This window comes from Pseudomonas fluorescens (assembly GCF_001708445.1).
Classification (GTDB): domain Bacteria; phylum Pseudomonadota; class Gammaproteobacteria; order Pseudomonadales; family Pseudomonadaceae; genus Aquipseudomonas; species Aquipseudomonas gorinensis.
On the sequence record NZ_CP015637.1, the window covers coordinates 745,001 to 802,671 of the forward strand.

The 57,671-nt window shown below is 60.9% G+C and carries 45 protein-coding genes, 1 tRNA gene and 2 pseudogenes (1 of these 48 cut by a window edge); 25 read left to right on the plus strand and 23 right to left on the minus strand.

What is annotated here, in order from left to right; translation table 11 throughout:
• Window positions 1-62: 62 nt before the first annotated feature.
• From A7317_RS03175 to A7317_RS03185, 3 genes are all read right to left on the minus strand, one after another.
• Entirely contained in the window at window positions 63-1,787 is a 1,725-nt protein-coding gene (locus A7317_RS03175) for an ABC transporter ATP-binding protein/permease (RefSeq protein ID WP_069075190.1), read from the minus strand.
• A 100-nt stretch (window positions 1,788-1,887) separates the two neighbouring features.
• Complete coding sequence (locus A7317_RS03180) at window positions 1,888-2,448, minus strand: response regulator transcription factor (RefSeq protein ID WP_010565532.1); 561 nt, start codon at window positions 2,446-2,448, stop codon at window positions 1,888-1,890.
• Window positions 2,441-3,703, minus strand: a complete 1,263-nt coding sequence (locus A7317_RS03185; protein ID WP_024073420.1) for an ATP-binding protein — start codon at window positions 3,701-3,703, stop codon at window positions 2,441-2,443. The genes A7317_RS03180 and A7317_RS03185 overlap by 8 nt, the downstream gene beginning before the upstream one ends.
• Window positions 3,704-3,907: 204 nt before the next feature.
• On the opposite strand from A7317_RS03185, the gene A7317_RS03190 reads away from it, so the two are divergent.
• From A7317_RS03190 to A7317_RS03240, 11 genes are all read left to right on the plus strand, one after another.
• Window positions 3,908-4,621 carry an SIMPL domain-containing protein gene (locus A7317_RS03190; protein WP_024073419.1) on the plus strand — a complete coding sequence of 238 codons (714 nt, stop codon included), beginning with the start codon at window positions 3,908-3,910 and terminating at the stop codon, window positions 4,619-4,621.
• Between the two features lie 540 nt (window positions 4,622-5,161).
• Window positions 5,162-7,837, plus strand: coding sequence for a dermonecrotic toxin domain-containing protein (locus A7317_RS03195; RefSeq protein ID WP_069075191.1), 2,676 nt, complete (start codon window positions 5,162-5,164; stop codon window positions 7,835-7,837).
• A 109-nt stretch (window positions 7,838-7,946) separates the two neighbouring features.
• On the plus strand, window positions 7,947-9,548 hold the full coding sequence (locus tag A7317_RS03200) for an ABC transporter substrate-binding protein (RefSeq protein WP_069075192.1): 1,602 nt from the start codon (window positions 7,947-7,949) through the stop codon (window positions 9,546-9,548).
• Window positions 9,549-9,806: 258 nt separating this feature from the next.
• Complete coding sequence (locus A7317_RS03205; protein WP_024073416.1) at window positions 9,807-11,435, plus strand: ABC transporter substrate-binding protein; 1,629 nt, start codon at window positions 9,807-9,809, stop codon at window positions 11,433-11,435.
• Between the two features lie 365 nt (window positions 11,436-11,800).
• Complete coding sequence (locus A7317_RS03210) at window positions 11,801-13,345, plus strand: ABC transporter substrate-binding protein (RefSeq protein WP_370531113.1); 1,545 nt, start codon at window positions 11,801-11,803, stop codon at window positions 13,343-13,345.
• A 171-nt stretch (window positions 13,346-13,516) separates the two neighbouring features.
• Window positions 13,517-14,914, plus strand: coding sequence for an OprD family outer membrane porin (locus A7317_RS03215; RefSeq protein ID WP_024073414.1), 1,398 nt, complete (start codon window positions 13,517-13,519; stop codon window positions 14,912-14,914).
• A gap of 80 nt (window positions 14,915-14,994) precedes the next feature.
• A complete protein-coding gene (locus tag A7317_RS03220; protein WP_024073413.1) occupies window positions 14,995-16,593 on the plus strand; it encodes an ABC transporter substrate-binding protein in 1,599 nt (532 codons plus the stop codon).
• A gap of 76 nt (window positions 16,594-16,669) precedes the next feature.
• Complete coding sequence (locus A7317_RS03225; protein ID WP_003215992.1) at window positions 16,670-17,680, plus strand: ABC transporter permease subunit; 1,011 nt, start codon at window positions 16,670-16,672, stop codon at window positions 17,678-17,680.
• Window positions 17,681-17,690: 10 nt separating this feature from the next.
• A complete protein-coding gene (locus tag A7317_RS03230; RefSeq protein ID WP_026139829.1) occupies window positions 17,691-18,602 on the plus strand; it encodes an ABC transporter permease subunit in 912 nt (303 codons plus the stop codon).
• Window positions 18,603-18,612: 10 nt separating this feature from the next.
• Window positions 18,613-19,581: an ABC transporter ATP-binding protein gene (locus A7317_RS03235; protein ID WP_024073411.1), complete on the plus strand. Its 969-nt coding sequence runs from the start codon at window positions 18,613-18,615 to the stop codon at window positions 19,579-19,581.
• Window positions 19,581-20,552 carry a peptide ABC transporter ATP-binding protein gene (locus A7317_RS03240; RefSeq protein ID WP_024073410.1) on the plus strand — a complete coding sequence of 324 codons (972 nt, stop codon included), beginning with the start codon at window positions 19,581-19,583 and terminating at the stop codon, window positions 20,550-20,552. Before A7317_RS03235 ends, A7317_RS03240 begins: the two co-directional genes overlap by 1 nt.
• Window positions 20,553-20,751: 199 nt before the next feature.
• Here the strand turns inward: A7317_RS03240 and A7317_RS03245 are convergent, their stop codons facing one another.
• Window positions 20,752-21,018, minus strand: a complete 267-nt coding sequence (locus A7317_RS03245) for a hypothetical protein (RefSeq protein WP_024073409.1) — start codon at window positions 21,016-21,018, stop codon at window positions 20,752-20,754.
• A gap of 231 nt (window positions 21,019-21,249) precedes the next feature.
• Window positions 21,250-22,833: a peptide chain release factor 3 gene (locus tag A7317_RS03250; RefSeq protein ID WP_024073408.1), complete on the minus strand. Its 1,584-nt coding sequence runs from the start codon at window positions 22,831-22,833 to the stop codon at window positions 21,250-21,252.
• Window positions 22,834-23,128: 295 nt separating this feature from the next.
• Here A7317_RS03250 and A7317_RS03255 point away from each other — a divergent pair, with 295 nt between their 5' ends.
• The 5 genes from A7317_RS03255 (at window position 23,129) to A7317_RS03275 (ending at window position 28,255) form a co-directional block, all read left to right on the plus strand.
• The gene (locus A7317_RS03255; RefSeq protein WP_240968617.1) at window positions 23,129-23,881 is read left to right on the plus strand and encodes an ABC transporter permease; all 753 of its coding nucleotides are present in this window, start codon (window positions 23,129-23,131) and stop codon (window positions 23,879-23,881) included.
• Window positions 23,882-23,901: 20 nt separating this feature from the next.
• A complete protein-coding gene (locus A7317_RS03260) occupies window positions 23,902-24,795 on the plus strand; it encodes a glycine betaine ABC transporter substrate-binding protein (RefSeq protein WP_069075193.1) in 894 nt (297 codons plus the stop codon).
• A gap of 12 nt (window positions 24,796-24,807) precedes the next feature.
• The gene (locus A7317_RS03265) at window positions 24,808-25,461 is read left to right on the plus strand and encodes an ABC transporter permease (protein WP_024073406.1); all 654 of its coding nucleotides are present in this window, start codon (window positions 24,808-24,810) and stop codon (window positions 25,459-25,461) included.
• Complete coding sequence (locus A7317_RS03270) at window positions 25,458-26,615, plus strand: betaine/proline/choline family ABC transporter ATP-binding protein (RefSeq protein WP_024073405.1); 1,158 nt, start codon at window positions 25,458-25,460, stop codon at window positions 26,613-26,615. The genes A7317_RS03265 and A7317_RS03270 overlap by 4 nt, the downstream gene beginning before the upstream one ends.
• A 476-nt stretch (window positions 26,616-27,091) precedes the next feature.
• Window positions 27,092-28,255 (plus strand): type III PLP-dependent enzyme, encoded by a 1,164-nt coding sequence (locus tag A7317_RS03275; protein ID WP_024073404.1) that lies wholly within the window; start codon window positions 27,092-27,094, stop codon window positions 28,253-28,255.
• A 50-nt stretch (window positions 28,256-28,305) separates the two neighbouring features.
• Here the strand turns inward: A7317_RS03275 and A7317_RS03280 are convergent, their stop codons facing one another.
• Both A7317_RS03280 and A7317_RS03285 read right to left on the minus strand, forming a co-directional pair.
• Window positions 28,306-29,055: a tetratricopeptide repeat protein gene (locus tag A7317_RS03280; RefSeq protein ID WP_024073403.1), complete on the minus strand. Its 750-nt coding sequence runs from the start codon at window positions 29,053-29,055 to the stop codon at window positions 28,306-28,308.
• Window positions 29,056-29,057: 2 nt separating this feature from the next.
• Window positions 29,058-29,738, minus strand: a complete 681-nt coding sequence (locus A7317_RS03285; protein ID WP_069075194.1) for a Fe2+-dependent dioxygenase — start codon at window positions 29,736-29,738, stop codon at window positions 29,058-29,060.
• Window positions 29,739-29,943: 205 nt separating this feature from the next.
• On the opposite strand from A7317_RS03285, the gene A7317_RS03290 reads away from it, so the two are divergent.
• Together A7317_RS03290 and A7317_RS03295 are read left to right on the plus strand one after the other, a co-directional pair.
• On the plus strand, window positions 29,944-32,226 hold the full coding sequence (locus A7317_RS03290) for a TonB-dependent receptor (protein WP_024073401.1): 2,283 nt from the start codon (window positions 29,944-29,946) through the stop codon (window positions 32,224-32,226).
• 135 nt (window positions 32,227-32,361) lie between these two features.
• Window positions 32,362-34,887 carry a PepSY domain-containing protein gene (locus A7317_RS03295; RefSeq protein WP_069075195.1) on the plus strand — a complete coding sequence of 842 codons (2,526 nt, stop codon included), beginning with the start codon at window positions 32,362-32,364 and terminating at the stop codon, window positions 34,885-34,887.
• A 157-nt stretch (window positions 34,888-35,044) separates the two neighbouring features.
• Here the strand turns inward: A7317_RS03295 and A7317_RS03300 are convergent, their stop codons facing one another.
• The 4 genes from A7317_RS03300 to ptsP form a co-directional block, all read right to left on the minus strand.
• Window positions 35,045-36,586 carry an alkaline phosphatase D family protein gene (locus tag A7317_RS03300; protein WP_024073399.1) on the minus strand — a complete coding sequence of 514 codons (1,542 nt, stop codon included), beginning with the start codon at window positions 36,584-36,586 and terminating at the stop codon, window positions 35,045-35,047.
• Between the two features lie 89 nt (window positions 36,587-36,675).
• Complete coding sequence (locus A7317_RS03305) at window positions 36,676-38,394, minus strand: PTS fructose-like transporter subunit IIB (protein WP_041160838.1); 1,719 nt, start codon at window positions 38,392-38,394, stop codon at window positions 36,676-36,678.
• An 11-nt stretch (window positions 38,395-38,405) separates the two neighbouring features.
• Window positions 38,406-39,347 (minus strand): 1-phosphofructokinase, encoded by a 942-nt coding sequence (gene pfkB, locus A7317_RS03310; RefSeq protein WP_024073397.1) that lies wholly within the window; start codon window positions 39,345-39,347, stop codon window positions 38,406-38,408.
• Window positions 39,348-42,206 (minus strand): phosphoenolpyruvate--protein phosphotransferase, encoded by a 2,859-nt coding sequence (gene ptsP / locus A7317_RS03315; protein WP_024073396.1) that lies wholly within the window; start codon window positions 42,204-42,206, stop codon window positions 39,348-39,350.
• A gap of 294 nt (window positions 42,207-42,500) precedes the next feature.
• Here ptsP and cra point away from each other — a divergent pair, with 294 nt between their 5' ends.
• Window positions 42,501-43,496: a catabolite repressor/activator gene (gene cra, locus A7317_RS03320; protein WP_069075196.1), complete on the plus strand. Its 996-nt coding sequence runs from the start codon at window positions 42,501-42,503 to the stop codon at window positions 43,494-43,496.
• A 2-nt stretch (window positions 43,497-43,498) separates the two neighbouring features.
• Window positions 43,499-44,275, plus strand: a complete 777-nt coding sequence (locus A7317_RS03325; RefSeq protein WP_024073394.1) for a TatD family hydrolase — start codon at window positions 43,499-43,501, stop codon at window positions 44,273-44,275.
• On the opposite strand, the gene A7317_RS03330 is transcribed toward A7317_RS03325, so the two are convergent.
• The 6 genes and pseudogenes from A7317_RS03330 to A7317_RS03350 all read right to left on the minus strand — a co-directional run bounded on the left by A7317_RS03330 (window position 44,222) and on the right by A7317_RS03350 (window position 50,579).
• Window positions 44,222-44,659, minus strand: coding sequence for a hypothetical protein (locus A7317_RS03330; protein WP_069075197.1), 438 nt, complete (start codon window positions 44,657-44,659; stop codon window positions 44,222-44,224). The genes A7317_RS03325 and A7317_RS03330 overlap by 54 nt on opposite strands.
• Window positions 44,660-44,788: 129 nt before the next feature.
• Window positions 44,789-45,298, minus strand: a pseudogene (locus tag A7317_RS31425) (methyl-accepting chemotaxis protein); the annotation flags it as partial.
• A gap of 348 nt (window positions 45,299-45,646) precedes the next feature.
• A pseudogene (locus A7317_RS31430) lies at window positions 45,647-46,786 on the minus strand (HAMP domain-containing protein); the annotation flags it as partial.
• Window positions 46,787-46,970: 184 nt separating this feature from the next.
• Window positions 46,971-47,807, minus strand: a complete 837-nt coding sequence (gene ampE / locus A7317_RS03340; protein WP_024073391.1) for a regulatory signaling modulator protein AmpE — start codon at window positions 47,805-47,807, stop codon at window positions 46,971-46,973.
• Window positions 47,804-48,367, minus strand: a complete 564-nt coding sequence (gene ampD / locus A7317_RS03345; protein WP_024073390.1) for a 1,6-anhydro-N-acetylmuramyl-L-alanine amidase AmpD — start codon at window positions 48,365-48,367, stop codon at window positions 47,804-47,806. Before ampD ends, ampE begins: the two co-directional genes overlap by 4 nt.
• Before the next feature lie 61 nt (window positions 48,368-48,428).
• Entirely contained in the window at window positions 48,429-50,579 is a 2,151-nt protein-coding gene (locus A7317_RS03350; protein ID WP_069075199.1) for a DUF1631 domain-containing protein, read from the minus strand.
• Window positions 50,580-50,823: 244 nt separating this feature from the next.
• Between A7317_RS03350 and nadC the strand changes: the two genes are divergently transcribed.
• The gene (gene nadC / locus A7317_RS03355; RefSeq protein WP_024073388.1) at window positions 50,824-51,672 is read left to right on the plus strand and encodes a carboxylating nicotinate-nucleotide diphosphorylase; all 849 of its coding nucleotides are present in this window, start codon (window positions 50,824-50,826) and stop codon (window positions 51,670-51,672) included.
• A 121-nt stretch (window positions 51,673-51,793) separates the two neighbouring features.
• Here the strand turns inward: nadC and A7317_RS03360 are convergent, their stop codons facing one another.
• The 4 genes from A7317_RS03360 to A7317_RS03375 all read right to left on the minus strand — a co-directional run bounded on the left by A7317_RS03360 (window position 51,794) and on the right by A7317_RS03375 (window position 54,219).
• Entirely contained in the window at window positions 51,794-52,099 is a 306-nt protein-coding gene (locus A7317_RS03360) for a DUF6388 family protein (RefSeq protein ID WP_024073387.1), read from the minus strand.
• A 150-nt stretch (window positions 52,100-52,249) separates the two neighbouring features.
• Window positions 52,250-52,322, minus strand: a tRNA-Thr gene (locus A7317_RS03365).
• Between the two features lie 39 nt (window positions 52,323-52,361).
• Window positions 52,362-53,771, minus strand: a complete 1,410-nt coding sequence (locus tag A7317_RS03370; protein ID WP_069075200.1) for an O-antigen ligase family protein — start codon at window positions 53,769-53,771, stop codon at window positions 52,362-52,364.
• Between the two features lie 34 nt (window positions 53,772-53,805).
• Window positions 53,806-54,219, minus strand: a complete 414-nt coding sequence (locus tag A7317_RS03375; RefSeq protein ID WP_024073385.1) for a pilin — start codon at window positions 54,217-54,219, stop codon at window positions 53,806-53,808.
• A gap of 201 nt (window positions 54,220-54,420) precedes the next feature.
• On the opposite strand from A7317_RS03375, the gene A7317_RS03380 reads away from it, so the two are divergent.
• From A7317_RS03380 to yacG, 4 genes are read left to right on the plus strand one after another with little or no spacing between them, the layout of a single operon-like run.
• Window positions 54,421-55,629 carry a type II secretion system F family protein gene (locus A7317_RS03380; RefSeq protein ID WP_069075201.1) on the plus strand — a complete coding sequence of 403 codons (1,209 nt, stop codon included), beginning with the start codon at window positions 54,421-54,423 and terminating at the stop codon, window positions 55,627-55,629.
• The gene (locus A7317_RS03385) at window positions 55,626-56,492 is read left to right on the plus strand and encodes a prepilin peptidase (RefSeq protein ID WP_069075202.1); all 867 of its coding nucleotides are present in this window, start codon (window positions 55,626-55,628) and stop codon (window positions 56,490-56,492) included. Before A7317_RS03380 ends, A7317_RS03385 begins: the two co-directional genes overlap by 4 nt.
• Window positions 56,489-57,112 (plus strand): dephospho-CoA kinase, encoded by a 624-nt coding sequence (coaE, locus tag A7317_RS03390; RefSeq protein WP_024073382.1) that lies wholly within the window; start codon window positions 56,489-56,491, stop codon window positions 57,110-57,112. The genes A7317_RS03385 and coaE overlap by 4 nt, the downstream gene beginning before the upstream one ends.
• The gene (yacG, locus tag A7317_RS03395) at window positions 57,109-57,309 is read left to right on the plus strand and encodes a DNA gyrase inhibitor YacG (protein ID WP_017845472.1); all 201 of its coding nucleotides are present in this window, start codon (window positions 57,109-57,111) and stop codon (window positions 57,307-57,309) included. The genes coaE and yacG overlap by 4 nt, the downstream gene beginning before the upstream one ends.
• Here the strand turns inward: yacG and A7317_RS03400 are convergent.
• Entirely contained in the window at window positions 57,306-57,521 is a 216-nt protein-coding gene (locus A7317_RS03400) for a hypothetical protein (protein WP_003171680.1), read from the minus strand. The two genes, yacG and A7317_RS03400, sit on opposite strands and share 4 nt — an antisense overlap.
• A 76-nt stretch (window positions 57,522-57,597) precedes the next feature.
• Window positions 57,598-57,671: the end of an energy-coupling factor ABC transporter permease gene (locus A7317_RS03405; RefSeq protein WP_024073381.1), read on the minus strand. It continues 616 nt past the right edge of the window; 74 of the gene's 690 nt are visible here — the last part of the coding sequence; its start codon lies beyond the right edge, outside the window; its stop codon occupies window positions 57,598-57,600.

Genomic DNA, 57,671 nt, shown 5'->3' on the forward strand with positions numbered 1-57,671 from the left:
TGCAAAAATGGGGGGACCATAGATTTTTGTTGGGCCTCGCTCTGCAGTGATCGCGCCCTGCCTCAGGACACGGGCTGCTCCTGCAACAACCCGCCTTCGATCCGCACATGCCGCCCATGGAAGCGCTTGAGGCTACTGCGATGGCCGACGCTGACGATGCTCAATCCAGGCAGCTCATCGATCACCGCCTGATACAACGTGGCTTCATCCTCTTCATCCATGGCCGAAGTCGCTTCATCCATGTACAGCCATTGCGGCGCGAACAACAACGCGCGGGCAAAGGCCAGGCGCTGTTGCTCGCCCGGCGAGAGCATCCGTTGCCAGTGGTTGGCTTCATCAAGGCGAGCGACCAGGTGCGGCAGGCGGCAGGTTTCCAGGACCTGTGCATAACGTTCTGCCGGGTACACGCTGCCGTCCTGTGGATAACTCAACACATCCTTGAGCGTACCAATCGGCAGGTAGGGCTTCTGCGGCAGGAACAGGTAGCGCTTGGCCGGCAGGCGAATGCTGCCATGGCCGGCTGGCCACAAGTGGCCCATCGCACGCAGCAAGGTACTTTTACCACTGCCCGATCGCCCGCTGAGCATCACCCGCTCGCCCGGTTCCACGGTCATGTCGGCGTCGGTGAGCAAATGACGGCCGTCGGCCAGGTCCATCCCCAGGCCCTGCACCACCAGGCGTTCGCCTTGGGGCTGCACATCGATGGCCGCAGGGCGTTGCTCGTTCTCGCTCATGGCCTGCTGGAAGCTCAGCAGACGATCACTGGTCGCACGCCAGCTGGCCAGGTCGGCGTAGGCCGTGATAAACCAACTGAAATTACCCTGCACGTTGCCGAACGCCGAGTTGATTTGCATCAGCTCGCCCAACTCGATCTTGCCGGAGAAGTAGCGCGGTGCAGCCACAATGAACGCAAACACGGTGGCGATCTGCTCATAGCCGGCGGTGAAGAACGTCAGGCGCTTGGACACTTTCATGATGTCCCAGAAGTTATGCCAGACCTTGCCGAACCGCGCACTCAAGCGCTGGTTTTCGTTAGGCTCGCCGTTGTACAGGGCGATACTCTCGGCATTCTCCCGCACCCGCACCATGGAGAAACGCAAGTCCGCCTCAAACCGTTGTTGCTGGTTGCTCAGGCCGATCAAGCGTCGACCGATCAAGTGGGTCAACCAACTGCCGACTCCGGCGTAGACCAGGGCACACCAGAACATGTAGCCGGGGATGGTGATACCGAACACTTCAATGCTGCCCGACACGCCCCACAGAATGATGGAGAACGACACCAGGCTGACCACATTGCGTAGCAGCCCCAGGCCCAGGTTCAAGGTATTGGAGGTGAAGCTGTTGAGGTCTTCGGAAATCCGCTGGTCCGGGTTATCGGTATAGCCGCCCTGCTCCAACTGGTAGTAGTTCTTGTGGCTGAGCCAACGCGCGAAATACTTTTCGGTGAGCCAGGCACGCCAGCGAATGGTCAACATCTGGGTCAGGTACAGGCGGTAGACCGCGCCGAGAATCGCCACCGTGGCGATACCGCAGAAATAGATGATCTGTTGCCAGAAGGCGGCGGTATCCTTATTTTCCAGGGCGTTGTAGAAGTCTTTGTACCAGTGGTTGAGCCATACCGATATCGCCACGCTGAACAGCGACAGGCCAATCACCACCGCCAGCAACAACCAGGCCTTGCCCTTCTCTTCACTGCGCCAATAGGGCGTGATCATCGCCCAGGTTCGGCGGAAAAACTGCCCACGCACCGCGTCATTGACCGCGGAGTACTCAGCGTTCTGATTCATTGTTCAGGCTCGGTAGGAAAAACATGACAGGCGTTTGAACCGATCATAGACGATCGGTTCAGGGCGCCGTGCAGCCTGAAGCAGATTGTTCAGACTTCGTTCAGCGCCGTACCGGACGTTTCTGCAGCTTGCGTTGCAGGGTGCGGCGGTGCATGCCAAGGGCGCGGGCGGTGGCGGAGATGTTGCCTTCGTGCTCGGTCAGCACACGCTGGATGTGCTCCCATTGCAGGCGATCCACCGACATGGGGTTTTCCGGCACCAGGGTATCGAGGTCGGCATGCTCGGAGAGCAAGGCGGCCAGCACGTCGTCGGCGTCGGCGGGTTTGCACAGGTAGTTGCAAGCGCCGCGCTTGATCGCCTCGACGGCGGTGGCGATGCTGGAGTAACCGGTGAGGATCACCACGCGCATTTCCGGGTCGAGCTCCAGCAGCTTGGGCAGCAGCACCAGGCCCGAGTCGCCGTCCATCTTCAGGTCGAGCGCGGCGTAGTCCGGCAAGTCGGCCTGGGCGATGGCCAGGCCTTCTTCGGCGGAGCCTGCGGTGCTGACACGGAAGCCGCGACGGCTCATGGCGCGTGCCATCACGCGGGTAAACGTGGCGTCGTCATCTACCAGCAACAGATGCGGCAGTTCTTCGCCTTCGACTTGGATCTCGTCACTCATCGATATCTCCTCGTGCGACACGGGGCAGGCGCAGCTCGGTGAGCGTGCCACCTTCCTCATGACTATAGAGCTTCACTGAGCCGCCCGCGCGGGTCACGCTGGCCTTGCTCAAAAACAGGCCGAGGCCGAAGCCTTTGCCCTTGGTGGTAAAGAAAGGTTTGCCGATCTGCTCGGCAATAGCCAGCGGCACACCGGCGCCGTGGTCGCGAATACTGATCGTAAGGTCGTCCACATCCCAATCCAGTTGCACTTCCAGGCCCTCGGGGCAGGCATCGGCAGCGTTGTTCAACAAGTTGAGCAAGGCCTGGGTCAAGTCCGGCGGCGGCGCCATGCGCGGCACACTGCCCTGGCCCAACAGGTGGAAACGGTAACTGGCTTCGGGGCGCATCAGGTGCCAGCGGTTCAGGGCTTCGTCGAGCCACTGGGTCACGTCCTGCATCTCCACCGCCAGGCGGCGATTGGCTTCGGCAGCACGCACCAGTTGCTGCAAGGTCTGCTTGCACTGCTTGACCTGTTCGCGCAGTACGCCGAGATCCTCTTGCAGCGCCGGGTCGTGATGGTCCTGGGTCATTTCGTTGAGCAGCACGCTCATGGTCGCCAGCGGCGTGCCCAGCTCATGGGCGGCACCCGCGGCCTGGGTGGCGACGGCCAGCAGTTGCTGGTCGCGCAGGCCCTCTTCGCGGCGGATGGCGCGCAACTCTTCCTGACGGCGCAGCTCTTCGGCCATGCGCGCAGCGAAGAAGGTGATGACCGCAGCGGACAACGCGAAGCTCAGCCACATCCCGTAGATCTGCAGGTTTTCCCGTGCAATGGGGAAGGTCTGCAAGGGGTAGAACTGCGCCAGCAACAGCGTGTACAGGGTCAGCGCGATGCCGGACAGCACCACCGAATAGCGCCACGGCAAGGTCACGGCGGCGATCGTCAGTGGCACCAGGTAATACGAAACGAACGGGTTGGTGGAACCGCCCGAGAAATAAAGCAACACACTGTGGATAAACAGGTCGCAGGCCAGTTGCAGCGCGTATTCGAGTTCGGTCACCGGCCAGGTGGTGCGCAGCCGGATCGCGGTGAACACACACAGCACGGTGGAAAAGCACAGGGTCACGCCCAATTGCAGCCACGGCAGAGGCAGCAGGTCGAACCAATAGGCGAGCCCGACGGAGCCGGCCTGCGCGGCCAGTACCAGGGTACGAATGAACGTCAGGCGCCAGAGGTTCTGGCGAGTGGCGGAAGTCAGTTTTACGGCGGCGAGCATGAGCTCTCCCGATGAGCGCTGCAGGCGGATCGGCAGGAGTATAAACGAAGCAGCACCGCCGACACGGCGCGTGTGGCTCTTTGACGCAGGGCGGACAAATGACCGTTCGTCGGCAGCGCCCCAACCTGTAGCTAATGTGTAAACCCGAAGAACCCAACGTGACCGTCTACAGTCATACCGATACGACCCCCCTAAGGAGCTTCCATGTCTCGTTTCATTCGCAGTGCAGCCATCGTCACCCTCAGCGTCGGCAGCCTCGCCAGCCTTCAGGCCATGGCCGCCGATGAGCTGCATTACAACCAGATTGCCCTGCGCGCCGAGGTCAGCCAGGAGGTGGCCCGCGACAAGATGATCGTCACGCTGTACACCGAATCCCAGAACAGCGACCCGGCCAAGCTCGCTGCCGAAATCACTACCACCCTGAACAAGGCCCTCGACCAGGCCCGCGAAGTCAAAGGCGTGACCCTGCGCCAGGGCAGCCGCAACAGCTACCCGATCTACGACAACAAGAACCAGAAGATCACCGGCTGGCGTGAACGCGCCGCGTTGCGCTTGGAGAGCGCGGACTTCCCGGCGCTGTCCAAGCTCACCGGCGAACTGCTGAACACCTTGAAGATGGAAAACATGGATTTCACCATCGCCGACGCCACGCGCAAGTCCAGTGAAGATGCGCTGCTCAAGGAAGCGGTCACCGCATTCAAGGCACGCGCACAGTTGGCCACCGATGCACTGGGCGGCAAGGGCTACAAGATCGTCAACCTGAACCTCAACACCAATGGTTACCCCATGCCTTACGCCCGTGCCGGGATGATGATGAAAGGTGCCCTGGCCGATTCGGCCCCTACCCCTGAAGTGGAAGCCGGCACCAGCCAGGTCAGCATGACCGCCGATGGCGTGATCGAAGTGCTGCAACAATAAAGTACTGACTGAAGCAAACGGGTTCCTGAAAACTCACTGAGTAGCGAACCCGTTCTCTGACAGATTGGCATCTGGCGCGGCCTTGAGGACGCGCCTTTTTTATCGGTGCAGCCGTAACTTCATAAATCAGAACACATGGCGCATTACACGCCTCTTCATTCTCCCCCCCCCTACCGCACGCTGAATACGCGCCTTTATCCGACGAAGTCATGCAATCAGCCGCCAGGTCTTTTCAGTAGATGTCAGCCGCAACCATGTGTAACGAGAACAAAGCCAAAAGCAGGAACGTCAGTACGATCATTTTCCACGCAAGTATCGAATACATAATCGCCAGGGAGGCTAATTTACGGAGATCGATACCGAATGATTACATCTGCCTCAAACACTCTTCCCACATCCATGCCAAATGGGCCTCGCACCTCACCAGAGCTCGCCACCCAGCCTTCCCGCAATAACACAGAACATGCACCCCGGCAAAAAAGCCCAAGGAGAAAACACCATCACCAAACACTGATCCCCGGTCTACCGTATAACCCAGGGGTGGATAAATACATCGCTAAAGCCACTGAAGGTTTTAAAACGCCGAGCCAAAGTACCGCTGAAATTATCAAGGCCGAGTTGAAAACACGGTGGCGCAAGGACATTGATCCTGATAACACGTTTATTGTCACGTTGAACTACGACCCCAAGCAGCCAAAACCCAGGGGTGGCAAAGTCTTAAACAAAATATCGCTGACCAAAGCCGCGTTACATAACGTACAGCGCGCCAATAAGAAAGACGAACACCAGACGGAGTCCGAAAAACAGCGGTCGACCCTGCACACCTGGCTCAACCGGATGGCGCCGTTGAACCCTTTGTCGGTGCTGGAGAATAAGATTGACCCGCTGGCGCAACCGCAGAAGACCTACGAAGGCATCTTTGTCGGGGCGGCCCCCGGCCAGAGGGAGGTTTATGGCGCTACAAACCTGCTGCGCGAGACCCCAGCCGCCTTCCGGGAGATCGTGTGGAACACCGAACGGAGCAAACCCTACACCGACTTCCTGAATAGCTTTTGGCCTGCCCATCAAAGCAAATACGAACAAATGAGCAAAGCATCCCTGGTGGGTGCTGCCCTGCGGCAATTTGAGAACAACAGTTTGAAGGCAAGTGATACCGACCTGGTCATGCGCGCCGCCGGCCTGCCGTCGAATACCACTTGGGAGCGTCTGAAACTGGACGATCTGGCCCCCGCCACCCGCAAAGACCCCGATGTGGAAGTAGGGCTGTTGAGTATCAACGGCTTCAAGTCCACGGACTTGCTCTACATCACCGACAAAAAGCCCCAATTGGGTGACGACGGCACCCCCATCAACCGTACGTTGCTGTACATCCCGGGAAACTCCTCGCCGATTCATACGTTCGACAGCCACGCCCGGATGAAGACATGGCTGGCTGAACAGGCTGGCGACCCGGTCAAGCGTGAAGCGCTATCGATGCACTTCCGCTTGCGCGACCAGGCTGATCGTTTCTTCTCCGAAGGCGTCAATCAAACGTTGGTCGGTGTCAGCGGCTGGACCAAAAAAAATGCACCCGATGCCGGGCCTCTCGAACGGCTGAACGAATTCGATCCGCAACAATTCATCACCACCGAACCACTGTCCGGCGACCCGTTCGCGGTCATGACCCAGCGACAGAAAGAACGCTCATACGCCGACGCCGAAACCGAGATCACCACGGACGGCGACGTCACCAAAGCCACCCTCCTGGAAGTGCTGGAGAACACCAGCAAAATCGCCTTGATGATGACCCCGCTGGCCATGGTCATGCCAGAAGTGGCGATAGGGCTGGAGGTGTTTTACGCTGCCGCCGGCGCAGTGGAGGCCGGGGTTGGCGCCGACGACCTCAAGCATGGCAAGCAAGGCGGCGCAGACCATATTGTGTTCGGTGTGCTGAATGCACTGCCTAGCGTCGTCCATGGCGCCAGCAAACTGGTCACCGGTGCCGCCGAGGGCGAAGTCGTCGCAGCGAATGCCGCAGAAGAACTATCGCCACCCTCACGCGAAATCCCGGAAAAGCCCGTCGACATCAAGCCCCGCGCCGAGGAAAACGTTGCCAACCGTCTCCGCCCGTCCCAGGCCGCCGATATCAGCGCCTATGCAATCCCGGATGGCGAACGCGTTATTGAAGGCTTGCAGGCAAATGCAAAAGGCATGCATCAGCTTAAAGATGCTTCCGGCGTAGACCGGTGGTTCATCCGCTACACCGACGCTACGGGTATGCCCAAGGTCTACGAGATCAGAAGCGACTTCAAACTGCGCGACGACTACGTTCAGATCATCGACCCACAAACCCGCAAGCCGGTGATGACCGTGCATTCCACCGGCGATGGTGAGTGGGCACCGGGTATCGGCCCAGGAGGTGCCCGCGAGTGGCCATGGAAAAAAAAGATCCCAGCACCGACCCAGGATGAAGTCCTGAACAAAGTCCCCAGCGTTTCGAGTCAGTTTGTTGAAGTAGATGGCACCCAGATGGCAGGGGCAAAAATCTTTGACAAGTACGTCAATGCCGACACAAAAACCAACTTCACTTTTTCCAGTGAGCACTATGAACAAGGTAGCGAGATCAAGCGTAGGCTGAAGATCGATTGGGCGGCCAATGACGGCGTGTATTCGGTGTCAGACTCCGAAAGGGCAATCCCGTCAGAGTTCGGGGCCGGCGAGTACGCGCCGAACTTCATCAAAGACCTGCACCGTAGCCCCTACACGCTGCGCGTTGGCGCAAACGAAATTGAAATGGACTTCAACAAACTCAAGGCCAGCTTTGAAAATCCACCTGCAAACCTGGAGGACAGCTTCCTGCGAGACAACCTCGCCAAATTTGAACAAGCAGTGCCCGATCCAGAACTGCGCGCGCGGATTTCCGAAGTTGCCCACCAGGGAGCAGCAGCGTCCACGTGGCAGGAGCTGGGTCCCCCCCTGCTCAAGGACAACTACTTGACCAGTGCGGGTGACCGTCACTTTCTCATCGACTACAACCCGGCGGCCGGAGACGCCGACGTCACGATCTCTGCCAAGTGGAAGCTGACTGATACAGACTCCGCTGAGCTCGAGCCCATCAAGGATATGGACATCTCATCGACGCGCACTTTCAAGATCCGCAAGAGCAACGGGGCAGAAGGTGATCGATTCAATATTGAAGGTCCCTCGAATTCCCGCCTGCAACTGTCGGTAGGGTAATAACGATAGAACGTTCTCGACTGACCTGAAAAGCCTGAACGGCGGTAACCTCGGTGACCGCCGTTTTTTGTCTGGGCAACTTTGTATGCCTGCCACTTCAGGAGTCTCCATGGAAAGAATCACCTTAAAACCACTGCTCCTCGCTGCCGGCCTGCTGGCCTTTATGCCGCTGGCCCAGGCCGCCAGCACGTTGGTCTACTGCTCCGAAGCCAGCCCCGCCGGTTTCGACCCCAGCCAGTACACCAGCGGCACCGATTTTGATGCCTCGGCGGAAACCGTGTTCAACCGCCTGACCCAGTTCAAGCGCGGCGGCACCGAAGTCGAGCCCGGCCTGGCGACCCGTTGGGAGGTGTCCAAAGACGGCCTGACCTACACCTTCCACCTGCGCGATGGCGTCAAGTTCCACACCACCGATTTCTTCACGCCTTCCCGCGACTTCAACGCCGATGATGTGCTGTTCACCTTCAACCGCTTGCTGGACGCCGACAGCCCGTTTCGCAAGGCTTACCCCTCCGAGTCACCGTACTTCACCGACATGGGCCTGAACACCACGATCAAGAGCGTCGACAAACTCGACGAGCACACCGTGCGCTTCAACCTGAACAATGTCGACGCCGCCTTCGTACAAAACCTGGCGATGAGTTTCGCCTCGGTGCAGTCCGCCGAGTACGCGGCTCAATTGCTGAAGGAAGGCAAGGCCGAAGACATCAACCAGAAGCCGGTAGGCACCGGGCCGTTTGTGTTCAAGCGCTACCAGAAGGACTCGCAGATTCGCTATGTGGCCAACAAGCACTATTGGAAGCCCGAGGATGTGAAGCTCGACAACCTGGTATTCGCCATCACCCCGGATGCCGCGTCACGCCTGCAGAAACTCAAGGCCGGCGAATGCCAGGTCAGTGGCTATCCGCGCCCCGCCGACATCGAGGTGATGAAACAGGACCCCAACCTGCGCGTGCTACAGCAAGCCGGTTTCAACCTGGGCTTCCTGGCCTACAACGTGACCCACCCGCCGCTGGACCAGCTCAAGGTGCGCCAGGCCCTGGACATGGCTATCGACAAACCCGCGATCATCAAGGCCGTTTACCAAAGCGCCGGACAATTGGCGCAGAACGCCTTGCCACCGGCGCAGTGGTCTTATGACCCGACCATCAAGGACGCCCCCTACGATCCGACCAAGGCTCGGGCTCTACTAAAAGAAGCAGGGGTTGCACCAGGTACGACCATCAACCTGTGGGCCATGACCGTGCAACGGGCTTCCAACCCGAATGCGCGCATGTCGGCGCAAATGATCCAGCAGGACTGGGACAAGATCGGCATCAAGGCCAACATCGTCAGTTATGAATGGGGCGAATACATCAAGCGCGCCAAGAATGGTGAGCACGATGCGATGATTTACGGCTGGACCGGCGACAACGGCGACCCGGATAACTGGCTCGGCGTGCTCTACAGTTGTGCTGCGGTCAAGGGCAGCAACTACGCCAAATGGTGTAACCCGGCCTACGACAAACTTGTCCAGCAAGCCAAACTCAGCAGCGATCGCGAGCAGCGCATAAAGTGGTATCAGCAGGCACAAAAAATCCTTAAGGAACAAGTACCTATAACGCCTATTGCAAACTCGACGGTTTTCCAACCCCTGCGAAAAGAAGTGCGAGACTTCAAGATCAGCCCGTTTGGATTGACGCCTTTCTACGGCGTGAGTCTAGATAAGTAACAGCCGCGCCCCAACCGGGTGCGCCAGGCGCGCCATATGGGTCTTTTTGGTGCGCCTTGCGCACCGAAAAAACCCTCTAAACATGCCCATTTGTGTCAAAACTTTCATAATTGCGACATTCGTGTACGTTCGTACCACTCTTTGCCGCTTGCAACCGTTCAGCATCTTGCAATGGGTATGGCCCCTGCATAAGTATCCGCAGGCCGACTCACGAGGTCGCCCTCACCACCAAAAATGACAACAAATCATGAGGCCAACATGCTTAAACACGCAGTCCTTCCGTTATTAGTGAGCGCTGGCCTTATGGCCGCCGCCCCCTTTGCCCATGCGGCAACTAACCTGGTGTTCTGCTCCGAAGGGAGCCCGGCCGGTTTCGATCCAGGCCAGTACACCACCGGAACAGACTTCGATGCTTCGGCCGAAACCATGTTCAACCGCCTGAGCCAGTTCGAACGCGGCGGCACCGCTGTGATTCCTGGCCTGGCCACCAGCTGGGACGTGTCCCCGGATGGCCTGACGTATACCTTCCATTTGCGCGAAGGCGTCAAGTTCCACACCACCCCGTACTTCAAGCCCACTCGTGAATTCTCGGCTGACGACGTACTGTTCACCTTCAACCGGATGATCAATAAAGACGATCCATTCCGTAAAGCCTACCCCACCGAGTTCCCGTACTTCACGGACATGGGGATGGACACCAACATCAAGAACATCGAGAAAATCGATGACCACACCGTCAAGTTCACCCTTGGCACCGTGGACGCCGCTTTTATCCAAAACCTGGCGATGAGCTTCGCGTCGATCCAGTCGGCTGAATACGCCGCCCAACTGTTGAAGGAAGGCAAAGCCCCGGACATCAACCAGAAGCCGATCGGCACTGGCCCGTTCGTGTTCAAGAGCTACCAGAAAGACTCGAACATCCGTTACACCGGTAACAAGGACTACTGGAAGCCTGAAGACGTCAAGATCGACAACCTGATCTTCGCCATCACCACCGACCCATCGGTACGCATCCAGAAGCTCAAGAAAAACGAATGCCAGATCACCTTGTTCCCACGTCCGGCCGACCTCAAGGCGCTGGGCGAAGACAAGGACCTGAAACTGCCGCACCAGGCCGGTTTCAACCTGGGTTACGTTGCTTACAACGTCATGGACAAGATCAAGGGCAGCGACCAGCCTAACCCGCTGGCAGACCTGCGCGTGCGCCAGGCGCTGGACATGTCGGTGAACAAGCAGCAGATCATCGACTCCGTCTACCAGGGCGCCGGTCAACTGGCCGTCAACGCCATGCCACCGACTCAATGGTCCTACGACACCACCATCAAGGATGCCAAGTACGATCCCGAGAAAGCCAAAGCACTGCTCAAGGAAGCCGGCGTCAAGGAAGGTACCGAGATCGTCCTGTGGGCCATGCCGGTCCAGCGTCCGTACAACCCGAATGCCAAGCTGATGGCTGAAATGCTGCAGAACGACTGGTCCAAGATCGGCCTGAAGGTCAAGATCACCAGCTACGAATGGGGCGAGTACATCAAGCGCTCCAAAGGCGGCGAGAACCAGGCCATGATCATTGGCTGGAGCGGCGACAATGGTGACCCGGACAACTGGCTGAACGTGCTGTTCGGCTGTGATTCGCTGGCCGGTAACAACTTCTCCAAATGGTGCGACAAGAAATTCGACGGCATCGTCAAAGAAGCCAAGGCCACATCGGATGTCGCCAAACGCACCGAGCTGTACAAGCAGGCGCAACATATCCTCAAAGATGCAGTCCCGATGACACCTATCGCGCACTCGACGGTGTATCAACCCATGCGCAACTCCGTGCAGGACTTCAAGATCAGCCCGTTTGGCTTGAACTCCTTCTACGGCGTGAGCGTAAGCGGCAAGTAAGGATCACTGGCGGCGGCGTTTCAGAACGTCGCCGTTATTACATCCGCCTGGACCGTAGGAAACAGACCACATTCGCAATCGCTGCCGTCCTACGGTAACGAACTGCGATTTGCGACTCCGTTGCCTACAAGGTCAGTCAGATTTGACGCATTTACTGCGAAGTCCGCGACCCATAACGTCGTAGGACAGCAGAGGCATCTAATTCGGAAAGGCACTTGCTGCGAGTGGGATCAGTGATGTCTCCCTGGCCGAAAGCCCGGGGGATTGCTCGCTGATGACAACTACAAACAAGGATCGGGATCGTCATGCGCCATACCACCGTTCTATCCGCAATTTTTGGCACCAGCCTGCTGGCTGTGGCCACGATGGGCCAAGCCGCCGACAAGAAGAGCCTGGTGTTCTGCTCCGAAGGCAGCCCGGCAGGGTTCGACACCGCGCAATACACCGCCGCCACCGACAACGATGCCGCCGAGCCGCTGTACAACCGGCTGGTCGAGTTTGAAAAGGGCGAGACCAACGTGGTGCCTGGCCTGGCGACCAAGTGGGAGGTTTCCGAAGACGGCCTGACCTACACCTTCCATCTGCGCGAAGGGGTGAAATTCCACAGCAACAAGGAATTCAAGCCAACGCGGGACTTCAACGCCGACGACGTGCTGTTCACCTTCAACCGCATGCTTGACCCCGACCATCCGTTTCGCAAGGCCTACCCCACCGAGTTTCCGTACTTCAACGGGATGAGCCTGAACAAGAACATCGCCAAGGTCGAGAAGACCGGCCCACACACCGTGGTGATGACGCTCAACACGATCGACGCCGCGTTCGTGCAGAACATCGCCATGAGCTTTGCCGCCATCCTGTCGGCCGAATACGCCGAGCAGTTGCTCAAGGACGGTAAGCCCAGCGACATCAACCAGAAGCCGATCGGCACTGGGCCCTTTGTATTCCAGCGCTACCAGAAAGACTCGCAGATCCGCTTTGTGGCCAACAAACAGTACTGGGACCCGAGCAAGGTCAAGCTGGACCAACTGATTTTCGCCATCAACACCGACGCCTCGGTGCGCGTGCAAAAGCTCAAGGCCGGGGAATGCCAGGTCACCCTGCATCCGCGTCCGGCCGATGTCGACGCCCTCAAGGCCGACCCGAACCTGAAACTGCTGACCAAGCCGGGTTTCAACCTCGGCTACATCGCCTACAACGTGCGCCACAAGCCGTTCGACCAGCTTGAAGTGCGCCAGGCGCTGGACATGGCAGTGAACAAGCAGAGCATCCTCAATGCTGTGTACCAGGGCGCGGGGCAATTGGCAGTCAACGCCATGCCGCCGACCCAGTGGTCCTACGACGACAGCATCAAGGACGCCGCCTACAACCCGGAAAAAGCCAAGGAACTGCTCAAGGCCGCCGGCGTGAAGGAAGGCACCGAGATCACCCTGTGGGCGATGCCGGTGCAGCGGCCGTACAACCCCAACGCCAAGCTGATGGCCGAGATGCTGCAAAGCGACTGGGCGAAGATCGGCCTCAAGGTCAAGATCGTCAGCTACGAGTGGGGCGAATACATCAAGCGCACCAAGAACGGTGAGCACGATATCAGCCTGATCGGCTGGACCGGCGACAACGGGGACCCGGACAACTGGCTGGGCACTCTCTACAGCTGCGACGCCATCGGCGGGAACAACTACTCCATGTGGTGTGACCCGGCGTACGACAAGCTGATCAAGCAAGCCAAGGTCGTAACCGACCGCGAACAAAGGACTGTTCTGTACAAACAGGCGCAGCAACTGCTTAAAGCGCAGGTGCCTATCACGCCCGTCGCCCACTCGACGGTCAACCAGCCGTTAAGCGCCAAAGTCGAAGGTTTCAAAGTGAGCCCCTTCGGCCGCAACGTGTTCTCAGGCGTCAGTATCACCCCCTAAAAAAATAACCGGATTTGCAGAGAGCGAAGTTGGCTCTCTCGCAAACGTGCAGCCTTGTTTTGGGAATTTTCCTACAGCAAACGTTTGCAATAGCTTGATCGAGTTACACACCCAATAGCCGGTTCACCTAAAAAGACCGGCATAAAAAAGAGAACCAAAGGAGCTTCACCCATGAAACTGAGCAGCAAAGCGCTTCTGGCCTTGGCCATCAGCAGCATCACGGCCACCGCCTATGCGGACACTCAGAGCCAGGACTTCGTGCCTACCACCCTGGCCGGCACCAGCGCGCAAAGCGAAGCCAAAGGCTTTATCGACGGTCAAAGCCTGGGTGGTACCACTCGCAACTGGTTCTCCAGCGAGAAGAAATTCCGCGGCCAGCGCTTTACCTATGAGAAGCACGGTCAGGCACGCACTGACGCCAACCGCACGAACTGGGTACAAGGCACCATCCTCAACTACTCCTCGGGCTTCACCCAAGGCACCGTGGGCGTGGCCACCGAAGTGGCGGCCTACAACGCTGTAGTCCTGGACCGTAGCAAGCGTGATATCAAGGGCGGTTCCAACCGTACCCTGGCTGACTCCGACGGTGATGCAGTAGGCCAATGGAGCAAACTGGGCTTGGCTAACGTCAAGTTCCGCGTGTCGAACACCACCTTGACCGCCGGTCGCCAGAACTTCAGCAGCGGAATCGTCGACACTATCGGCAACCGTGCCCTGCCTTCGAGCTTCGAAGGTGTGAGTTTCAACAGTGAAGAGTTCAGCAACCTGTCGTTCCAGGGCGGCATCTTCGATCGCGTTTCGCCGCGTACCGAACAAAGCCTGTCGAAATTCCGTTCCGAGTACGGCAATGGCCAGGAAACCGACAAGGTCAAAACCCTGGGCTTCAACTACCAGCCGTTCAAAAGCCTGAAAACCAGCGTGTTCGCCGCCAACGTTGAAGACTTCTGGAACCAGTACTACTTCGGCGCTACCCACGAACTGGGTGATGCACAGACCCTGGCACTGACCACCGGCCTGAACTACTACAAAACCACCGACACCGGCAGCAAGAAGATGGGCAACATCGACAACGACACTTACTCGTTGTCCCTGGGGCTGACCCACCAGGCTCACAGCCTGACCTTCTCGTACCAGGAAGTTAACGGTGACGAGTACTTCGACTACCTGCACGAAACCAACGGCATCTACCTGGCCAACTCCCTGACCTCGGACTTCAACAGCCCGAACGAGAAGTCCTTCCAGGTCGCCTACGCCATCAACATGGCCGAATACGGCGTGCCAGGCCTGAAGTTCAACGTCTACTCGGCGCGCGGCTGGGGCATCGACGGTACTCACTACAACGGTACCGCCTACGGTGAAGCCGGCGCTTCGCGTAGCGACCTGCGCCTGATGGACGGCGAGAAACACCAGGAATACGGCGTTGGCACGTCCTACGCGATTCAGAGCGGCCCACTCAAGGCCACCACCATCCGTGGCACCTACGTGACTCACCGCGCCAGCGCGCAACAAGCTGATGGCAACATCAAAGAGTTCCGCCTGGTCACCACCATCCCGTTCAACATCCTTTAATTAGCGCCAGGTAGACGGCGGGCTCAATCCGAGCCCGCCGTCTACGCTTGTCTGGTCCCATCGATTGCAGAGGGCTCCGAATGAAAATGCTCCCGCTACAAGCCGCTATTGCCGCTGCGCTGTTGAGCGTTGCGATCGGCGTTTCGGCCAAACCGCTGGTGGTCTGCACCGAAGCCAGCCCGGAAGGTTTCGACCCGGTCCTGTACACCACCGCCGTCACAGCTGACGCCGCCGCTGAAACCATGTTCAACCGCCTGGTGGACTTCAAGCCCGGCACCACCGAAGTGATTCCCGCACTGGCCAAGGCCCTGCCGGAGATCAGCGCCGATGGCCTGACCTACACCTTCCATCTGCGTGACGACATCAAGTTCCACACCACCGACTACTTCAAACCCACGCGCAACCTGAACGCCGACGACGTGCTTTGGAGCTTCCAGCGCCAACTGGACCCGAAACACCCGTGGCACACCAAGTCCAACGTGGGCTACCCCTACTTCGAAAGCATGGGCTTCAAGGAACTGCTCAAGAGCGTCGAGAAGACTGACGACCACACCGTGGTCTTCACCCTGACCCGCCCTGAAGCACCGTTCCTGGCCGACCTGGCCATGGCGTTTTCCTCGATTCACTCTGCCGAATACGCCGACCAGTTGCTCAAGTCCGGCAAGACCGATGACCTCAATGCCAAGCCCATCGGCACCGGCCCGTTCATCTTCACCCGCTACGCCAAGGACGCCCAGGTGCGTTTCAAGGCCAACCCGGACTACTTCCGTGGCAAGCCGCCGGCCGACCCGCTGATCCTGGCGATCACCACCGACAACAACGTGCGCCTGCAGAAGCTCAAGGCCAACGAATGCCAGATCGCGCTGTATCCGAAGCCGGATGACATCCCAAGCATCAAGAAAGACCCGAACCTGAAGATCGATGGTCTGGCAGCGATGACCACCAGCTACACTGCCTTGAACACCACCCACAAATACATGAGCGACGCGCGGGTACGCCACGCGATCAACATCGCGTTCGACAAGGCCGGCTATACGAAAGCACTGTTTGGCGAAGGTAACGCAGTCGTGGGCACCGGCCCGTATCCGCCAACACTGCTGGGCTTCAGCGACAAGTTGAAAAACCCGCCACGTGACCTGGACAAGGCTCGTGCCCTGCTCAAGGAAGCCGGCGTGCCGGAGGGTACCGAGTTCACCCTGTTCACTCGCGCCAACGGCGGCCCGACCAACCCCAACCCAATGATGGGCGCCCAGCGTATGCAGGCGGATCTGGCCCAGGTTGGCCTGAAGGTCAACATCAAGGTCATGGAGTGGGGCGAAATGCTCAAGCGCGCCAAAGCCGGTGAGCACGACATGGTTTCCGCAGGCTGGGTAGGTGATAACGGCGACCCGGATAACTTCCTTACGCCCAACCTGAGTTGCGATGCGGCCAAGAACGGCGAAAACTACGCCCGTTGGTGCAATAAAGAATTTCAGGACCTGATCGACAAGGCGCGTGCCCTCACTGAACCCGCCCAGCGCGCTGCACTCTATGAACAGGCACAGGACGTTTTCGACAAGGACCAACCATGGCTTCCCATGGCTTACCCGAAACTGTTCACCGCCATGCGCAAAAACGTAGAAGGCTTTACCCAAAGCCCTCTAGGTACCAATAACTTCGCCACCACCCAGGTGAAGTAAATAAGAAAAACGCTCGGCACCGTCGACCTTGACGGTGCTGGACTTGCCTAACCGGCTGATTGAGGTACACCACAAGATGTTTAGTTTTATTGCCCGCCGATTGGGGTTATTGATCCCCACGTTTTTCGGCATCACGTTGCTGACATTTGCGTTGATTCGCATGATCCCCGGCGACCCCGTCGAAGTCATGATGGGCGAGCGACGCGTCGACCCCGAGATGCACGCACAGGCAATGGAACGCCTCGGCCTTAACAAGCCGCTGTATGCGCAATACCTGGACTATGTGGGCAAGCTCGCCCATGGCGACCTTGGCGAATCGCTGCGCACGCGGACCAGCGTGTGGACCGAGTTCACCGCCCTCTTCCCGGCGACCCTGGAACTGTCCATGGCCGCCCTGTTGTTCGCCGGCATCCTGGGCCTGTTGGCCGGGGTGATCGCGGCCCTGAAGCGAGGATCCCTGTTCGACCATGGGGTGATGGGCATCTCCCTGGCGGGATATTCGATGCCGATCTTCTGGTGGGGCCTGATCCTGATCATGTTCTTCTCGGTAAGCCTGGGCTGGACCCCGGTTTCCGGGCGTATCGACCTGCTCTACGACATCGAGCCGCGCACCGGCTTCATGCTGATCGACACCCTGCTGGCTGACGAGCCGGACGCCTTCTGGGATGCGCTGCACCACCTGATCCTGCCGGCCATCGTGCTCGGCACCATCCCTTTGGCGGTGATCGCGCGGATGACCCGTTCGTCGATGCTCGAAGTGCTGCGCGAAGACTACATCCGTACCGCCAAGGCTAAAGGCCTGTCGCCTGCACGCGTGGTGTTCGTCCACGGCCTGCGTAACGCGCTGATCCCGGTGCTGACCGTGGTTGGCCTGCAAGTCGGCACCCTGCTGGCCGGTGCGGTTTTGACCGAAACCATCTTCTCGTGGCCCGGCATCGGCAAATGGCTGATCGAAGCCATTGGCGCGCGGGACTACCCGGTGGTGCAAAACGGCATCCTGCTGATCGCCTGCCTGGTGATCCTGGTGAACTTCGTGGTGGATATCCTCTACGGCTTCGCCAACCCACGCATCCGTCACCAGCGCTGAGATCATGACCATGACCACACCTACTCCCGTGTCAGCAGTCGATCAAAGCCTGCTGTATCCGTCCCCGTACAAAGAATTCTGGCAAGCCTTCTCCAAGAACAAAGGCGCGGTCGCCGGCCTGCTGTTCATGTTGCTGATCGTGTTCTGCGCGCTCTTCGCCCCTTGGGTGGCGCCGCATAACCCGAGCGAGCAGTACCGCGACTTCCTGCTGACCCCGCCGTCATGGCTGGAAGGCGGGCAGATCCAGTTCCTGCTCGGCACCGACGAACTGGGCCGTGACTTGCTCTCGCGCCTGATCCAGGGTTCGCGCCTGTCGCTGCTGATCGGCTTGTCGTCGGTGGTGATGTCGCTGATCCCGGGCATCCTGCTGGGTCTGTTCGCCGGGTTCTTCCCGCGCCTGCTGGGCCCGACCATCATGCGCCTGATGGACATCATGCTGGCCCTGCCGTCCCTGCTGCTGGCGGTTGCCATTGTCGCGATCCTCGGCCCTGGCCTGATCAACACCGTGATCGCCATTGCGATCGTGTCCTTGCCGTCCTATGTCCGCCTGACCCGTGCTGCGGTGATGGGCGAACTGAACCGCGACTACGTGACCGCCGCACGCCTGGCCGGTGCCGGCCTGCCACGCCTGATGTTCATCACCGTGCTGCCTAACTGCATGGCACCGCTGATCGTACAGGCCACCCTGAGTTTCTCCTCGGCGATCCTCGATGCCGCGGCCCTGGGCTTCCTCGGCCTTGGCGTACAACCGCCAACCCCGGAGTGGGGCACCATGCTGGCTTCGGCCCGTGACTACATCGAACGCGCCTGGTGGGTGGTGAGCCTGCCTGGCTTGACCATTTTGCTCAGCGTGCTGGCAATCAACTTGATGGGTGACGGCCTGCGCGATGCGCTGGACCCGAAACTCAAGAACGCCGCCTGAGGAGATTCCCATGTCACTGTTAGAAATCAAGAATCTCAACGTGCGCTTCGGCGACAAGACCGCCGTGCCGGTGGTCGATGGCCTCGACATCAGTGTCGACAAAGGCGAAGTACTGGCAATCGTTGGCGAGTCTGGCTCGGGTAAATCCGTGACCATGATGGCGCTGATGGGCCTGATCGAGCACCCCGGCATCGTCACTGCCGACGCCCTGAACTTCGACGGCAAGGACATGCTCAAGCTGAGCAACCGCCAGCGCCGCCAAATCGTCGGCAAAGACCTGGCAATGGTGTTCCAGGACCCGATGACCGCGCTGAACCCCAGCTACACCGTGGGTTTCCAGATTGAAGAAGTGCTGCGCCTGCACTTGAAAATGTCCGGCAAGCAAGCACGCAAGCGCGCTATTGAGCTGTTGGAAAAGGTTGAGATCCCAGGCGCTGCCAGCCGGATGGACGCCTACCCGCACCAACTGTCCGGCGGTATGAGCCAGCGTGTGGCCATCGCCATGGCGATTGCCGGCGAGCCCAAGTTGCTGATCGCCGACGAACCGACCACCGCATTGGACGTGACCATCCAGGCGCAGATCATGGACCTGCTGCTGGCGTTGCAGAAAGAGCAGAACATGGGCCTGGTGCTGATCACCCACGACCTCGCCGTCGTGGCGGAAACCGCCCAGCGCGTGTGTGTGATGTACGCCGGCCAGGCGGTGGAAGTCGGCCAGGTGCCGCAACTGTTCGACATCCCGGCACACCCCTACAGCGAAGCGCTGCTCAAGGCGATCCCCGAGCACAGCCTCGGCGCCACGCGCCTGGCCACGCTGCCGGGTATCGTGCCCGGCCGCTATGACCGCCCGCAGGGTTGCCTGCTGTCGCCGCGCTGCCCGTACGTGCAGGAAAGCTGCCGCCAGACCCGCCCAGGTCTTGACCCTAAATCCAACAGCCTAGCGCGCTGCTTCTACCCCTTGAACCAGGAGGTGGCGTAATGGCCGTCGTTCTTACCGCCCGCGACCTGACCCGTCACTACGAAGTGTCCCGTGGCCTGTTCAAGGGCCACGCACTGGTACGCGCGCTCAATGGTGTGTCGTTCGAGCTGGAAGCCGGCAAGACCCTTGCGGTCGTGGGCGAATCCGGTTGCGGCAAATCCACCCTGGCCCGCGCGCTGACGCTGATTGAAGAACCGTCCTCGGGGTCCCTGAAAATCGCCGGCCAGGAAGTCGCCGGCGCCGACAAGGCCCAGCGCAAGCAATTGCGCAAAGACGTGCAGATGGTGTTCCAGAGCCCGTATGCCTCGTTGAACCCCCGCCAGAAGGTCGGTGATCAACTGGGCGAGCCGCTGCTGATCAACACCAACCTGTCCGCCGCCGAACGTCGCGAAAAGGTCCAGGCGATGATGAAGCAGGTGGGCCTGCGCCCTGAGCATTACCAGCGCTACCCGCACATGTTCTCCGGTGGCCAGCGCCAGCGCATCGCCCTGGCCCGCGCCATGATGCTGCAACCCAAAGTGCTGGTGGCGGATGAGCCGACCTCCGCACTGGACGTATCGATCCAGGCCCAGGTGCTCAACCTGTTCATGGATTTGCAGCAGGAATTCAACACCGCCTATGTGTTCATCTCCCACAACCTGGCGGTGGTGCAGCACGTGGCCGATGACGTGATGGTGATGTACCTCGGCCGCCCGGTGGAAGTGGGCCCCAAGGAAGACATCTACGCCAGGCCTCTGCACCCTTACACCCAGGCACTGCTGTCGGCCACCCCGACCATCCACCCGGACCCGAACAAGCCGAAGATCAAGATCGTTGGCGAGCTGCCTAACCCGCTGAATCCGCCGCCTGGCTGCGCTTTCCACAAGCGCTGCCCGTACGCGACCGAGCGTTGCAGCAGTGAGGAGCCGCTGTTGCGGCCGTTGGATAACCGTCAGGTGGCATGCCACTACGCGGAGCAATTCGTGGCCTGAAGCAGCCCCACCCTCTTGTAGGAGCGAGCTTGCTCGCGAAGATCGTCAACGATAACGCAGCCTTTTCAGGTTTATCGTGGCGCTCTCCGTTTTTTCGCGAGCAAGCTCGCTCCTACAGAGGTTGGGGGTTAACGCGTTCTACAGCCCCTCCCGTCAGGTTGCGCATCAACCGGGCGGGAGGGGCTTTTTTTTGCCAGGTCTACGTCTGGCTATCGCCTTCATCATCCGGGTTGTCATCGTCCGGCTCGTCGGTGGTGGAGTCGTCATCATCCTTGCTGCCACCTTGGCCCTCGTCGCCTGGCTCCGCTTCGGACTTGGCCAATTGCAGGACCTTGCCATGCCCACTCTGCGCCGCAGACACTGCCGCCCCACTCTGCACCGGGTTATGTGCCCAGGCCGTCGACATTCCCAACGACAACAGCACCAGTACCTTCAGCAACAACACTAAGCGTTGAACAATATTCATGGTTGATTCCGTCCGGTCAGTAGGTGAATCGCGCACGGCGGCCGTTTAGTACCGCCAGCGTTGACGCTAGTCCCGATGCCGGATTCTTGCCAATCCCCTGCCTGGTCGAAAGCAAAAATGTGAAAGGGGGCTTGCCCCCGATGGCGGAGTGCCAGCCCCCAATGTACGGGCTGACACGCTGCTATCGGGGGCAAGCCCCCCTCCCATATTCTGTTTGGCGACGCTCAGGAATTAATGGTGCTCGCGGGTCGCGCGGAATTTCACATCCGGCCAACGCTCTTCCATCAGCGCCAGGTTGACCCGTGTCGGCGCCAGGTAGGTCAAGTGACCGCCGCCGTCGACCGCAAGGTTTTCCACAGCCTTGTTGGAGAACTCTTCCAGCTTCTTCTTATCGCTGCAGTCGATCCAACGCGCCGAATACACGGTGATTGGCTCGTAGGAGCACTCAACCTTGTATTCCTCTTTCAAGCGGCTGGCGACCACATCGAACTGCAGCACGCCCACAGCGCCGAGGATGATGTCGTTGCTGCGCTCGGGGAAGAACACTTGGGTCGCGCCCTCTTCCGCCAATTGCTGCAAGCCTTGGCGCAACTGCTTGGATTTCAGCGGGTCGCGCAGGCGCACACGGCGGAACAGTTCCGGGGCGAAGTGCGGGATGCCGGTGAAGCCCAGCGTTTCGCCTTCGGTGAAGGTGTCGCCGATCTGGATAGTGCCGTGGTTGTGCAAGCCAATGATGTCGCCAGCGTAGGCTTCTTCAAGCTGCTCACGCTCGGAGGAGAAGAACGTCAGGGCGTCGCCGATACGCACGTCCTTGCCGGTACGCACGTGGCGCATCTTCATGCCTTTTTCGTATCGGCCGGAACAGATGCGCATAAAGGCGATACGGTCGCGGTGCTTGGGGTCCATGTTCGCCTGGATCTTGAACACGAAACCTGAAAACTTCTCTTCCACCGGTTCCACGGTGCGCTCGTTGGCCACGCGTGGCAGTGGGCGCGGCGCCCAGTCCACCACGGCGTCGAGCACGTGGTCGACCCCGAAGTTGCCCAGGGCCGTACCGAAGAATACCGGGGTCAACTGGCCGTCGAGGAATTCCTGCTGGTTGAACTCATGGCAGGCACCCTGCACCAGTTCCAACTGGTCGACAAAACGGTCGTACTCGTCACCCAGGTGGGCGCGGGCCTCGTCGGAGTCGAGCTTCTCGATGATTTTCACATCCGTACGTTCATGACCGTGGCCGGCGGTGTAGACAATGATGTAGTCGTCGGCCAGGTGGTACACGCCCTTGAAGTCGCGGTAGCAACCAATCGGCCAGGTGATCGGCGCAGCCTTGATCTTCAGGACCGCTTCGATTTCATCGAGCAGTTCGATCGGGTCGCGGATATCGCGGTCGAGTTTGTTGATAAAGCTGACGATCGGCGTATCACGCAGGCGGCACACATCCATCAAGGCGATGGTACGTGGCTCGACGCCCTTACCGCCGTCGAGGACCATCAAGGCCGAGTCCACCGCGGTCAGGGTGCGGTAGGTGTCTTCGGAGAAGTCTTCGTGGCCCGGGGTGTCGAGCAGGTTGATCATGTGATCGCGATACGGAAACTGCATGACCGACGTGGTAATGGAAATACCCCGTTGTTTTTCCATTTCCATCCAGTCGGAGGTGGCATGGCGGTCAGATTTGCGGGATTTCACCGTGCCGGCCACTGCGATTGCCTTGCCCATCAGCAAGAGCTTCTCGGTGATGGTGGTTTTACCGGCATCGGGGTGGGAAATAATGGCGAAAGTGCGGCGTTTCGCGACTTCGGCGGCCTGGTGGGTCATGGGAAATCGCCTGGCAGGTGAGTCAAAAAAGGGCGGCGAGTATAGCGCAAACCCAGGCTGGCGGACCACCGTTCACCCCATTGGGGGTGGCTAAATACTGCCAAGTGTGGAACCTTTTAAAAGGTAGAGACGTCCACTCCCCTGCTACCGCACTCGGAACAGGGGCTGAAAAATCAGCAAGTTAGCCTGACGAGGCTGCGCTCATGGCTTGACCTCATGCCGCTTTTGCCGGCATTGGCAAGCTGCTTTTCGCGACCACATTCGAAGACAGCCAGGAATGGCATGCCACGAAGGAATGTGTTCGCCGACAGAAGAAAAAAGGAGTCCGCCTGTGGCTATTCGCTATGGCAAAGGGCTGATAGGAGGAGCGGTTGTCGTCGCTCTCCTGGCCCTGCTGGTCCACTGGATCGGCATCAACACGATCGAACTGTACCGCGACGATTTATTGTTTTACCTGCAAGCTCATCTGATTCTCGTCCTGGTCTCCATGCTGGCCGCCCTGATTGTGGGCATCCCCGCCGGTATCCTGCTCAGCCGACCGAACATGGTCGGGCGCGCAGAACGCTTCATGCAGATTTTCAACATCGGCAACACCGTCCCTCCCCTGGCCGTACTGGCCATCGCCCTCGGCGTCCTCGGCATCGGCAGCGGCCCGGCCATCTTCGCGCTGTTCCTCGCCTCCTTGCTGCCCATCGTGCGCAACACCTACGAAGGCCTCAAAAACGTTCAAGGCTCGCTGAAAGAAGCCGCCACCGGCATCGGCATGACCCCGCGCCAGGTGCTGTTTCGCGTCGAATTGCCCAACGCCGTGCCGATCATCATCGGCGGTGTGCGCGTGGCCCTGGCGATCAACGTCGGTACCGCGCCGCTGGCGTTCCTGATTGGCGCCAACAGCCTGGGTAGCCTGATTTTCCCCGGCATCGCCCTGAACAATCAGCCGCAACTGCTGCTCGGCGCCGCGTGCACCGCGTTGCTGGCGTTGCTGCTCGACGGCCTGGTGACCATGGCCAGCCGCCTCTGGCTGGAACGCGGGTTGCGTCCGTCTTAAGGCTCGGCAAAGGAAATCACATGAAAAAACTGACTCTGATATTGAGCTGCGTCCTGCTGTTTGCAGGTTTTGCGCAAGCCGCTGAAAAACCCGTGATCCGCATCGGCGCCCGGGTGTTCACCGAACAGACCCTGCTCGCCGAAATCACCTCCCAGTACCTGCGCACCAAGGGTTACGACGCCCGTGTGACCGGTGGCCTGGGCAGCAACCTGGCACGCAGTGCCCAGGAAAGCGGGCAACTGGACCTGATCTGGGAATACACCGGCGTGTCGCTGGTGGCCTACAACCACGTCGACGAGAAGCTCGACAGCGCACAGTCCTACGCCAGGGTGAAAGAACTCGACGCGAAAAAAGGCCTGGTCTGGCTGTCGCCGTCGAAATTCAGCAACACCTATGCGTTGGCCCTGCCCGAGAACGTCGCCAAGGAGTTCCCGCAGATCAACAGCATCAGTGACCTGACCCAAGCCTTGGCCGAGAAAACCAAAGGCACGCGCCTGGTCGCCCTGGACACCGAATTCGCCAACCGTTCCGACGGCATGGGCGGCATGGTCAAGCTGTATGACATGAACCTCACGCGCAAAAATACCCGGCAGATGGACGCCGGCCTGGTCTATACCGCGCTGCGTAATGGCCAGGTGTTTGCCGGCCTGGTCTACACCACTGACGGTCGCCTGAACGCGTTCAAATTGAAGCTGCTGGAAGACGACAAGCACTACTTCCCGGACTACACCGCCGCCCCCGTGGTGCGCCAGGTTTACCTGGACGCGCATCCGCAACTGGAGGCAGACCTCAAGCCCCTGGCCGCGCTGTTCGACGACAAGACCATGCGCGAGTTGAACGCGCGGGTCGACGTCGACCATGAAAGCCCATCCGCTGTTGCCGCCGATTTCCTGCGCCAACATCCGATCAACTAAGAAGGAGAAGACATGGAATTCCTGAACGCCTTTTCCCATCTTGATTGGGCCCAAGTCCTGCACCTGACCTGGCAGCACATCACCCTGGTCGGCATCGCGGTCATCCTCGCGATTGTCGTCGGCGTGCCCCTCGGCGTGCTGATGACCCGCTTCCCAACCCTCGCCGGCCCCCTGCAAGCCAGCGCCACGGTGCTGCTGACCGTACCGTCCATCGCGCTGTTCGGCCTGCTGCTGCCGTTCTACTCCAAATTCGGCCAGGGCCTGGGGCCGATGCCAGCGATCACCGCGGTATTCCTCTATTCCCTGTTGCCGATCATGCGTAACACCTACCTGGCCCTGACAAGCGTGGATCCGGGCATTCGCGAGGCCGCCAAAGGCATCGGCATGACCTTCGGCCAGCGACTGCGCATGGTCGAACTGCCCATCGCCGTGCCGGTGATCCTCGCCGGGGTGCGCACCGCCGTGGTGATGAACATCGGTGTGATGACCATCGCCGCCACCATCGGCGCCGGCGGCCTGGGTGTACTTATTCTGGCTTCCATCAGCCGCAGCGACATGTCGATGCTGATCGTTGGCGCCGTGTTGGTCAGTCTCCTGGCCATCTTCGCCGACCTGCTTCTGCAATGGCTGCAACGCTCGCTGACTCCAAAAGGACTGCTCAAATGATCGAACTTCAAAACCTGACCAAGACTTTTCAAAGCAACGGCAAAACTGTCTCCGCCGTTAACGACGTAAGCCTGACCGTCAACGAAGGCGAGATTTGCGTATTCCTCGGCCCTTCGGGCTGCGGCAAGAGCACCACGCTGAAAATGATCAACCGCCTGATCAAGCCCACCTCGGGCAAGATCCTGATCAACGGCGAAGACACCACCGACCTGGATGAAGTGACCCTGCGCCGCAACATCGGCTATGTGATCCAGCAAATCGGCCTGTTCCCGAACATGACCATCGAGGAAAACATCGTGGTCGTGCCGAAATTGCTCGGCTGGGACAAACAAAAATGCCACGACCGCGCCCGCGAGTTGATGAGCATGATCAAGCTCGAGCCCAAGCAGTATTTGCATCGCTATCCGCGTGAACTGTCCGGCGGCCAGCAACAGCGGATCGGCGTGATTCGCGCACTGGCGGCCGATGCCCCGCTGCTGCTGATGGATGAGCCGTTCGGCGCAGTCGACCCGATCAACCGCGAGATGATCCAGAACGAGTTCTTCGAGATGCAACGCGCGCTGAACAAGACCGTGATCATGGTCAGCCACGACATCGACGAAGCCATCAAGCTGGGTGACAAGATCGCCATCTTCCGCGCCGGCAAGCTGCTGCAGATCGACCATCCGGACACCCTGCTGGCGCATCCGGCCGATGAGTTCGTCAGCAACTTCGTGGGCCAGGACAGCACCCTCAAGCGCCTGCTGCTGGTGAAGGCTGAAGATGCGGCCGACAACGCCCCGTCGGTGAGCCCGGAAACCCCGGTGGCCGAGGCCCTGGAGCTGATGGACGAAACTGACCGCCGTTATGTGGTAGTCACGTGCACCGAGAACAAGGCACTCGGCTATGTACGTCGTCGCGACCTGCACCGTCAAACCGGCACCTGCGGCCAGTACCTGCGTGAGTTCAACGCCACGGCGGCGTACGACGAGCATTTGCGCATCCTGTTGTCACGCATGTACGAGTTCAATCGCTCGTGGCTGCCGGTGATGGATGCGGAGCGGGTGTTCCTGGGTGAGGTGACCCAGGAGTCGATTGCCGAGTACCTGAGTTCCGGTAAGTCGCGTGGGGGCAAGACCAGTATTGTTTCGCCTGCAGAGACTGCCCTGGCCTGATCTGACACAACACGCTTAAAACTGTGGGAGGGGGCTTGCCCCCGATGGCGGTGTATCAGTCAATATATTCATGACTGACACACTGCCATCGGGGGCAAGCCCCCTCCCACATTTGGCCTGTGGTGTGTCAGGGAAATCCCCCTAATTATCCGCCTGCGGGGAACATCAATCCGTCACACCTGTCGGTTACATAAGTAGCTGCACGCGGTCCCGCGACGAACGCGTGCAAAAACGCGACATTTTTAGTTGATCTATGGCCCCTCACGTCCTAAAGTTCGCGCCGAACGTCCATGCTGGAAACGATCCATCCGGCTCAAGTACTGACGACGAGACAGCAAGGCCAAGGGTAGCGATAGCCCCATGGCCTTTTTGCTTTCGGCGACATGCCTTGGGAAGTAGGCGAACCAAAGTGGGGATACGGAGGACGTTCAGTTGCACCCATTGATCAAATCAGTTTGCCCTTAGGAGTTCCCAGCATGTCGATCAACGTCGAAGATTATTTCGCGCGCGCCACTTTTGACAAAATGAAGGCGTTCGCCGACAAGCAAGAAACCCCGTTCGTGGTGATCGACACCGCGATGATCAGCCAGGCCTACGATGACCTGCGCGCCGGTTTCGAATTCGCCAAGGTGTATTACGCGGTCAAGGCCAACCCTGCCGTCGAGATCATCGACCTGTTGAAAGACAAGGGTTCGAGCTTCGACATCGCCTCGATCTACGAGCTGGACAAGGTCATGGACCGCGGCGTCAGCGCCGACCGTATCAGCTACGGCAACACCATCAAGAAATCCAAGGACATCCGCTACTTCTACGAGAAGGGCGTACGCCTGTTCTCCACCGACTCCGAAGCCGACCTGCGCAACATCGCCAAGGCCGCGCCGGGCTCGAAAGTGTATGTGCGTATCCTCACCGAAGGTTCGACCACGGCTGACTGGCCTCTGTCGCGCAAGTTCGGCTGCCAGACCGACATGGCCATGGACCTGCTGATCCTCGCCCGTGACCTGGGCCTGGTGCCGTACGGCATTTCGTTCCACGTGGGCTCGCAGCAACGCGACATCAGCGTGTGGGACGCGGCAATCGCCAAGGTCAAAGTGATCTTCGAACGCCTGAAGGAAGAAGACGGCATCCACCTCAAGCTGATCAACATGGGTGGCGGCTTCCCGGCCAACTACATCACCCGTACCAACAGCCTGGAAACCTACGCCGAGGAAATCATCCGTTTCCTCAAGGAAGACTTCGGCGACGACCTGCCGGAAATCATCCTGGAGCCGGGCCGTTCGTTGATCGCCAACGCCGGCATCCTGGTCAGTGAAGTGGTATTGGTTGCACGTAAATCCCGTACCGCCGTCGAGCGTTGGGTGTACACGGATGTGGGCAAGTTCTCCGGCCTGATCGAAACCATGGACGAAGCCATCAAGTTCCCGATCTGGACCGAGAAGAAAGGCGAGATGGAAGAAGTGGTCATCGCCGGCCCGACCTGCGACAGCGCCGACATCATGTACGAAAACTACAAGTACGGCCTGCCGCTGAACCTGGCGATCGGTGATCGTTTGTACTGGTTGTCGACCGGTGCGTACACCACCAGCTACAGCGCCGTTGAGTTCAATGGCTTTCCACCGTTGAAGTCGTACTACATTTAAGACCGCTGCGCTGAAAAAAACCCATGACGTGTCATGGGTTTTTTTTGGGCTCAGGAAAGGCTCGCGGCCCGTTGTCGGTAGGCATCAGCCATCGCCCGAATCTGCGGATCATTCGCCGCCGCCAGCGCCTTGTGCGCCACTCGCAAAAACTTCAGGTTCCCGCCGGCCAGCGCCTTGCGCAACCACTCCAGCGCCGCGTCGACCTGGCCCCTGTCGGCCAGCACCGCTGCATAACTGAACTGGCCACGAAAATCGCCGGCTTCGGCTGAGCGTCGATACCAGGCCACGGCAGCATCCAGATCCCTCGGGCAATACTGCCCCTCTTCCAGATAGCGCCCCAGCAGGTTCATCGACTTGGCGTGGCCTTGCTCTGCCGCCTGGCGATAACACGCCAACGCATGGGGTTGATCCTCGGCAACACCGCGCCCGGTGGCCAGCAGATTGGCGTAGTTGTACAACCCCCAATCCAACCCGGCGTCTGCCGCCAGCCGGTATTCACGGGCCGCTGCCGCTTCGTCCACGGCGCTCCCCCAGCCATGCTCCCGGCAACGTCCCAGCATATTGCGCGCCATCCGGTGCCCGCCCTGGGCCGCGATCTGGAACCAACGCAGTGCCAGCGCTTCATCGCGCTCGATACCACGGCCCTCCAGCAGGATTTGCCCGAGTAAAGCCTGGGCGTCGACCACACCCTCCTTGGCCGCGATCAGGATCGCCTGGGCTGCTCGAACGGGAGAGTCATCGAGCATGGATTGCAATTGCTCGACGTTGAGCACTTCTTCACGCCGCAATAAAAACCCCATGCTCAGACCTCGACCCAGCGGCGCAACAGGTTGTGGTAAGTGCCGGTGAGTTGGATCAGCGCCGGGTGGTCGGGGACAGCGGCGGTCAGTTGCTGGATCGCGCCATCCATTTCGAACAGCAAGGTGCGCTGGCTGTCTTCGCGCACCAGGCTTTGGGTCCAGAAGAACGAGGCGTAGCGTGCGCCGCGGGTTACCGCGTTGACTTTGTGCAGGCTGGAGCCGGGGTACAGCACCATGTCGCCGGCCGGCAACTTGACCCGTTGCAGGCCGAAAGTGTCCTGGATCTCCAATTCGCCGCCGTCGTAGTCCTCCGGGTCGCTGAAGAACAGCGTCGACGACAGGTCGGTGCGTACCCGCTCATGGCTGCCCTTGGGCTGGCGCACGGCGTTGTCGATATGGAAGTCGAAACTGCCTCCTGCGGTGTAGCAGTTAAGCAACGGCGGGAAGACCTTGTGCGGTAACGCTGCCGACATAAACAGCGGGTTTTGCCACAAGCGCTCGAGCATCGCCGCACCGATTTCCTTGGCCAACGGGTGGCCTTCGGGCAATTGCAGGTTGTGCTTGGCTTTGGCGGACTGGTGCCCGGCGGTGATTTTGCCGTCGGCCCAATCGGCGGTTTCCAGGGCTTGGCGGATGCGCTGCACTTCCTCACGAGAGAACAGGCCGGGAATGTGCAGCAGCATGGGACGATACCTGGGAACGAAGAGGCGCCAATGGTATTGATTCTTATCCTCTCTGTAAAACGCCTAGACGGATGAGCGTGTAAAAACCGTAAGCCTAAAGTGTAAAGAATGTAAATTCAGTACAAATAGCAATGTATCTCAATTGATATAAAATCTTGTTACACCTATATTTCGCGACCTCACATCCTTGGGGAAAGGACACGTCATGTCGCGCACCACTCTAAAAACACCTGCCAGTTCACCACGTCTGCTGGCTTCGGCCATCGGCGTCGCCCTCGGTGCCAGCTCCGTCGCCCACCTGGCGCAAGCGGCCGAAGACACCGGGCAGAAAGGCCAGCGCAACAGCATCTCCCTGGGGGCTACCAGCATCACCGGCGAAGAACAGGACAACACCTCCTACCAGGTCGAAAAAGCCTCTTCGCAAAAGTACACCGCGCCGCTGGTGGATACGCCGCGCTCAGTCACCGTGGTGCCACAACAGGTACTCAAGGACACCGCCGCCACCTCGTTGCAGGACGCCTTGCGCACAGTACCGGGCATTACATTCGGCGCCGGCGAAGGTGGTAACCCACAGGGGGATCGCCCGTTCATCCGTGGTTTTGACGCCCAGGGCGACACCTACCTGGACGGCGTACGCGACACCGGCGGCCAGAGCCGTGAGATCTTCGACATTGAATCCATTGAAGTCAGCAAGGGCCCGAATTCCTCGTTCGGCGGGCGCGGCTCGGCCGGTGGCAGCCTCAACCTGGTGAGCAAGACGCCACAAGCGCGGGACTTCACCAATGGTGGCTTCACCTATGGTTCCGACCAGACGCGCCGCTATGTGCTCGACGTCAACCGTCAGTTCCTCGACACCGCCGCGTTCCGCCTGAACCTGATGAGCCACGAACAAAACGTGGCCGGTCGCGACGCCGTGAACTACGACCGCTGGGGCGTGGCGCCCTCGCTGACTTTCGGTCTGGGTACGCCGACCCGCGTCAACGTCAGCTACTACCACATGGAAAGCGACGACCTGCCGGACTCGGGAATCCCCTACGGCTACGGCTCCTCGACCGCCACCGCTCACGTGCATGACAAACCCAACGACGGTGGCGACAGCAATAACTTCTATGGCCTCAAGAGTCGCGACTTCCGCAAGACCCGCGCTGACATCAGCACGTTTTCCTTCGAGCACGACTTGAACGACACCATGACGCTGAAAAACACCCTGCGCCATGGCAGCACCGGCCAGGACTACGTGCTCACGCAACCGGACGACAGCAAACTCAACGTCAACAAGTACGGCACCGTGTGGCGCCGCGCCAACACCCGTGTCTCAACCACCACCACGACCACCAACCAGACCGATCTGTTCGGCAGCTTCCAGGCGCTGGGCTTCAAGAACACTTACTCCACCGGCCTGGAGTTCACCGGCGAAGAAACCCGCGTCAGCGGCTACACGGTCAGCCCCAACGCCAACCCGACGTGCACCGTGGTCAAGGGCAGCCTGGGCGGCCAATGTACGTCGCTGAGCAACCCGACCCCGGATGATGCCTGGACCGGCAGCGTCGCACGCAACTACAACGGCACCAACACCAAGGCCACCAGCCGTGCCGCCTATGTATTCGACACCATCGAACTTGACCCGCAATGGCTGCTGAACGTCGGCCTGCGCTACGACACCTTCGACACCGAAGCCAACACCAATGCCACCACCGGCCGCACCAAGATCAAGGACGACAGCCAGTTCTTCAACTGGCAGGCCGGCCTGGTCTGGAAGCCGGTGGAGAACGGCAGTATCTATGCGTCCTATGCCACCTCGGCAACGCCAGCCGGTGGTTTGGTGGGTGAAGGTGCCGACGGCAACCCACTGTCTGCGGGCGCCGCCACCAGCGACCTGCAACCGGAAGAGACCGTCAACTACGAGCTGGGCACCAAGTGGGACCTGTTCCACGATCGTCTGTCACTGACCGCTGCGGTGTTCCGCACCGAGAAGAAAAACACCCGCATCCTGGTCGACGCCCTGACTTACCAGAACGCCGGCGAATCCCGCGTCGACGGCCTGGAATTGTCCGCCAGCGGCAAGCTCACCGAACAATGGCAAGTGTTCGCTGGCTACAGCTACCTCGACAGCGAACTGGTCAGCGCCGGCCTCAATGGACGTAACGGCGTCGTCAGCACGGGCTCGAACAAAGGCAACCAGATGCCGAACACGCCGAAGAACACCTTCAGCCTGTGGACCACCTACGACATCACCTCGAAACTGACCATCGGCGGCGGCGCGTTCTACGTCGATGATGTCTACGGCGATGCAGGCAACACAGTCTACGTGCCGTCCTATACCCGCTTCGACGCCATGGCCAGCTACAAGCTGACCAAGAACGTCGACCTGCAACTGAACGTGCAAAACCTGACTGACAAGACCTACTACGACAAGGCGTTCTCGACCCACTTCGCCAACCAGGCAGCCGGCCGTACGGCATTGTTGACCACCAGCTTCCACTTCTAAGGCGGCCAACCGCTCGCCCAAGCCCCACGCATCGGATGCGCGGGGCTTTTTGCGTGTAAAAAAGAATGTTTCTCGAACAGCCACGGCATAATGCGCGCCGTGCCCTACATATCCAGATAGACGAGGCGGTCCGACGTGTTGAAGAAAACCCTGTTCCAGTTGCACTGGTTCTTCGGCATCACTGCCGGTCTGGTGCTGGCCTTGATGGGGATCACCGGGGCTGCGGTCTCGTTTCAGGATGAAATCCTGCGCGCGCTCAACCCCAGCGTATTGTTCGTGCAAAAGCGCGAAGCCGGCGTACTGCCACCCGCCGAACTGGTGCGCAAGCTCGAAGCCACCGAAGGCAAGACCGTTTCGATGCTGTGGGTGGAAAGTGACAGCGGCAACGCCGCGCGCGTGTCCTTCACCCCGCCACCCGGCGAACGCCGTGGCCAGATGCGCTACTTCGACCCCTACACCGGCGACTATATGGGCGATGCCGTCGGCCAGGACGTGTTCGGTTTTATCCTGCAGTTGCACCGTTTCCTCGCCATGGGCGAAACCGGCCGCCAAATCACCGGGGCCTGCACCCTGATCCTGCTGTTCTTCTGCCTGTCCGGCCTGTACCTGCGCTGGCCGCGCCAAGTGGCGAGCTGGCGCGCGTGGTTGACCCTGGACTGGCGCAAAAAAGGCCGCAGCTTCAACTGGGACCTGCACTCGGTATTCGGCACCTGGTGCCTGTTGTTTTACCTGTTGGCCGCGCTGACCGGGCTGTACTGGTCCTACGACTGGTACAACCAAGGCGTGACCAAACTGTTGTCCGACGCCCCGCAGAACGAGCGGATGCGCAAGCGTGGTCCACCCCCTCAGGGGCCGGCGCCGGTCGCCAACTATGACGCGATGTGGAGCAGCATCTACAGCAACGCCGGCCCCGGCTTGAGCGCCTACAACATCCGCATGCCGGCGGTCGCCGGGCAACCGGCCATCGTGTATTACTTGCTGGCAAACTCCCCCCATGATCGCGCGCTCAACCAGCTCAACCTGGACCCGGCCACCGGCGAGGTCAAATCCCATGACCGCTACGCCAGCAAGCGCCTCAAGTCGCAGTTGCTGACCAGTGTCTATGCGCTGCACACCGGCAGTTACTTCGGCCTGGTCGGACGGATTGTCCTCACCGTCAGTTCGCTGCTCATGCCGCTGTTCTTTATCACCGGCTGGCTGTTGTACCTCGACCGTCGTCGCAAAAAACGCCAGGTGCGTGATGCGCGCAACGGCCTCGCAGCCAACCCCAGCGATGCAGCGGCCTGGCTGATCGGCTTTGCCAGCCAGAGCGGCTTTGCCGAGCAATTGGCCTGGCAGACCGCCGGACAATTGCAGGCCGCGGGGCTGCCAGTGAAGGTGCAGTCCCTGGGCAGCGTAAGCCCCGAAGACCTGCGCCAGTCGGCACATGCGCTGTTTGTGGTGAGCACCTTCGGCGACGGCGAAGCCCCGGACAGCGCGCGGGTTTTCGAACGCAGCGTGCTGGGCCAGAACCTGCCCCTCAACGGCTTGAACTACTCGGTATTGGCCCTGGGTGATCGCCAGTACGAACACTTCTGCGGCTTTGCCCGGCGCCTGCATTTCTGGCTGACCCACCAGGGCGGCACCCCGTTGTTCGCCCCGGTGGAAGTCGACAGCGGCGACAGCGCTGCGCTGCTGCACTGGCAACAACAGCTGGGGCAGTTAACCGGCCACGCACCGACGGCGGCCTGGCCGACCGCCCAATATGAAAACTGGACCTTGAGCCAACGCACCCTGCTCAACCGTGGCAGCGCCGGTTCGGCCGTCTACCTGCTCGGCCTCACCAGCCCGTCGCCACAGTCCTGGGAAGCCGGCGACCTGGTCGAAATCCTGCCACGCAATGGCCCGCAGGCCATCGAACGCTTCCTGGGGGGCCTGGGCCTGGCTGGCAGCGATGGAGTCCTGCTCGACGGCCTGCCGCACACCCTCGACCAGGCCCTGGCAACCCGCCAACTGCCGGACAACCGCACGCACCTGGTCGGCCTGCATGCCCAGGCCCTGGTGGACGCGTTAGTGCCGCTGGGCATGCGCGAATACTCCATCGCCTCGATTGCCAGCGACGGCGTACTCGAACTGATCGTACGCCAGGAGCGCCACCCGGACGGCAGCCTGGGCCTGGGCTCCGGCTGGCTCACCGAACATGCCGCCATTGGCACCGCGATCAGCCTGCGCCTGCGCCGCAACAGCGGCTTCCACCTGCCGCAGGTGCCAGTACCGTTGATCCTGCTCGGCAACGGCACCGGCCTGGCCGGTCTGCGCAGCTTGCTCAAGGCGAATATTGCCAACGGCCAACAGCGCAACTGGCTATTGTTCGGCGAGCGCAATATCGCCCACGACTACCTGTGCCAGGACGAGCTGCAAGGCTGGCTGGCCAGTGGTGACCTGGCCCTGCTGGACCTGGCGTTTTCCCGGGATCAGGAGGAGAAGATCTACGTGCAGGATCGCCTGCGCGAATCGGCAGACGTGTTGCGGCGATGGCTGGCGGACGATGCGGCGATTTATGTGTGTGGAAGCTTGCAGGGGATGGCGACCGGGGTGGATCAAGTACTGCATGAGGTGCTGGGCAGCGAGGTGGTGGAGCGCCTGATCGAACAGGGCCGCTATCGTCGCGACGTGTACTGAGATCCTCTAGCCACTGAAGAACCTATGTGGGAGGGGGCAAGCCCCCGATAGCGGTGGGTCAGTAACCCATGAATTGACTGATACACCGCTATCGGGGGCAAGCCCCCTCCCACAGTTTTTGACTGTATTCCAAGTCAGTTTTTGACTGTATTCCAAGTCAGGCCGGTTGCAGCTTTTGCTCGAACACTGAAACCCCATCCAGATCGCGCAGCATCACCGTCAACTCTGCCGTCTGCCCATCAATCTGCACCTCGCCAAAAAACTGGAACCCGGCAAACGGCGAGGTGTTCTGCGCCGGTGGGGCCTTCTCGAACACCACCTCAGGCCCAAAGGTTTTATCCAGCGGATTCGGACCGAAACTGCCCGCATTCAAAGGCCCGGCGACAAACTCCCAGAACGGCTCGAAATCCTGGAACGCCGCACGATCCGGGTGGTAATGGTGCGCCGCGCAGTAATGCACATCGGCCGTCAGCCACACGTGGTTGCGTACCTGTTGGGCACGTAGAAACCCCAACAATTCGGCAATCTCCAACTCACGACCTTGCGCCGGGCCTGGGTCGCCGTTGGCGATGGCTTCCCAGCGCGGCACGCCGGGGCTGACTTCACCGTCGGGCACACCGAGGCCGATAGGCATGTCGGCGGCAATCACCTTCCACTGGGCCTGGGAGGCCTTGAGTTCGCGCTTGAGCCAGTCCAGTTGCTCACGGCCAAGGAAGGGTTTTTCGCCGCCCAGGTTGTCGTCGTTGGGGCCGCGATAACTGCGCATATCGAGCACGAAGACATCCAACAAAGGGCCATAACTGAGCTTGCGGTAGATGCGCCCGCCACCGTCGGCGCTTTGTCGGCGCATCGGCGAATATTCCAGCCACGCCTGGCGCGCGCGGCCGACCAGGGTGTTGATGTCCTTGATCTGGTAACGCTCATCCAACTGCTTGCTCGGCGACCAGTTGTTCACCACCTCGTGGTCGTCCCACTGCCAGATCTGCGGCACCTCGGCGTTGAAGCGCCGCACGTTTTCATCCAGCAGGTTGTAACGGTAGTTACCACGATAGTCGTCGAGGCTTTCAGCAACTTTGCTCTTGGCTTCGGTGGTGATGTTGCGCCAGATGCGCCCGCCCTCGGTGGTCAGTTGCGCAGGGACCGGGCCGTCGGCGTAGATGGTGTCGCCACTGTGGATAAAAAAGTCCGGCAAGCGCAGGCGCATGGCTTCGTAGATGCGCATGCCGCCAATGTCCGGATTGATCCCGAAGCCTTGGCCGACGGTGTCGCCGCTCCATACAAAACGAATATCGCGGCGCTGTTGCGGCACGCTGCGCAAGTGGCCGAACCACGGTTCGCTGGCGACGCCGGTCTGGGCATCTTCGAAATGCACGCGGTAGAAAATCGCCTGGTCGGCGGGCAGGCCGGTGAGTTCGACACGCGCGGTAAAGTCGCTGCGGCTGTCGGCCAGCGGCGAGACGAATCGGCGCGGGTTACTGAACACACTGCGAGTGTCCCACTCCACCACCATCCGCGCCGGGCGGTCGCTGCGGCTCCAGATCATCGCGCGATCACCGAGCAGGTCGCCGGACTGCACACCATCGGTCAGTTGCGGACGGTCTTTGACCGACGCGATTACCGCCGGCGCCAGGCCAGGCAGCAACAGGCCGGCGCCGACGACTTGCATCACGCGGCGACGGCCAAGGTCGAAGTGGCTCATGCAGGTGCCCTCTTGAGTATCAAAAGGGCAAGTTGAACACGCGTGGATGAAGTGGATATGACACCGCCCCACCCACATTGTCCATGGCGTCAGGCTTGGGCGGGCGCGGCCGTCAGTTCCACCGCTTCCGGACGTTTGATCAGTGCATACACCAGCCCGGTCAGCAGGCTACCGGCGACGATCGCCAGCAGATACAACAGCGCATGGTTCATCGCATTCGGGATGATCAACACAAACAACCCACCATGGGGCGCCGCCAGCTTGCAGCCAAAGTACATCGACAGCGCTCCCGTCAGGGCACCGCCAGCGATGCTGGAGGGGATCACCCGCAGTGGGTCCTTGGCGGCGAACGGGATCGCGCCTTCCGAGATAAAGCACAAGCCCAGAATCATCGCGGCCTTGCCCGCTTCACGCTCGGTCTGGGCGAACTTGCGCCGCGCCAGGAACGTGGCGATGCCCATGCCGATTGGCGGCACCATACCCGCCGCCATGGTCGCAGCCATCGGTGCGCCGCTCGATGCCGCCAGCAAGCCGACGGAGAACGCGTACGCGGCCTTGTTGATCGGCCCGCCGAGGTCGACACACATCATGCCGCCCAACAGAATGCCCAGCAGCACCGCGTTGGTGGTGCCCATGGTGCTGAGAAAATCCGTCAGCCCCGTGAGCAGACGCGCCACGGGTGGGCCGACCAGGTAAATCATCGCCAGGCCGGTGAACAAACTCGCCAGCAACGGGATGATCAGGATCGGCTTGAGTGCCTCCAGGCTCTGCGGCAAACGTATCGCGCGGGTGATCAGCTTGACGCAGTAGCCGGCGAGGAAACCGGCGAGAATCCCGCCGATAAACCCGGCGCCCAGCGTACCGGCCAGCAGCCCGCCGATCATGCCGGGGGCCAGGCCCGGACGGTCGGCGATGGAGTAGGCGATATAGCCCGCCAGCAGCGGCACCATCAGCATAAAGGCCTGGTCGCCAACGGTCTTGAGGGCCGCTGCCAGGGTGCCTTTTTCTTCGAAGGCATGGATGCCGAACACAAATGACAAGGCGATCAACAAGCCGCCCGCCACCACCATCGGCAACATGAACGACACACCGGTCAACAGGTGTTTGTACACCCCGGTTTTTTCCGACTTGGCTACCGCACCGCTGGCCGCGCTTTCCACGGCGCCTTCGGCGAGGGCCTTATTAAGAGTCGCTTCGGCCTGCTTGAGGGCGATGCCGGTGCCGCAGCGGTAGATCTTCTTGCCGGCGAAGCGCTCGGTGGCGACTTCAATATCCGCCGCCAGCAGTACCACGTCGGCGTCGGCAATCGCCTGCGGGCTCAGCGGTGTGCGCGCGCCGACCGATCCCTGGGTTTCCACCTGCAAGTCATAACCCAGGCGCTTGGCCGCTTGCTGCAAGGCTTCGGCGGCCATGAAGGTGTGCGCGACACCGGTGGGGCAGGCGGTAATCGCGACGATACGCGGGGCCTGCTTCGTCGCCACCGGGGCTAGGCTGACGACATACTCCCGGGCTTCTTCTGCGCCACGGCGCAGTACCGCGTCAACGTCCTGCAACGCCTGCGCCGGGGTGCTCTGGAACACGCGCTTGCCGACAAACCGCTGCATGTCCACCGGGGTGCTGCTGACCAACAAGACCCATTCGGCGTCGTCGATGATCGCCTGGGACAACTGCCGTTCCGGGCGCTGCACGTCGACCACTTCAACGCTGGTGCTCCACCCCTGGCGCTGCGCGGCAGCGTCCAGCAAGCGCGCGCACAGCACACTGGTGACCATACCGTTCGGGCAGGCGGTAACAATGGCTAACTTCATCACAAACCCTCTTATTGTTCTGTCAGCGGGCGCACATGGACGCCGCTTTCGAGGCGCGCCAACTGCGCGTCATCGCTGATGCCAAAGCCGATCTGCGTCACCGCCATGGCGGCAATCGCCGTGGCCCGGCGCAAGGTGGTTTCGGGTACATCGAAGCTGAGCAAACCGTGGAGCATGCCGGCCAGCAACGAATCCCCCGCGCCTACGGTGCTGGCGACGCGGACCTTGGGCGGCGTGGCCTGCAGCGCCGTGCCCGGGCTGAACCAGTTCACGCCGTCGGCACCGTGGGATACCACCACATGCTCAACGCCCCGCGCGTGCAGATGCTCAGCCGCGTCGGCTTGTTGCGCGACGGAATCCGTGGGGCAATCCAGGGCGTCAGCCAATTCTTCGGTGTTGGGTTTGATCAGCCATGGGCCAGCGTTCAACCCGGCGCGCAACGCGGCGCCGCTGGTGTCCAGAGCGACCTTCAAACCGAGGCCTTTCAACTGCACCAACAGGTCTTCGAACCACTGCGGGCTGACGCCACGCGGCAAACTGCCGGCGACCACCACCGCATCGTGCCCGGGGGCGATCAGCATGAGTTGGTTGAGCAACGCTTGCTGCGCCTGCTCGCTGACCAGCGGGCCCGGCGCATTGATGTCGGTGACGCGGCCATCCTGCTCGGCAATCTTGATGTTGCTGCGGGTTTCACCCGGCACGCGGATAAACGCATCGACAAAACCACGGCGAGCGATCAGCGCCTCGAACGCTTGGGGGTTGTCTTCCCCCAGAAAACCACCGACCGTCACTTGATGGCCCAGGTCAGCCAACACCTGGGCCACGTTCACGCCCTTGCCGGCCGCGTGGGTCTGCAGGGGTTCGCTGCGGTTGACTTCACCAGGCTCCAGGCGCGCCAAGCACACCGTAAGGTCCAACGCCGGGTTCAGCGTCAGGGTCAGAATCCTTGCCATCTACACGGCCTCCACAAGGGCTCGCACTTCGGCGGGCGAACCCACCGCAAGTGCTTTTTGCGCCAGGCCCTGGGCCTCGCTCAGACTGAATTCGCGCACGCGCGCCTTCACTTCGGGAATGCTGCGCGCCGACACGCTCAACTCGTCCACGCCCAGGCCCACCAGCACCGGCACCGCCAGCGGATCGGCGGCCAGCTCGCCGCACACACCGACCCATTTGCCATGGGCATGGGCCGCGCGCACGGTGATATCGATCAGTTGCAACACGGCCGGGTGCAAGCCATCGGCCTGGGCCGACAGCGTTGGGTGGCCGCGGTCGATGGCCAGGGTGTATTGGGTCAGGTCGTTGGTGCCAACGCTGAAGAAATCCACTTCCTTGGCCAGCACCGGTGCGAGCAACGCAGCCGACGGCACCTCGATCATGATCCCCAGTTGCAGATCGGCCACCGGGATTTCCAGGCGCAGGCGCTCGGTCATGTCCCGTGCTGCGCGCCACTCATCCACGCTGCCCACCATAGGGAACATGATGCGCAGCGGCCGGTTATCCGCCGAGCGCAGCAGCGCGCGCAATTGCGCCTCCATGATCTGCGGGCGTTGCAAGGTGAGGCGAATGCCGCGCACCCCGAGGAAGGGGTTTTCTTCCTCGGCGATCGGCCAATACGGCAACGGTTTATCGCCCCCCACATCGAGGGTGCGCACCACCAGCGGGCGACCGTCGAGGCCGTCCAGTACACGCCGGTATTCAGCTTCCTGGGTGGCTTCGTCCGGCGCTTGCGGGTGGGCCATGAAAATCAGTTCGGTGCGCAGCAAGCCAATGCCTTCGGCGCCCTGCTCCACCGCACTCGCTACGCCGGCGCTTTCGCCGATGTTGGCGAACACTTCCACGGCGTGACCGTCGCGGGTCACCGCAGGTTCGTGGCGCTGCGCCGAGGCGGCTTGCAGGCGTTGCTCGCGGGTGTCGCGTTCAACGGTGGCGCGTTGCAGGGTGGCAGTGTCCGGGGTGACATGCAGGCGGCCTCGCTGGCCATCGAGCAATAACAGGGTGCCGGCGGCCAGCAGCAACACGCCCGGGCCGGCGCCCACCAACGCGGGGATGCCAAGGGCACGGGCGACGATGGCACTGTGGGCCGTCGCCCCGCCACGGGCAGTGAGGATACCCGCGACCCGCGCCGGGTCGAGCCGCGCCACATCCGATGGGCCGACCTCGTCCATCACCAGAATGTAGGGGTCGTGCGGCTCCTGGGCCGTTTCAATACCGCACAGTTGTGCCAGCACGCGGCGACCAATGTCGCGCAGGTCAGCGGCGCGCTCGGCCAGCAAGGCGTCCTGCAACGCCTCCTGCTGCTTGGCGGCGGCTTCGATCACGCTCATCCAGGCCGCCTCGGCGCTTTCGCCCTGCTTGAGGCGGGTGTCGACTTCATCGGTCAGTTCCGGGTCGTCGAGCATTTCCTGGTGGGTGATGAAAATCTCGCGGATCGCCTTGGCCTGGCTGCGTTCGATCAAGCCCTGGATATCGCGACGCACGTCGTTGAGTGCGGCCTGCAAGCGCTGGCGCTCAATGGCCGAAGACTCACCCCGCAGCGGGTAGTCGAAGGGTTGCAGCACCTGGATATGCGCCGGGCCGATGGCGATGCCGGGGGCGGCGGCGATGGCCTGGAGCTGGCTGCCGGCCAACGGCGCGCTGGCCAGCGGTTCGATATCGAGGATTTCAACCTGGGCCACCACGGTCGGCAATGGCTCGACGTCTTCGCCAAGCCCTTCCTCCACCGCCGCCAACAACGCAGGCAGCGCATCGCCGGCGATGGTAGGTTCCGCGACAAACTCCAGTACCTGACCACGCCGTGCACCGAGGCTGAGCAGCTTACTCAAGCTTTTTACCGACACCGCGCCCACCGGGCCATCGACGATACGCACACGGATATCGCCCTCGAAGCTTTTCGCCAATTGCGCGAGGATCTTCGCCGGCCGCGCGTGCAGCCCATGGGCATTGGCCAGGGTGATGCGCACACTGGGCCAGTCGGGCGGCAGTTCGCCGCCGAGCACTTCGAGTACCGCACGGCTGCTGGTGGCGCGCCCCAGTTCCTGGCCGCGACCTTCGATCAACAACGCGCACAGGCGCTCCAGCAAAGCCTGGTGCGCTTCACCGAGGCTGGCCAGGCAGAACAGACCATTCAACGGCTGGCCGAGGTAACGCATGGGTTTATCCGGCGTGACAAACGCCAGGCCAGGGCGCTTGACCGTTTGCTCGCTGTGCAGCCACCACAGGCCATCGCCCAGGGGCAACGCATCGACTTGCTGCAACACCGCGGCAAAGCCATTGCTGACGCAGTCGGCCTGGCGCAGCAGACGAGCACCGCGCCATACCAGTTCTTCAAAATCGTCGGCCGACACGCCCAGGCTGATCATCTGTGCATCCAGCGCCAACTCCTGCGGCGCGCCTTGCAGCAACTTCAGCAAGGCCTCGGCGGAACCGGCACGACGCAGCGCCTGGCCCAGGTCGGTTTCACCGAGGGCGCGGGTCAGCAGTTGCAGCAAGCGCAGGTGTTCATCGGATTTGGCGGCAATGCCAATCGCCAGGTAAACGATCTGGCCGTCGCCCCAATCCACCCCTTCGGGGAACTGCAGCAGGCGCACGCCGGTGGAAAATACCTGGTCGCGGGTTTCGGGAGTCCCGTGGGGGATGGCGATCCCTTGGCCGAGAAAGGTCGAACCTTGGGCTTCACGGGCTTGCAAGCCGCTGAGATAACCCTCGGCGACCAGGCCATCGGCCACCAACTGGTCAGCGAGCAGGTGCAAGGCAGCAGATTTATCCACAGCCACCTGGCCCATGGATATCTGCTCGTGAGTGAGCTCAAGCATGCCGTTCTCCTAGTTAGTGCGGCGGGCGCACTAGGTATTGTTTTGAATAAATCAGTATAAAGTTGATCATGAATAAGCGACTGAGCAGTCAATTGGCAGTAGCCACTCAGTAGCGAACATCGCAAAAATACGCCTGCTGAAACGTTTAATCTAGAATTTATGGCAGATTACGCGTTAATTGCGCATCCTTGAAGAACCACTCGGCACTTGAGCTGAGACATTAGTCGTGTGCAGTAATCGGTTACGATTGGACAAAATGTCGGGGCCAGCTCTAAAAAACAAGGAAATCCCGGTTTGAAACTCAGTGATATCGCACGTCTGGCCGGTGTGTCCGTGACCACCGCCAGTTATGTCATCAACGGCAAAGCCGAACAGCAACGCATCAGCAGCGCGACCGTCGAGCGCGTGCGTGCGGTGGTCGAAGCCCATGGCTTTACGCCCAACCCCCAGGCAGCCGGGCTGCGCAGCCGGCATACCCGCACGCTGGGTTTTATCCTGCCGGACCTGGAAAACCCCAGTTACGCACGGATCGCCAAGCTATTGGAACAAGGCGCCCGCGCGCGTGGTTATCAATTGCTGATCGCCAGCTCCGACGACAATGCCGACAGCGAACGCCAACTGCTGCAACTGTTCCGCGCCCGACGCTGCGATGCGCTGTTTGTCGCCAGTTGCCTGCCGGCCAGCGACGACAGCTATCGCGAGTTACAAACCAAGGGTTTGCCGGTGATTGCCATCGACCGGGTGATGAACGCCGAACAGTTCTGCTCGGTGGTCAGCGACGACCGCCAGGCCTGCCAGCAACTGACCAGCAGCCTGCTGCAACCGGTGCCCAAGCAGATCGCACTGATCGGTGCGCGGCCTGAGTTGAGCATCAGCCAGGAGCGCGCCGCCGGTTTCCGTGAAGCACTGCAAGGTTTTACCGGCGAAGTGATCGTCGAACAGGGCGAGGCCTTCAGCCGCGATTGTGGCCGCCAACTGATGGAGCAACTTCTCCATCAACTGGGGCATTTGCCTGACGCGCTGGTGACCACCTCTTACGTGCTGCTGCAAGGGGTGTTCGACGCGCTGCATGATTTCCCGCTCAGATCACGCCCGCTACGCCTGGGGACCTTTGGTGATACGCAGTTGCTGGACTTCCTGCCGTTGCCGGTCAATGCCATGGCCCAGCAACATCTGTTGATCGCCGACACGGCGTTGCGCCTGGCCCTGGCCGCCATCGAAGAAGAGCAGTACCAACCCGGCGTGCATGCCATCGGCCGGACCTTCAAGCGGCGTATTCACGAGGCTTGAGCGTGGAGCTGATTGACACCCACACCCACCTCGACTTTCCGGACTTCGACAGCGATCGCCGGGAAGTCCTCGCCCACAGCCGCCAACTCGGCGTGCAGCGCATGGTGGTACTGGGGGTGTATCAGCAGAATTGGCAGCGGTTGTGGGACCTGGTGCAAGGCGATGAAGGCTTGTTCGCCGCCTTCGGCCTGCACCCGGTGTACCTCGATGACCATCGCCCCGCCGACCTGACGGAGCTGGGCGATTGGCTGACCCGCCTGCACGGCCATCGACAACTGTGCGCTGTAGGCGAGATCGGCCTGGATTACTTCCTCGAACAACTGGACCGCACACGCCAGCAACACCTGTTTGAAGCCCAACTGAAACTGGCCGTCGATTTCCAACTGCCAGCGCTGTTGCACGTGCGCCGCAGCCATGCCGCCGTGATTGCCACCCTCAAGCGTATCCGCCTGCCACGGGGCGGCATCATCCACGCCTTTGCCGGTAGCCGGGAAGAAGCGCGCGAATACATCAAGCTGGGTTTCAAGCTGGGCCTGGGCGGTGCCGCCACCTGGCCCCAGGCCCTGCGCATGCATAAGGTGCTCGCCCAACTGCCCCTGGACGCGGTGGTGCTGGAAACCGATTCGCCGGACATGGCCCCCGCCATGTACCCCGGCCAGCGTAACAGCCCGCAACACTTGCCCGATATCTGCACCGCGCTGGCCGAACGCATGGGCCTCAGCCCGCTATTGCTGGCTGAAGCGAGCACACGCAATGCGTGCGAGTTGTTCAATTGGTAGGGCGTTGACCGGCCTGACCACTTGCAGGTCCAAGGTCATCCGCTGCCGATGACGGGCGTAGCGTGCCACCAGGAAATGCACCAACAGCACCAGCAGTGAAATATTCAACTGCCCGATAACGCTGATCAGCCCGAGCCACTCTGCCACCAACGCCACGATCAGGGCCACGCAGGTGAACACCACCATGCTCAGTCGTACCAAGGCCCAATGGTCCAATGCCCTGAACTGACGCAGTTTCCGGGTGCAGCACAACTGCAGAATCCTATGGCAGTACGGGCAATCGAAGGGTTCTTCAATGGCAATGGCATTCAACTGCCAAGGCTTGAGTTCGAAGGTGATGTCGCAATGGGCGCAGTGCCCTTTGATGCCTATGGCAGCGGTCATCGTCTTGCCTCCCTTGGACTGTGATTATTGGCTGAAACAAATTCTCACCCATTCTCGGCAGCAAAGACGAAGTACAAGAAAATCAAGACAAGTACCACTCCAGTAAAAGAAACATCCTACTCAACAGTCTTACACGCGAAACGCGCCGATCAATTGCTTCAACTCAATCACCTGGCGCGACAACTGCCGGCTGGCCGCCTCGGCCTGATGGGCACCCTGGGCGGCATGTTCACCTGCACGATTGATTTCGACGATGTTCTGGTCGATATCGTGGGCGACGGCGGTTTGCTGCTCCACGGCTGCCGCAATCTGCTGGTTCTGATCGACGATCATGCCGACGGCACCCAGGATGTTTTCCAAGGCCTGCTGGACCTTTTCCGACTGCCCCACCGTGCCATTCGCCATGGCATGGCTGGTTCCCATAGCCTTGACCGCCGCGTCGACACCACTGTGCAAACGGCTGATCATCTGCTCGATTTCCTCGGTGGAGTGCTGGGTCCGCCGCGCGAGGGTGCGCACTTCATCGGCCACCACCGCAAAACCGCGCCCCTGCTCTCCGGCGCGGGCGGCTTCAATCGCGGCGTTCAGCGCCAGTAGATTGGTTTGCTCGGCAATGCTCTTGATCACTTCCAGCACGCTGCTGATCGATTGGCTATCGGTCGCCAACTGGTTGATCACCCGCACCGACTCATCAATGTCCAAGGCCAGGCGCGCGATGCTGCCTTGCTGGGATTGCACCAGGCCACGACCGCTGACGGTTTCATCGTTGACACTATGGGCGCTGCTGACCGCCGCCGCCGCATTGCGCGCCACTTCCTGCGCCGTGGAGGACATCTGGTTCATGGCGGTCGCCACTTGCTCGATCTGGCTGCGCTGGCCGGACACCGCCTGGTTGCTGCGGACTGAGACCGCCTCCACTTGGCTGGCTTGCAACTCGACCTGGCCGACGGTGTGGCCGACGCGCTCGATCAGGTCGTGGATCTTGGCCACGGTGCCATTGAACACCTCGCCCAGTTCCCCCAGCTCGTCGCGACTATGAGCGACGAACGTGACCGTCATGTCGCCCGCCGCCACCTTGTCCATCATCACCCCCAGGCGTCGCAGGGTGGTGCGGGTGGAGGCATAGAAGCCCGCGTACAAATAGAAGATCAGCAAAAACACCGCCGCCAGGGCGCACACCAGCACCACCATGTGCGTACGGTACTGCGCCAGGCGCTGCTCCAGCTGGTGCCCGAGAAACGCCAGCGTGGCTTCATCGAGCTGATAGGTCTGGGCCATCAGTTGGCTGACGTTGTCGTAGAAACCCTGCCACGGTGCGTCGAGGGTTTCAGCCATCACCACCTGCTCTTCGAAGACCTCACTGGCTTGCTTGAGGCTGGCATTGCTGGCCTTGGCCAGGCTGTCGAGCGCAGCGTGGGCGGCCTGGCTGGAACCGAGGGCGTCCTGGAGTTTCAGGGCGTATTCGGCGTGGAGTTTTTCCAGTTGCTGCAGCAACTCGTCAAAGCGGGTGCTGGAGGACGAATTGAGGAACCCCTGGCCCAGGGAATAGGCGCCCATCGCCCGCCCCTCCCCCAGCGTCTGGGTGACCTGCGGGGTGATGCTGGTGATCAGCTCGCTGAGCTGGCGCAAATCGCTCTGGGGGTCGCGGCTCAAGCCGGCCTGGCTGGCGATGATCTGGCTGAGCATCTGCGCTTTGTTGAGCAACTTGCCGATCAGCGCGCTTTTACTCAGCAGGGAGGACTCCTGCTGCTGGGCCTTGAAGGCAGCGATCAATTCGTCGCGCTTGGCATCGAAGGCGGCAATTTGCTCAGGGTCGGTGGTCATGGCCGTGAGCCCCTGCACCCGTGCCAACACATGCTGCTCCAACGTGGTGATCTTGCCTTCAAGGTCGCCAGCCTTACCGGACTGGCCCAGGGTTGCGTTGATTTGCACCTGGTTGTTGAGGGTTTCCAGGTCGCGGCGCAGGGCCAGGCTGCTGCCGAGCAGGTCGAGGCTTTGCAGTTCGATGCGGGTGCCCTGGAACTCACGCCACGAATCACGCACCAGGAAATAGTTGGTCGCCAGCATGGGCAGCAGGAACAGCACACTGATCAGGCTGAACTTCATGCCGAAGCTCAGGCGGTTCATCAGCGCGACGGCGGGATAGAGCAAGCTCTTCACGGGTGAACTCCCTTCCTATTATTTTTATTTGAGGCGCAGGGCGGCGGCAGAAAGCCACTATTTGGCGCTCCGTCTGTATAGCTCAAATCGAAAGGGAGTTTTGTAACTTAAGGTTAACGAGAACGGAGCCGGCGGGCCGGCTCCTCCCAGGTCAGGGCAGCACCGTCCAGATGGCGAACCCGGCATACCACAGCACCGCCGCACGCAGCAGCAGTTCCCACAGGCGATCCAGGCTGTTGATGCCATCAGCCCCCACCACCGGCGGCGGAATCTCAGCGGCCACCAGACCGACTTTTTCGACCAACTGCGCGGCGCTGATATCCCAGCTCAGCAATTCGTGAAGCATCACACGGCTGACCGCGACAAAGTTGCCCACCAGGGCAAAGCTGGCCGCGAGCAAGCGCACCGGTAACCAGTCGAAGGCATGGCGCAGTTGGCCGGCACGCTCGGCTACCAAGGGGTTCTGGCTGTGCTCACTGGCCAGTGCCAGCAGGCGATAAGCCAGGGCCGCGACAGGGCCCAGCAGGAAGTACCAGAAGATCACCGCGAAGAAACTCTGGTAGGCCTGCCATAGAAGATGGCCCTGAACCCGTTCCAGCAGTTGTTCCCCGCTGTCCGCTGCGATCTTCAGGTCTCGCTCGGCCACATGCTCGGCGGCCTGCAAGTCGCCCCGGCGCCACGCATCTCGAAACGGTCCGAGGCCGGCGAGCAGATCCCCCCGCCCCAGGCTGTAGATCACCACCAACAGGTGCACCGGCAACGCCAACAGGCCGTAGGCCACCGGCTCCAGTACCAGCAGCAGCAAGGCCAGCAAGGCCACCGGCAACAACACCAGCAGCGCCAGGATCAGCCACGGCTGCTTGCCCATGCGCGGGCTCGCCTCCAACTTGGCCAGCTCGCGTAACCAGCCGCCATCACGCTGCAACCGCTGGCGCAAGGCCGAGAATTTCTCGATCCACACGGCCAGCACCAATACCAGGAAACTCATTGTGCGTGTCCTCCATCCTGCAGGGCGCTACGAAAGCGTACCCAATCAAAAGCGGGGCCAGGGTCGGTCTTGCGCCCCGGCGCGATATCACTGTGGCCACAAATGCGCTGACGGGTAATGTCGGGGTAAGCCACCAGCAACTGGCGCGTCAGGTCGATCAGCGACGCATACTGCGCATCCGTGAACGGCAAGTCATCCGTACCTTCCAGTTCGATACCAAGGGAAAAGTCATTGCAGGTCTCACGCCCATCGAAGCACGAAACCCCGGCATGCCAGGCCCGGTCGAGGCACGATACAAACTGCGTCACCGTGCCGTCGCGCTCAATCAGAAAATGCGCAGACACCCGTAAGTCGGCAATCCCTTCAAAGTAGGGATGTTCCGTGACATCCAGGCGATTCTGGAAAAACGCCTGCACCTTGCCGGTCGCGAACTGCGCTGGCGGCAGGCTGATGTTATGCACCACCAACAGTGAGATTTCGCCGGTGGGGCGCTCGTTGAAGTTGGGCGAAGGGCAATGCGCAATGCCCTGGCACCAGCCGCTGGTGGGGTCCAACTGCATACAGGATCCTTGAACGTGACGAAGTGTGACCAGTATGCCGCGTTCCACCCGGTGGGTGCGATCACTTGCCGCGATTGAGTTGACGCAATGTGTTCGTCACCGCTGCCAGCGCGCGGTCGAACAACAGGCCATCGTCCAGCAGGCGCAAGGTGCCACGCTTGAACGCCAGCGCCAGTTGGCCGACGCTTTTCTCCAAGACCTTGAGCCCCATGCGGTTGACGAAAATGTAGCGGTTGGACGGTGCCATGATCGCCGTAAGCTTGCAGCGCAGGGGGGGTTCTTCAAGCGCCTGGAACTCGACCCAACCTCCGACACGCAGTTGCTGGACCTTGAGCCGCGCGGGATCGTCCAGCGGCAGGTCCTCGGCGGTGTCGGGCAGGCCCGGGCTGAGCACAAACGGCTGGCTGACTTCGACCAGGGTCTCGACGCCCTCATCCGGCTGAATATGCAGGGCCTGCAACCGCACAAAAAACTCACGCGTACTGAAAGGATCGAACGCCGCGCTGGTCAAGCCATCGCGCAACGCTTTGAGCAAGCCCGGTAGTTGCTCCAGTAAATGCCGCCCGGCCTCGGTGTCTTGCTGCAGGCTCACACTCCAGATCAACTCGTCCATGGTCCGCAACCCCGCCTGCCATTGCACCGACTCTTCGCCGTGCTTGAGGCTGGCCAGCAACAGTACCTGGCTCCAGGCCTGCTGGAGAAACTGCACCACCGCGCGCGGCAGTACTTTGCCCAGCAGCCGGCGGTTCAGCACATCCGCCACGCGCTGGCGAGCCTCTTCGGTACGCAGGTGCCCGGCTTCAGCGTCACGGGTGTGCTGTTCGATCAGCTCACTGCGGCGCCGCTCGTTCGCGGTAAACGCGCAGAACTCCGTCAAAAGCTGGGTAAAAATCGCCGGATCCTCGACAAACTCGTTCAACAAACGCTGTACCACCTGCTCGATGCGCACGTACAGGCTATCGCGCTGATACTCATCGCACGGGTTCCAGGTCATGGCCATGGCCGCGATTTCATTGAGCAGCCGACGGGCCGGGTGGCTGGGGCGACTGAAAAAACTCTTATCCAGCACCGCCACTTTCAGCAAGGGAATCTGCAAGCGTGCGATCAAGGCCTTGAAGGCGTCAGGCACGCCATGGTCATTGAGCATGAACTCGAACAGCAGGGCGATCAGGTTGATCACGTCTTCGTCGGCATCCTCCACCACGCGGGACTTGCCACTCTTGACACTGACCCGGGTCAACAGCTGTTCAAGCTGGTTGCGCAAGTCGAAGTCGTCCTCGACGTCCGGCTCCGGTACGTATTGCTGCAAGTGCGACAGCAGGCGCAACAGGTCACGGGTGGCAATCGGCTGAGGTTCGGCACTGGCTTCGAGGGTGGGCGCCACGCTGCCACGTACGGCCGCCAGAAGTTCCTGCAGGGCGGCAAAGGCTTGCTGGCCGTTTTCGTCGACCGGTTGATCGGACGTCGGCACATTGTCTTCACGCGGATGCTCGCGTGTCGCCCGCCCGCCGAGGCGCCGCGACGGCACAGCCTTGAGCTCGGGCAGCACCCCCGTGGCAACCAGCAACTGATTGGCCTCGCCGTACAGGTAGTCGGCGTCGCTGAGGACGTACTTTTCAAATAGCTTGAGCATGATCAGCTTGACGCGGATTTCCACCCCGAGGCTGCGCCCTGCCCGCAGGAAGAACTCACACAACAACGCCGGCCCCAGGGGGTTCTCACGCTCATCCAGGTGCTTATCCAGCAATGCATTCAGGCGCGCGGTCAATTGCCCCAGGGCCAAGCCATCGCGATGGCGCACGCGAACCAGCATGGCCTCCAACGCCACGGTTTTTTCCCGGTCATCGCTGGAGGTGCCTGACGCCGTATCGTAGGAAACCACCGGAACCAACTGCAGGTCACCGCGCCCAGCCTGGCCCAGGTTGGCAAAGGCCTCGAACAATTGCTCCATGAACACCCGTTCGAAATTCTTGCGCTTGAGGCGCAAGTCGCGCATGGCTTCAAAGAAAATATGGTGATCGATGTTGTTGCGGGCCTTGTCGGCCATTTCGAACAGGGTGTCGTCGGCGTTATCGAACAGTTCCTGCAAGCCCTGCTGCAATTGTTGCGCGGACTTGTCGCGAACCTGCAGCAATACCACCGGCAGGCGAGCGAGCGGCGATGGCGTGGCCTGTGCCTTGTGAATAGGCACCACCTTTCCGTCATTGTGCATCCTGGCCTCCTGAAACGGCGGTGTGGGTTGGGGAACGATCGGGTACAGGGCCGGCTGGGCACTGCGGTTTTCCGGTTATCACCAGTACGTCAAAGCTATGACGCCAATTGCAAGGCGCGAGATTATCTTGCAAATGAGGGCCGTTGCGCCAGCAAACTCTGTCATTGGCGTGTAAATGAGCAGGTGGCTGGGTTCAAACGCGCGCTGCCCCTATAATCGGGGCACTTTGTTTGTGGAGCCTGTTATGCCGAACCTCCGTCTTGCCGACCTCACCGCCGAAATCGAAGCCAATGTGCGCCGCGCACTGCTGGAAGACATCGGCAGTGGCGACATCACCGCACAGTTGATCCCGGCCGAACGGCTGGCCAAGGCCACGATCATCACGCGCGATGCGGCGGTGATCAGTGGTACCGCTTGGGTAGACGCGGTGTTCCGCCAGCTGGACCCGCGGGTCGCCGTGCATTGGCAAGTCGCCGACGGTGAACGCGTGAGCCCCAACCAGGCGCTGTTCCACCTTGAAGGCCCGGCGCGCTCGCTGCTCAGCGGCGAGCGTTGTGCGTTGAATTTTCTGCAGTTGTTGTCAGGCGTAGCCACTCGGGCCCAGTACCTCGCCGATTTTGTCGCCAGCACCCAGGTCAAGCTGCTCGACACGCGCAAGACCCTTCCCGGCCTGCGCCTGGCGCAGAAGTACGCCGTGACCTGCGGGGGCTGCCACAACCACCGTATTGGCTTGTATGACGCCTTTCTGATCAAGGAAAACCATATCGCGGCCTGCGGAGGCATTGCCCAGGCCATTAACGCCGCGCACCAGATCGCCCCAGGCAAGCCGGTGGAAATCGAAGTGGAAAGCCTGGACGAATTGCGCGAAGCCCTGGCGGCGGGCGCCGACATCATCATGCTCGATGAACTGAGCCTGGATGACATGCGCGAAGCCGTGCGCCTGAATGGCGGCAAGGCCAAGCTGGAAGCCAGCGGCGGGATCAATGAAAACACCCTGCTGCCCATCGCAGAAACCGGAGTGGATTACATCTCCATCGGCGCGATGACCAAGGATGTGAAGGCGGTGGATTTGTCGATGCGCCTCAGTATTTGAGCACCTTAACTGTAGGAGCGAGCTTGTTCGCGAAAAACCTGAGAACGCCGCAGGGTACCAGGCAGCCCGCGTCATCGTTAGCGATTTTCGCGAGCAAGCTCGCTCCTACACAAGCAAGCGCTTAAACCACCAGGTCATTCATCTCGCAGTACTCTTCCCACTCGACACCCAGCACCTCGGCCGCTTCCTTGTGCAGGGCCAGCCGTGCCGCTTCGAACTCTTCCGGTGTCGAGGTGTACTTGAGGGTCAGCTCCCAAGGCTGCAAGCCCTGGCTCTCGGCCTCGTCCTCGAATGCCCACTGGATCTGGTCACGCTGATCTTCAGCGCTCAGGTCCTTGATCTCTTCTTTAAGCTGCGGCGATTCCCCGATGTACTTGTCGAGGGCTGCTTGGTGCCGAACTTCCTGGGTCATCTCAGTCGTGGTCATGTTGTTCTCTTAGATCGAGGAATGGGGATGCATCTGGGTCATCAAGGTTGCGCAGATACAAAAGAACAGGCACGAATGCCGGCTCGTCTGGCCTTCAGAACCATTCTGGGATCATCTGAAAACGTTGCCTTTGAAACACTGTTGCCTTTGTGCCCGAGACAGGAATCGAACCTGCGACCTTCGCGTTACGAGTGCGCTGCTCTACCGGCTGAGCTACACGGGCGGTGGGCTAAAGCTAGCACCGCATCGGGCGTCCGGCAACTTACGGCGGTGAGAGGGCAATCACGCCCTGAGCCCAGAAGCGCGGTTGCAGGTACCCGCCACGGGTATCCAGATAGCGCTGCTGCGCTTGCTGGAGATGCGGCAGGTCACGCACGGCCACCCACACCAGCAGACCAACGGCCAACACACTCGCCACGTTCCAGGCGCCCCAGGCCAGGGGCAATGCGGGCGTTGCCGGGGTGCGCCAGGCATGCAACGCCATCAGCCAGCCCACCACCAGCGCCAACCACACCTGCGAGTTAGGCATCACGATCACACCATCCACCATGGACTGCGTCAGCGCGCCGATCAGCGACGCAAACAGGCAGGTGCGCAGCAGGTCGGCACACGTTGCAAATTGCGCCCGTTCACGGAGTACGCCAACGGTGGCCCAACTCGCCCGCCACGCCAGAATTGCCACGCATAGGGCCGATGGCACGCCCCATTCACTGACCCATTGCAGGATCGCCTGATGGGGGTGGGCAGCAATGTTGTTGGCAATATCGGCGAAATGCATCGGCCCAAAACCCAACCATGGATGCTCGACCAGCATGTGCCACGCTTGCCACCAGATCGGGCCGCGCCCCGACAGAGAGGTGGTCAGGCGATCGGCTGCCGCCTGGGAAACTTCGATGCCCAGGTACCCCACCAGCACCGTGAACAAGAGCCAATACAGCAATAGCCCACCGCACAGTGCCACCCACTGCCAGGCCAGCCAGCGCCGCCCCCAAGGCCCCAGCACTGCCAGCACCCCACTTGCCATCGCCATGCCAAGCCACGTGCCACGTGTGCCGCCGCTGATTGCGATCAACCACCAGACACACAACAACGCCAACACCGCACTTCGTACGGGACGGCTGACGCCGGGCAGCAGCAGGGGAAGGGCCAGCAACGGCAGAGTGAAGGTCTGGAATTGACCGTAGAAACGCTTATTGGCAAAACCTGACAGGAGCAGGTCAGGGTCCAGTAACCGTTGACCACTGGTAATAGCCAGCAGGCCAGCATGCAGATACTGGATCGATTTGATCAGGCACAACAGCACCACGACCAGCACCAGGACGCGGTCCAAAGGCTCACCGCCGTGGCGCCGAAGCAAGGCAAATGCAAGCGCAATCGCCCCACAGACGATAAACAGCGCCACCTCGGTGAATGCCCAGAGTGGCTGGTGGGCCAGGGCCGAAGACAGCAGGCCCAGCCCGATAATCAGCACCAGGCCGATGGCGGTGGGCCGATCCACCAGCCGCTCAATCGGAGAAACCGACAGCCCATACAGCACCGCACACAATCCCAGGGCAATCTGCACCCCTCGTTGCAGGTCGTGCCCACTGAAGGGGGCACAGATACCCAGCACCAACAGGCACACCGCTGCCACCAGGAAAACATTGCCGCGCTGCTGCAGGGATAACGACATTGGCCACCTTTACATCCATGTGCGGGGCTTGACGTTAAGCGCCGCTGGCATCACAACCCTTGGCGGCGTATTTCGCCTCAGCGGTGGTCACGCACTTCCAGCCGGCGGTGGCGCTGCGCGTCAGGGTGATGGTCTTGCCCAGCACCGGCGCCGGGGCATCGAGTATTTCGCAACTGATGGAACCGTTACCGGTGGCGACATCCCCGGCCACGTCGATCTTGCAGTTGGCGGTCGGGCTGGTGCCGCCGACCAGTTCCAGCTTCGGCTCGGTGCCTTGGTTGAAAACATCCTCGTAGCCGGCTTTCAACGCGGTGATCTCAGCCAGCCCCGCGGTGAACTTGGCCTTGGCCTGGTGCGTGGTGTACATGGGCAAGCCGATGGTGGCCAAAATGCCGATGATTGCCACGACGATCAACAACTCGATCAAGGTAAAGCCTTTCTGACGCATCACATTCACTCTCCAGAATAGAACCCATGACAAGGCGCGTCCTGCACCCCGTATTTCACAGCCGCGCCAGTGTACTCACCCGCGAGCGGCCCATCGCGCACAAGACGCACATTCTGACATTTTATCGTGCAACACCAGGCCGCCCGAATTTGTCACCTGACTAAGCTATAAAACTTCGACGAACTGGGTGCGGAAATGGACATGGACAACGCTTCAAGGACCTACGCGTGGGAAGGCACCAACCGCCAGGGGCACAGGGTGTCCGGGCACACCACGGGCCACAACCTCGCCCTGATCAAGGCCAAGCTGCGCCAGCAAGGGATCCGCCCCAGCCGTGTGCGCAGGCAATTCCCCGGCCTGGCCTGCCTCGCCGCGCCGATCAAACCCACTGACATCGCCCTGCTCACCCGCCAGTTGGCGACCTTGCTGAAAGCCGGCATTCCTCTGCTGCAAGCCTTCGATATCATCAGCGACGGCTTCGAGAGCCGGTCGATGCAGGAACTGCTCAAGGGGTTGAAGCAGGACATCGCCGCCGGCACCGCACTGGCGACCGCGCTGCGCAAACAGCCACGCTATTTCGATGACCTGTACTGCAACCTGATTGCCGCCGGCGAACAGGCCGGGGCATTGGAAACGCTGCTGGAACGCATTGCCACTCACCTGGAAAAGAGTGAGCAGCTAAAGGCGCGAATCAAGAAAGCCATGACCTACCCGATCGCCGTCCTGGTGGTGGCGAGCCTGGTCAGCAGCATCCTGCTGATCCACGTGGTGCCGCAGTTTCAGAACCTGTTCGCCGGAGTCGACGGCCAGTTGCCCGGTTTTACCCTGCACGTCATCGGCCTGTCCACGTTCATGCAGCAAGCCTGGTGGGCTCTGGCGCTTGGCCTCGGGGCCGGTTTTTTCGCGCTGCGCCACGCCTATCGCGTAGCCCCTGGCTTTCGTCAGGGGCTGGATACGGGTTTGTTGAAAGCCCCCTTGGCAGGCACACTGCTGAAGAAATCGGCCGTGGCACGCTATGCCCGCACGCTTTCCACCACGTTCGCGGCTGGGGTGCCGCTGGTACAGGCATTGGATTCAGTGGCAGGTGCCGTCGGCAACGGGCCGTACAAGCAGGCGATCAAACATATGCGTCATGAGGTATCCACAGGCATGCAGTTGAACCAATCCATGGCCGCCAGCGGTCTCTTTCCAGGCATGGCAATTCAGATGACGGCCATCGGCGAGGAGTCGGGCACACTCGAGCGCATGCTGGAAAAAGTCGCGAACCACTATGAATCGGAAGTCGACAACTTGGTCGACAACCTCACCAGCCTGATGGAGCCGCTGATAATGGTGGTGCTGGGGGGCATTGTCGGGGCGCTGGTAATTGCGATGTACCTGCCGGTCTTCCAACTCGGTACAGCGTTTTGAACCTGCTGCTGACTGAGCAGCCATGGGCGTTTGTCGCAGTGGCCCTGGTACTGGGGCTGATCATCGGTAGCTTCCTCAATGTACTGGTATGGCGCCTGCCGAAAATGCTTGAGCGGGAATGGCGCGCACAAGCCCTTGAAGTGCTCGGCATGCCCGCCGACCCCGCCGGGCCCACCTACAACCTGATGCACCCCAACTCCTGCTGCCCGCACTGCAATCACCCGATTCGCCCGTGGGAGAATATCCCGCTGCTCAGCTACCTCATGCTCCGGGGGCGTTGCGCCCATTGTCAGCAGCCGATCAGTGCACGCTACCCCATCACTGAACTGGCCTGCGGGCTGATCTCGGCCATGGTGGCCTGGCATTTTGGCTTTGGCTGGCAAGCCGGGGCAGTCATGTTGTTGAGCTGGGGGCTGCTGGCAATGAGCCTGATCGATGTGGATCACCAACTGCTACCCGATATCCTGGTCCTGCCGCTGCTGTGGCTGGGGCTGATCATCAACAGCGCCGACCTGCTGACCGCACTGCCGGACGCACTGTGGGGCGCGGTGATCGGCTACCTAAGTCTGTGGACAGTGTTCTGGCTGTTCAAACTGGTGACCGGCAAGGACGGCATGGGCCATGGTGACTTCAAGTTATTGGCGCTGCTTGGCGCCTGGGGCGGCTGGCAGATTCTGCCGATGACGCTACTGATGTCTTCGCTGGTGGGCGTGATCGTAGGGCTGATTCTGATGCGCTTGCGCAAGGCTGAGATCTCGGCACCGATGCCGTTTGGTCCCTATCTGGCAATTGCCGGCTGGATTGCCGTGCTCTGGGGTGGTCAAATAACCGACTTCTATTTGCAGTCTGTCGGTTTCAGATGACCACTTCTGTTGCAACACCTTGGATCCTTGGCCTCACTGGCGGTATCGGCAGCGGCAAAAGCGCTGCGGCCCAGCACTTTGTCGACCTGGGCGTCGACCTGGTGGATGCCGACCACGCCGCCCGTTGGGTGGTCGAGCCTGGCCGTCCGGCGCTCGCCCGCATCGCCGAACACTTTGGTGCCGGCGTGCTGCAGCGCGACGGCCAACTGGACCGCGCCGCGCTGCGCAAGCTGATCTTTGAAGTCCCCGAAGAACGCCGCTGGCTGGAAGCCTTGCTGCACCCATTGATTGGCGAGGAGATTCGCAATCACCTGGCCCGCGCCCGATCGCCGTATGCGATCCTGGTGTCACCGCTGCTGATCGAATCCGGCCAGTACCACATGACCCAGCGCATCCTGGTGATCGATGTACCGCAATCCCTGCAGATTCAGCGTACCCTGCTGCGCGACGGCATCAGCGAACAACAGGTGCAGGCGATTCTCAAGGCCCAGTCCAGCCGCGAAGACCGCCTGAACCATGCCGATGACGTACTGGTCAATGACCGAGACCTCGCCTGGCTGCACAGCGAGGTCGAGCGACTGCACCACTTTTACCTTACTTTGCGTGGAGGCCGATCATGAGCCAACCCTTGACCGTCGAATGCCCAACCTGCGGCGCACCCGTGGAATGGAAAGCGACCAACCTCAACCGGCCGTTCTGCTCGGACCGTTGCAAGCTCATCGACCTGGGCGCCTGGGCCGCTGAGGAACACAAGATCCCCGTGGCGCCGGACGCCGAAGACGAGCTGTTTTCCGAAGACCTGCCGCCGCGCCATTAAGGCCGCATAAAGGCATATTCCTGCTGGTCGTCGAGGTTCTCTGCAAGGTATTGCAACTCGTCGGCCAGGTCTTCGAAACTGCGCACACCTTTGCTCTGCTGCACCACGGCGCTGAGCATCGCGCGCAGGGTCAAGCCTGGGTCAAAACCGATTTCCTGCGCCGCGTCCTGGCTTCTGCGCAACTCCTGCCGTGCCCACTCATACACACTCATGATTTGTACTCCCGCCTTGCTCAGGAAAAGTTTCGCAAAGCATGGGCCTGCCCCGCTGCGAGCGATTTGACCTGGGTCAAGTCTGCGAATCGTCGTCCTTCCAGGGTGCCGAGAGGTAGCGGGTGCGATTGAATGTCTCCAGCCATTCCG

What these genes read in the sequence shown, in the direction of transcription:
- A7317_RS03245 (WP_024073409.1), bottom strand. Translation starts at nt 21,018, where the DNA reads ATGAATATTGTTCAACGCTTAGTGTTGTTGCTGAAGGTACTGGTGCTG.
- A7317_RS03180 (WP_010565532.1), bottom strand. Translation starts at nt 2,448, where the DNA reads ATGAGTGACGAGATCCAAGTCGAAGGCGAAGAACTGCCGCATCTGTTG.
- A7317_RS03370 (WP_069075200.1), bottom strand. Translation starts at nt 53,771, where the DNA reads ATGTCGTTATCCCTGCAGCAGCGCGGCAATGTTTTCCTGGTGGCAGCG.
- coaE (WP_024073382.1), top strand. Translation starts at nt 56,489, where the DNA reads ATGACCACTTCTGTTGCAACACCTTGGATCCTTGGCCTCACTGGCGGT.
- A7317_RS03265 (WP_024073406.1), top strand. Translation starts at nt 24,808, where the DNA reads ATGGAATTCCTGAACGCCTTTTCCCATCTTGATTGGGCCCAAGTCCTG.
- A7317_RS03270 (WP_024073405.1), top strand. Translation starts at nt 25,458, where the DNA reads ATGATCGAACTTCAAAACCTGACCAAGACTTTTCAAAGCAACGGCAAA.
- A7317_RS03230 (WP_026139829.1), top strand. Translation starts at nt 17,691, where the DNA reads ATGACCACACCTACTCCCGTGTCAGCAGTCGATCAAAGCCTGCTGTAT.
- A7317_RS03200 (WP_069075192.1), top strand. Translation starts at nt 7,947, where the DNA reads ATGGAAAGAATCACCTTAAAACCACTGCTCCTCGCTGCCGGCCTGCTG.
- A7317_RS03250 (WP_024073408.1), bottom strand. Translation starts at nt 22,833, where the DNA reads ATGACCCACCAGGCCGCCGAAGTCGCGAAACGCCGCACTTTCGCCATT.
- A7317_RS03360 (WP_024073387.1), bottom strand. Translation starts at nt 52,099, where the DNA reads ATGACCACGACTGAGATGACCCAGGAAGTTCGGCACCAAGCAGCCCTC.
- A7317_RS03305 (WP_041160838.1), bottom strand. Translation starts at nt 38,394, where the DNA reads ATGAAGTTAGCCATTGTTACCGCCTGCCCGAACGGTATGGTCACCAGT.
- A7317_RS03210 (WP_370531113.1), top strand. Translation starts at nt 11,801, where the DNA reads ATGGGCCAAGCCGCCGACAAGAAGAGCCTGGTGTTCTGCTCCGAAGGC.
- pfkB (WP_024073397.1), bottom strand. Translation starts at nt 39,347, where the DNA reads ATGGCAAGGATTCTGACCCTGACGCTGAACCCGGCGTTGGACCTTACG.
- A7317_RS03375 (WP_024073385.1), bottom strand. Translation starts at nt 54,219, where the DNA reads ATGCGTCAGAAAGGCTTTACCTTGATCGAGTTGTTGATCGTCGTGGCA.
- A7317_RS03280 (WP_024073403.1), bottom strand. Translation starts at nt 29,055, where the DNA reads ATGGGGTTTTTATTGCGGCGTGAAGAAGTGCTCAACGTCGAGCAATTG.
- ptsP (WP_024073396.1), bottom strand. Translation starts at nt 42,206, where the DNA reads ATGCTTGAGCTCACTCACGAGCAGATATCCATGGGCCAGGTGGCTGTG.
- A7317_RS03190 (WP_024073419.1), top strand. Translation starts at nt 3,908, where the DNA reads ATGTCTCGTTTCATTCGCAGTGCAGCCATCGTCACCCTCAGCGTCGGC.
- ampE (WP_024073391.1), bottom strand. Translation starts at nt 47,807, where the DNA reads ATGAGTTTCCTGGTATTGGTGCTGGCCGTGTGGATCGAGAAATTCTCG.
- ampD (WP_024073390.1), bottom strand. Translation starts at nt 48,367, where the DNA reads ATGCAGTTGGACCCCACCAGCGGCTGGTGCCAGGGCATTGCGCATTGC.
- A7317_RS03350 (WP_069075199.1), bottom strand. Translation starts at nt 50,579, where the DNA reads ATGCACAATGACGGAAAGGTGGTGCCTATTCACAAGGCACAGGCCACG.
- A7317_RS03215 (WP_024073414.1), top strand. Translation starts at nt 13,517, where the DNA reads ATGAAACTGAGCAGCAAAGCGCTTCTGGCCTTGGCCATCAGCAGCATC.
- A7317_RS03205 (WP_024073416.1), top strand. Translation starts at nt 9,807, where the DNA reads ATGCTTAAACACGCAGTCCTTCCGTTATTAGTGAGCGCTGGCCTTATG.
- A7317_RS03225 (WP_003215992.1), top strand. Translation starts at nt 16,670, where the DNA reads ATGTTTAGTTTTATTGCCCGCCGATTGGGGTTATTGATCCCCACGTTT.
- A7317_RS03175 (WP_069075190.1), bottom strand. Translation starts at nt 1,787, where the DNA reads ATGAATCAGAACGCTGAGTACTCCGCGGTCAATGACGCGGTGCGTGGG.
- A7317_RS03255 (WP_240968617.1), top strand. Translation starts at nt 23,129, where the DNA reads ATGTGTTCGCCGACAGAAGAAAAAAGGAGTCCGCCTGTGGCTATTCGC.
- A7317_RS03290 (WP_024073401.1), top strand. Translation starts at nt 29,944, where the DNA reads ATGTCGCGCACCACTCTAAAAACACCTGCCAGTTCACCACGTCTGCTG.
- A7317_RS03330 (WP_069075197.1), bottom strand. Translation starts at nt 44,659, where the DNA reads ATGACCGCTGCCATAGGCATCAAAGGGCACTGCGCCCATTGCGACATC.
- A7317_RS03380 (WP_069075201.1), top strand. Translation starts at nt 54,421, where the DNA reads ATGGACAACGCTTCAAGGACCTACGCGTGGGAAGGCACCAACCGCCAG.
- A7317_RS03220 (WP_024073413.1), top strand. Translation starts at nt 14,995, where the DNA reads ATGAAAATGCTCCCGCTACAAGCCGCTATTGCCGCTGCGCTGTTGAGC.
- A7317_RS03185 (WP_024073420.1), bottom strand. Translation starts at nt 3,703, where the DNA reads ATGCTCGCCGCCGTAAAACTGACTTCCGCCACTCGCCAGAACCTCTGG.
- yacG (WP_017845472.1), top strand. Translation starts at nt 57,109, where the DNA reads ATGAGCCAACCCTTGACCGTCGAATGCCCAACCTGCGGCGCACCCGTG.
- A7317_RS03260 (WP_069075193.1), top strand. Translation starts at nt 23,902, where the DNA reads ATGAAAAAACTGACTCTGATATTGAGCTGCGTCCTGCTGTTTGCAGGT.
- A7317_RS03275 (WP_024073404.1), top strand. Translation starts at nt 27,092, where the DNA reads ATGTCGATCAACGTCGAAGATTATTTCGCGCGCGCCACTTTTGACAAA.
- nadC (WP_024073388.1), top strand. Translation starts at nt 50,824, where the DNA reads ATGCCGAACCTCCGTCTTGCCGACCTCACCGCCGAAATCGAAGCCAAT.
- A7317_RS03300 (WP_024073399.1), bottom strand. Translation starts at nt 36,586, where the DNA reads ATGAGCCACTTCGACCTTGGCCGTCGCCGCGTGATGCAAGTCGTCGGC.
- A7317_RS03285 (WP_069075194.1), bottom strand. Translation starts at nt 29,738, where the DNA reads ATGCTGCTGCACATTCCCGGCCTGTTCTCTCGTGAGGAAGTGCAGCGC.
- A7317_RS03400 (WP_003171680.1), bottom strand. Translation starts at nt 57,521, where the DNA reads ATGAGTGTGTATGAGTGGGCACGGCAGGAGTTGCGCAGAAGCCAGGAC.
- A7317_RS03235 (WP_024073411.1), top strand. Translation starts at nt 18,613, where the DNA reads ATGTCACTGTTAGAAATCAAGAATCTCAACGTGCGCTTCGGCGACAAG.
- A7317_RS03240 (WP_024073410.1), top strand. Translation starts at nt 19,581, where the DNA reads ATGGCCGTCGTTCTTACCGCCCGCGACCTGACCCGTCACTACGAAGTG.